We start from the raw sequence: 57,671 nt of genomic DNA, 5'->3' as shown, positions 1-57,671 counted from the left end.
CGGTCGCGGGCACCCGGCCGTCGCGCCGGCGGCCGCCCGCGCGGTGGCGGCCGAGCAGCACCTGCACCGGCACGGGGACCTGTGTGGACACCGGCACCAGCGCCCGGCTGCTCGGCGCTTCTGGGTGGGGCGTCGCGTCGGGGCGGGACCAGGGCGCCGGCTCAGGCGCAGTGGTTGCCACGGTACCTCCGGCGCAGCAGGAGACCGGCGCCCGCGCCGGAGGCCAGCACCAGGCTGCCGCCCACGGCGAGCAGCACCCGGTTCGGTCCGCCGGAGGTGGAGCCGCCGCCGCCTGCGGGCGCGCCGGTCGGCGACACGACCAGGCTGCCGGTGCCGGTCTCACCGTCGCCGCAGGTGACCTCCAGCGGGTACGTCCCCGGCAGGGTCGTGGCCGGCACGGTCAGCGAGGCCGCGAACGCCCCCGGCCCGCCCTCGGTGTAGCCGTCCAGGTTGATCTCCGACGGGCCGCCCCAGCTCGTGCCGCTGAGCGCGGCCGAGGTCGCCCCCGCGCCGCAGTAGGCCGCGACGGTGAACACCCCGCCGGGGGCGACCGCCGACGGGTTGACGGTGACGTCGGCGGCGCCGAACGCCGCGGCCGGAAGCGCCAGTGCCGCCGCCGCGGCACCGATGGCGCCGGTCATCGCCGTACGCCGAGCGAGTGTGCCCATGGCCGATCCCCCCGAATGTGCCGATCGTATGGGTACACCAAATCATCTCTTATCGGACTTCGCTCATGTATTGGCCGAGTTCGTCGTGATGAGAATCGACTCGATCCACGCCGGAGGCCGCGGCGGCGCGTCGCCGACCAGCCCCGCCACGATCCGGGTCCGGCTCAGCGCCGCCTCCGGCCACGGCGTGTACCCGTCGGTGAGCACGATGACGATGTGCGGCGGCTGCGGCACCGCCAGCGCCGCGGCCACCCCCACCCGCATGTCCGTGCCCCCGCCGCCCGCGAGCACCACCTCGCCGACGTTGGACACCCGGCGCGTGGCGTGCACGTCGGCGTCGCAGGCCAGCACCGTGACCCGGTTGCCGCGTACGCCCACCGCACGCAGCACCCCCGAGACCTCGCCCATCACCGCGGCCAGGTCGTCGGAGGACATCGAACCCGAGGTGTCCACCACGATCGCCACGCGCGGCAGCGGGGCGCGCAGGCTCGGCAGCACCACCCCGCGCAGCGCCGCCCCGCGCCGCGACGGCCGCTGGTACGTGTAGTCCACCGCCCCGCTCGCCCAGGCCGCCGCCTCGCGCACCGCGCCGGTCAGCGCCTGCCGCCAGTCCACCACCGGCTCCAGCACCTGCTGCGCCCAGCGCTGCCAGCCCGCCGGCAGCCTGCCGCGCGAACGCTGGTGGCCGCGCATCGCGTGCGCGGTCTGCCGCCGGATCGCGTCGGCCTCCACCCCGGGCACCCCGGCCGCCGCCGCCTCGTCCAGCTCCCACGGCATCGGCGTCCCGTGCGCCCCCGACCCGCACTGCACCTGCACGTAACAGGTATGCGGCACCGACGGCAGGTACTGCTCGAACAGCTGCCCGGTGGGCAGCCCCAGCGCCTTCGGGTCGACCCGGTCGGCCGGCAGCGGCAGGCCGTCGTCGAGCAGGTCGTCGTTGATCTCGCAGTCCTGCGCGACGTTGAGCCGGTGGTGGTCGCGCCGGTCGGCGACCGGCAGCCGGTCGGACCGGCCGTGATGGTCGCGCAGCAGGTGCGCGACCTCGTGGATCCATACCGCGGCCAGCTGCTCCACCGGCGTCTCGGCGACGAACCGCGGATTGGCGTAGCAGCGCCAGTGCCGGTCCACGCCCATCGTCGGCACCTGCTCGCTGGCGATGATGGTGAGGCTGTACAGGGCCGTGGCCAGGTACGGCCGGTCCTGCGCGGCGCGCAGCCGGGCGGCCAGCAGCCGGGTGCGGTCCAGCCCGCCGGTCATCGCCCGGACAGCATTCCGGACAGGCTCAGCACCTCGATGAAGGCGTCGATCGAGTCCGGCACCGGCCAGTCGGTGTCGCGCATCGCCGCCAGGTCCAGCGCCGCCCGCGCCGCCACGTCCGGCACGCCCGCCTCCACCGCCTTGGCCAGCACCACCCAGCCCGCCTCCCAGCGCTTGCGGGTCACCTCCGCCTGCACCGCCGCGACCACCGCCGTCAGGAACGCCAGCTGCCGGTCACCGCGCTCCGGCAGCGTGAACGCCTCCGGGTCGGCCAGCACCCGCTCCGGATCGGGCAGATCCAGCTCCTGCAGGTACGTCGTGAACTCCAGCCCCGGCCCGTCGCCCACCGCGCCGATCACGGCGGTGGCCAGCGCGTCGCGGCTGGTGTCGGTGCACAGGTGGAACGCCAGCAGCCGCAGCGCCATCTCCCAGCTGCGCGGCGACGGCCACGCCCCGCCCCGGCTGTCGGCGTCGGTCGGCAGGTGGTGCACCAGGCCCGGCCGGGCGGTCAGGAAACCGGCGATCGTGCCCCGCGCCCGCGCCACCGCCCCCGCCGCCCGCGACGGGATGACCGAGGGCACCGTGATCGCGGGCCACGTCCCGGCCAGGCCGCGCGCGACCGCCTTCGGGTCGTGCGTCCAGTGCAGGTGCACGAACCGGTTGGCCAGCGGCGGGCTCAGGTGCCAGCCGTCGGCGGCGCTGGCGGGCGGGTTGGCCGCCGCCACGATCCGGATCGAGGCGGGCAGCTCCAGGCTGCCGACCCGCCGCTCCAGCACCACCCGCAGCAGCGCCGCCTGCACCGCCGGGGGCGCCGACGACAGCTCGTCGAAGAACAGCAGGCCCCGCCCGGTACGGGCCAGCCGCACCGCCCAGTCCGGCGGCGCCATCGGCACCCCGTCCACGGCCGGGTTCTCCCCGACGATCGGCAGCCCGGCGAAGTCCGACGGCTCGTGCACGCTGGCGATCACCGTCTCCAGCGGCACCCCCAGCCCGGCCGCGAGCTGCTGCAGCGTCGCGGACTTGCCGATGCCCGGCTCGCCCCACAGCAGCACCGGCAGGTTCGCCGACACCGCCAGCGCCAGCGCCTGGGCGCGCGGATCGGTCACCGGCTCGCTGCGCCACGACCGGGTCCGCCCGATCAGCTCATCCGCCGCCAGCAGCGGGTCATCCAAAGCCGTCACCGCTGCCCAGCCTCCTCCAGGTACCGCTTCACCAGGCGCAGGTCCTGCTGCCCGTCGAACCAGTCCTCGTCCTCCTCGTCGAACATGTCGCCGCCCTTGTACTCCAGCAGCAGCGTCGGCGAGATGCCGTCCGCGTCGTCGGCCTTCGGGTTCGCCCCGGCGTCCAGCAGCGCCTTGACCAGCGCCGGCGTGCCGACCCAGCCGACGGCGACGTGCAGCGGCGTGCGCCCCTTGCGGTCGCGGACGTCGACGTCCAGCCCGGCGGCCAGCAGCCGCGGCAGCACCCGCTCGTGGTCGAGGCAGCGCAGGTGGTGCAGCAGCGTGAACCCGCGCCCGTCGCGTACCTGCGGATCCATGCCCCGGTCCAGCAGGGCCAGCAGGCCGTCGGTGTCGCCGTGCAGCACCCGCTGCATCAGGTCGTCGCGCTGCGCGCGCAGTCGGCGCGGCAGCCGCCCGTCCCCGCCGCGCCACGCCTGCTCGGCGGCGAAGCAGCCCGCCGTCTGCCCGCCGAGGCTGCGCATCATCTGCTCGCGCAGCACCTCCTCGGGCGTGTGGTCGAGCACCTGCAGCCGGCCCGCGTCGTTGTGCACCCGGTGCCAGGCCCCCCGGCAGCGCACCTGCACCGGCGCGAACTCGGGCAGCTCCGGCCGGTCACCCGGCTGCGGCCCCTCGGCCCCGGGCACCAGGGCCGAGCGCACCAGCGGGTGCAGGTCGGCGACGGTGATCAGCCCGTGGCGCAGCAGCTCCAGGTCGACCGGCAGCCGGTGCACCGGCTCGGCCAGGTGCGCCGCCGTGGTGTCGCGGTCGTTGGTGAGCCGGGCGCGGACGGCGGGGCCGCCGTGCGGTCCGGGCCCGTCCTGCTCGAGGTCGTCGCCGAGGTCCAGCTCGACGTGGGTGCGCCAGCCGAAGTTGACCTGGACCGCGGACACGCCGTGGCGCGCGGCCAGGGCGCGGGCCTGCGGGAGCAGCCCGATCAGGTTGAGCGCGGGCAGGCTCCCGATCGTCGTCGTGGCGCCCCAGCTGCCCTTGGCGTCGGCGGGGTCCAGTTCGATGCCGGCCTCCCGCCAGGCGCCGACGATGTCGCCCGCGGCCAGCAGCGCCGCCGCCCGCTCGGCGCGGGCCGGCGCGTCCGCACCGGTACCGAGTTCGGCGGCGGGCAGCGCGGTGCCGTCGGCGGCCAGGAACGGCATGCGGTCGGTGCCGCCCCAGGCGGCGCGCAGGCCGTGCGCCTGCCGCGCGTCCCACAGGTAGCCGGGCAGCTCATCGTGGGTGCTGGTGCGCACCTCCAGGCGCAGCCGCTGCGAGCCGTCGACGGTCTTGGGCAGCAGCACCACCAGCCGGGGCGTCAGCTGCGCCGGGACGCGGTCGAGCTGCGGCGCGAGCGTGAACTGCTCGGCGGTGGCGAGGCTGGTGCGGCCGCCCAGTGCCCGGGGCAGGTGCCAGCGCAGCAGGTCCGGGGCGAACCCGGCCAGTTCGTCGAGCAGCCGGGCGACGGCCTCGGCGCCGTAGGCGTCGGTGAGCTTCGCCTCGTCGAAGTCCACGTCGACGTTCGCCGCGGCGCAGGCGCCGCGCCAGTCCCCGGCCAGCCGCCGGGCCGTGGCCCGCGCGATCATCTGCCGCGGTACGGCGTACCGGCGCACCCGGCGCCAGGTGGCCAGCTCGTTCTGCTCGGTCTTGTCGTCGGTCACCGGTACACGCTCGCGATCGCGCTGATGTCGGGGTGCGGGGCCTCGGCCGGGCCGAGCACGGCGGTCGACAGCCGCCGCAGCCGCCGGGGCACGCCGCCGTTGAGGCCCAGGTAACGCAGGGGCATGTCGTCGTGCAGCACCGCGACCAGCGCCTTGGCGCCCCGCCCGCCGATGCCGGTGAAGCGCAGGTCCAGCCGCCGCAGCGCGCTGCCGGGCAGCACCGCGGCCAGCGCGTGGGCGCCCTCGTCGGCGACGGTGTTGGCGCTGGCGCCCAGGGCCCGCTCCGACGGCGGCCGGGCCAGGTCCAGGGCGTGCCAGGCGCCCAGGCGGGCGGCGAGCGCGGCCGTGCCGGCCGGGGTGATGCCGTTGCCGCCCAGGCCCAGCGTCATCGGCAGCCCCTCGACCGCGTCGGCCAGCGCGGCGGCGCCGGGGTCGCCGAGGGCGTTGGCGGCCAGGTACAGCTCGCGCACCCGGCCGTCGTGGACGATCGAGGCCAGCGCCGGGACCGCGTCGGGGCCGAGGCCGTTGCCGCCGAGGAACAGCCGCTCCAGCGGGGTCGCGCGGGTGGCCAGGGTGCGGGCCAGCGCCTCCAGCCCGGCGGTGCTCAGCCCGGTGTTGACCAGGTCCAGGGTGCGCAGGGACGTGTTCTCGGCCAGCGCGGCGCACAGCCGCAGCACGCCCGCGTCGCCCAGCGGGTTGCGCTTCAGCCACAGGGCGCGCACCGTCCGGTCGGTGGACAGCCGGTCGGCCAGGGCCCCGGCGCCGTCGGCGTCGATGCGGTTGCAGCCGAGGTAGACCGTCTGCACCCGGTGGCCGGGGGTGAGCGCGTCGGCGACCGCGCGGGCGCCCTCGCTGCCCAGGCCGTTCGTGCCTAGCAGCAGGTGGGTGGCGTGGCCGAACCGGACGGCGGCGCGCACCACCGGGGCCGCGTACGGCCCGAGGCCCTGCTTGCACAGGTCGAGGCGCCCGTCGGGCTGCAGCGTGCCGCGCGGGAAGTCCTCGGGCACGGCGGCGGCGCCGGGCTCGGCCAGGCGGGCCAGCAGCGCGTCGAAGTCGCCGGGCTCGGCCAGGCCGAACTCCGGGTGGCTGATGGCGGGGCAGCGCACCGGCGTGGGGCCGGTGGCCGGGGTCGGCTCGGTCACCACTGCACCGGCCGGTAGTCCTTGAGGAAGGCGCCGTGCACCGGGTCGCCGTGGCGTTCGCGCACGATCGGGTCGTACACCCGGGCGGCGCCGTCGACGACGTCCAGCGGCGGGCGGAACCCGGCCTCGCGCTGCGCCTGCTTGGCCGGGTGCGGCCGCTCGTCGGTGACCCAGCCGGTGTCCACGCTGTTCATCAGGATGCCCTCGCGCCGGTAGTCGTCGGACAGGGTGCGGGTGAGCATGTTCATGGACGCCTTGGCCATGTTGGTGTGCGGGTGGCGCTCGGTCTTGTACTCCCGGGAGAAGCTGCCCTCCATCGCCGACACCTGGACCACGTGCCGCAGCGGGTGCGGCGAGGCGCCCAGCAGCGGCCGCAGCCGCGAGGTGAGCAGGAACGGTGCGAACGCGTTCACCACGTGCACCTCCAGCCACTCCTGCGGCGTCACGTCCCGGTCGCGCAGCACCCAGCTGTTTATCTCGCGCAGGTCCAGCGGCTCACCGGTCTCGTCCACCGCCCCGGCCGGGAACAGCGTCTGCACCAGCGCGGGCAGGTGCGCGGCGGTGCTTGCGGGGTCGTGCCCGCGGGCGGGCACCGCCGAGATCGCGGCGGCGGCGCCGGACAGCGGGGACAGCTCGGCCGCCCGCACCTCGCGGTGGTAGGCCGCCGGGCGGTGCAGCGTCTGGGCGGCGTTGTTGACCAGGATGTCGAGGTGGTCCCAGCGCCGGTGCACGGCGTCGACCAGGTCGAGCACGCCGGTCAGGTCCAGGAAGTCAACCCCGTGCACGTGCAGCCGGTCGCGCCAGTCGGCGGCGTCGGGCACGGCCGCGAAGCGGCGGGCGGCATCGTACGGAAAACGGGTCGTGACCAGGACGTCGGCGCCGTCGCGCAGCAGCTTCAGCGCGAGGTGGAACCCGATCTTCACGCGCCCGCCGGTCACCACCGCCCGCCGCCCGGTCAGGTCGCACCGGGCGTCGCGGCGCTGCCGGTTCTGCTGGGCGCAGTCCGGGCACATCAGGTGGTAGTCGGCGTCGACCAGCCGGTAGTGCGTCTTGCACACGTAGCAGCGGCGCGGCTTGTGCAGCCGGGGCTGCGCCTCGGCCGGGTCGGCTCCGGCCGGTCCGGCCGCGGTCAGCGCGGGGATCTCCTCGCGGAACCGGCGCGCGGCGGCCAGCAGGTCCAGGTCCTGCTGGCGGCGCTGCGCCGTGCGGACCGCGCGGCGCTCCTTGCGCCCGTCGCGGTACGCTGCCCCGACGGCGCGCCCGACCGCGTCCGCGTCCGCGTCACCGAGCGTCCCGCCGCGCAGCGCGTCCAGCACGCGCAGGCAGGCATCCACATCGGAGGGGCTGACAGTCGGTGCGGCGGCGCGCGCGGACGGCACCCGCGTGCTGCTCGGCGGCATCGATCCCTCCCGGCGCGGCTGGCGCGGCACCGGACCGGCGCGATGGCCGCCGGTCCGGTGCCGCGGTTGCTGTGGGGGCGAGGCCGGTCGGATTCGAACCGACGTCCTCCAGCTTGCAGTCAAGGCGCGACGACCTCTGCGCTACGACCTCGCCGCGCGGGACACTACCCGACCCCGCCGACATCGCGCCGCCCCGGTCGGCGGACCGTCCAGCGTGCTCACAGGATCCTCCCGGGATTCCCTGTGACTGCCAGAAAACTCACAGGTGGCATGGGGTGCGGGCGTAGCGTGGACAGGCGGGGGAGCTTCCGCCAGACCCCGGGAGCACCGGTCAGGACGTCCGCGCCGCGGGCGTGCGGGCCGATACCGCCTCCACTGCCGCTGAGAACGGGGCGGGCCGATGATGCGCTGGATTATCCGATCGAGCCTGAAGTTCCGGCTCCTGGTCATACCGGTGGCCGCGCTGCTGATGTTCTTCGGCGCCACCAGTCTGACCCGGTCGGCCTCCGATGTGCTGCCGGAGTTCTCGCCGACGACGGTCGAGATCCAGACCGAGGCGCTGGGGCTGTCGGCCCCGGAGGTGGAGCAGTTCATCACCGTCCCGCTGGAGCAGGACCTGCTCAACGGCGTGCCCTGGCTGGAGTCGATCCGCTCGCAGTCGCTGGGCGGCCTGTCGCAGGTGGATCTGGTGTTCGAACCCGGCACCGACGTGCTGCGGGCGCGCCAGGCGGTGCAGGAGCGCCTGACCCAGGCCGTCGCGCTGCCGCACGTGTCCAAGGCCCCGAACATGATCCAGCCGGTCTCCTCCACCAGCCGGGTCATGGTCGTCGGCCTGTCCTCCCCGGACGTGTCGCTGATCGACATGTCCCTGCTGGCGCACTGGCAGGTGAAGCCGCGGCTGATGGGCGTGCCCGGAGTCGCGAACGTGTCCATCTGGGGCGAGCGGGAGCGGCAGCTCCAGGTCCAGGTCGACCCCGAGCAGCTGGCCGAGGCGGGCGTGACGCTCACCCAGGTCGTCGAGACGACCGGCAACGCGCTGTGGGTGTCCCCGCTGACCTTCGTCGAGGCGTCCACGCCTGGCACGAGCGGCTTCGTCGAGACGCCCAACCAGCGGCTGAGCATCCAGCACATCCTGCCCATCCACACCGCCGCCGACCTGGCCAAGGTGCCGCTGGAGCAGGCCCGTGCCGCCACCGGTGAGGACCAGGCCGGGCAGGGGCCGGTCCAGACCGGCGGCAAGACCATGCGGCTGGGCGACGTCGCCACGGTCACCGAGGACCACCAGCTCCCGCTGATCGGCGACGCCCTGGTGGGCGACAAGCCGGGCCTGATGCTGGTGGTGGAGAAGTTCCCGGGCGCCAACACGCTCGACGTCACCAAGGGCGTCGAGGAGGCGCTGCACGCGCTGGAGCCCGGGATGACCGGCGTACAGGTGGACACCTCCGTCTACCGCCCCGCCACCTTCATCGAGTCGGCGCTGGGCAACCTGCGCACCGCCGTACTGCTGAGCATCCTGCTCGCCGTGATTCTGATCGGGGCGCTGCTGCTGGACTGGCGCGCCGCGCTGATCGCGCTGGTCGTGATCCCGCTGTCGCTGCTGCTGGCGGTGCTGGTGCTGCACCTGCGCGGCGGCGGCGTGAACATGCTGGTGCTGGCGGGGCTGATGTTCGCCCTGACAGTGGTGGTGCACGACGTGGTCACCGAGACCGACAACACCAGACGCGGCCTGGTACGCCGCGAGGGCGAGCCGGCCACCGAGCAGTCGTTCACCGACGTGGTGCTGCGCACCCGCGTGCCGCTGCTGTACGCCACCCTGATCGTGCTCGCCGGGCTGGCCCCGCTGCTGTTCATCGGCGGCCTCACCGGCGCCTTCACCGCGCCCGTGGCGTGGTCCTGCGCGTTGGCGGTGCTGGCCTCGCTGCTGCTGTCGCTGACGCTGACGCCGGTGCTCACCTGGCTGCTGTACCGCCGGGCGGACCTGCCCGCCCAGTCGCCCGCGCTGGCCTGGCTGAGCGCCCGCTACCAGGGCCTGTCGATCCGCGCCGCGCGCCACCCGAAGCTCGCCCTGGCGAGCGCCCTGGTGCTGGCGCTGGCCGGGCCGCTGCTGGCGCCGCTGCTGGGCGGTCAGGCGCTGCTGCCGGTGCCGCAGGACCGCAACCTGCTCGTCCGCTGGACCGGCGTGCCCAGCATGTCCCAGCAGGAGATGGTGCGCGTGGCCGGCACCGTCGGGGCGCAGCTGCGCGCCACCGAGGGCGTGTCGAACGTCGGCGTGCACGTCGGCCGGGCGATCAACTCCGACCAGGCGGTCGGCATGAACTCCGGCGAATTCTGGCTGACCCTGGATCCGAAGGCGGACTACACCGCCACCACCGACCGCATCCAGGCCGTCGTCGACCAGTACCCCGGCTTCGACCACCGGGTGGTGACCTACCCGGCGCAGCAGGTCAACGAGGCGGCGACGGGCACCAAGGGCGACCTGGTGGTGCGGATCTACGGCAAGGACCTGGACACGCTGCGAGCCAAGGCGCAGGAGGTGCGCGGGGTGCTGGGCCAGGTCGACGGCGTCACCGCGCAGCCGGTCGACCTAGGGCCGGACCAGGCCACCATCGAGGTCGAGGTCGACCTGGCCAAGGCCGAGCAGTACGGCATCAAGCCCGGCGACGTCCGGCGCAGCGCCGCCGTGCTGATCTCCGGGCTGACCGCGGGCAGCCTGTTCGAGGAGCAGAAGGTCTTCGACGTGGTGGTGCTGGGCACCCCGTCGGTGCGCGACAGCGTCGCCGCCGTCGGCAACCTGCTCATCGACACCCCGTCCGGCGGGCACGTGAAGCTGTCCGACGTGGCGGACGTCCGCATGGTGTCCTCGCCGGTCGACATCCGCCACGACGCCGTGTCGCGCCGCGTGGACATCCCTGTCGACGTGACCGGCCGCCCGCTCGACCTGGTCGCCCGCGACATCCAGGGCGAGCTGAAGAACGTGTCGTTCCCGGTCGAGTACCACGCCGAGGTGCTGGGCGACTACACCACCGCGGGCGTCGCGCAGGGCCGGCTGCTGGCGCTGCTCGCCGTGTCGCTGATCGCGGCGTACCTGCTGCTGCAGGCGGCGTTCGGCAGCTGGCGGCTGGCCGCGCTGCTGATGCTGCTGCTGCCCGCGTCGCTGTTCGGCGGGGTGCTGCTGGCGCTGCTGACCGGCGTCGGCGTCTCGATCGGCTCGCTGCTGGGCCTCGGGGTGCCGCTGGCGCTGGCCGTGCGCGAGGGCGTGCTGCTGATCCGCGGCTGGCAGCAGGCCCAGGCGAGCGGGGTGCGGGCGCCGTACACCGCCGGCGACCGGTTCGGTCCCGTCGTCACCACCGCGCTGGCCGTGGCGGCGGCGCTGGTGCCGATGCTGGCGCTGGGCAACGTCGCGGGCCTGGAGATCCTGCGCCCGCTGGCGGTCACCGCGCTCGGCGGCCTGGTCACCGCGGTGCTGCTGATCCTGTACCTGCTGCCTGTGCTGTTCGGGTACTTCTACCCGGCGCGCGAGCGGCCCGCGGCGGCGGCCGGCCCGGCCGCGACGCCGTCCACCGCAGAGGGAGCGTGACGTGATGTCGGGCAAGAGGTGGCTCAAGGCGGGGCTGGCGGCCCTGGTCGCCGTCGCCGTGGGCATCGGGCTGGCCTCGATGCTGGGCAGCACCGTCCCGCCGCTGTCGGAGTCAGTCGACGCGCAGAACGACACGTCCGGGGTGGCCGAGCCGGTCGAGGGCACCGACCTGAGCCGGGTGACGCTGCAACCGGAGGCGGTGGAGCACCTGGGCATCGTCACCGCCCCGGTGGCGCTGGCCAAGTACGGCAGCAAGCAGAAGCTGACCATCCCGTACAAGGCGCTGTTCTACGACCCGACCGGCGACACCTGGGCCTACACGGTCGTCGGCGACCGGGTGTACCTGCGCCACCACGTGGCGGTGGAGACCGTCGCGGGCGACACGGTCGTGCTCAAGGAGGGCCCGAAGGCCGGGACCGAGGTGGTGGTCCAGGGCGTCGACGAGCTCTACGGCACCGAGGTCGGGGTCGAGGAAGAGTAGCGGCGGGGGAGTGACCGGTCATGATGCGCTGGATCGTCGCGACGAGCCTGAAGTTCCGGATCCTGGTGGTGGCGCTGGCCGCCGGGATGATGGGGCTGGGCTTCGTGCAGCTGCGCAAGATGCCGGTCGACGTGTTCCCCGAGTTCGCCCCGCCGCGCGTGGAGATCCAGACCGCCTGCCTGGGGCTGTCCGCCGGTGAGGTCGAGTCGCTGGTCACCGTGCCGATGGAGAACGCGCTCAACGGCGTCGAGGGCCTGGAGACGATGCGGTCCAAGTCGCTGGCCCAGCTGTCCTCGATCGAGCTGCTGTTCAAGCCGGGCACCGACCTGTTCACCGCCCGGCAGCTGGTGTCGGAGCGGATGGTGGCGGTGACGCCGACCCTGCCGACCTGGGCGGCGCCGCCGGTCATGCTCCAGCCGGTGTCGTCGATGGGCCGGGTCATGAAGATCGGGCTGACCTCGGACTCCCGGTCGATCATCGAGATGTCGATGATCTCGTACTGGACCATCCGGGCGAAGCTGCTGGAGGTGCCCGGCGTCGCGAACGTGGCGATCTGGGGGGAGCAGCTGCAGATGCTGCAGGTGCAGGTCGACCCGAAGCGGATGCAGGCGCACAGCGTCTCGCTGGACCAGGTGATGACCGAGACCGCCGACGCGCTGGAGGTGGGGCTGCTGCAGTTCTCCAACGGCGCCGTGATCGGCACCGACGGCCAGGTCACCACCCCGAACCAGACCATCGGCGTACGCCACGTGCTGCCCATCCGCACCGCGGCCGACCTGGCCAAGGTGACCGTGTCGACGGCCGGGCAGACGCCGCTGCACCTCGGCGACGTCGCCGACGTGGTCGAGGGGCACCAGCCGCTGATCGGCGACGCGGTCATCGGCGGGCAGCCCGGCGTGATGCTGATCGTGGAGAAGCTGCCCTGGGCGAACACCATCGACGTGACCAACGGCGTGGAGCAGGCGCTCAAGACCCTCGAACCGGGCCTGACCGGCATCAACGTCGACCCCGCGATCTTCCGGCCCGCCTCGTTCATCGAGACCGCCGTCGACAACCTGTCCCGGGCGCTGCTGCTGGGCTGCCTGTTCGTGGTCCTGGTGCTGGCGCTGTTCCTGTTCGAGTGGCGTACCGCGCTGATCAGCCTGGTCGCGATCCCGCTGTCCATCGTGGCCGCGGGCCTGGTGCTCTACTATCGCGGCGCCACGATCAACACCATGGTCCTAGCCGGGTTGGTGATCGCCGTCGGCGTGGTCGTCGACGACGCGATCATCGACATCGAGAACATCATGAGACGGCTGCGCCAGGCGCGGGCCGAGGGTTCGGACCGCTCCACCGCGTCGATCATCCTGGACGCGTCGCTGGAGGTCCGCAGCCCGATCGTGTACGCCACGATGATCATCGTCGCGGCGGCGGTGCCGATCTTCTTCCTGGGCGGCCTGACCGGCGCGTTCTTCCGGCCGCTGGCGCTGTCGTACACCCTCGCGGTGCTGGCCTCGCTGCTGGTGGCGCTCACCGTCACCCCGGCGCTGGCGCTGCTGCTGCTCGCGCGCGCCCCGCTGGACCGCCGCGAGTCGCCGATCGTGCGGTGGCTCAAGCCCGCCTACGGCCGGGTGCTCGACCGCGTCATCCGCAAACCGCTGGTCGCGTTCGCCGCCACCGGCGCGGTGCTGCTGTTCGGGCTGGCCGCGCTGCCGGCGCTGGGCCAGTCGCTGCTGCCCGCGTTCAAGGAGCGCAACGTCTTCATGCACTTCATCACCGCGCCCGGCTCCTCCAACGACGAGGAGATCCGGATGATCCAGAACGTCTCCAAGGAGCTGCGCCAGGTGCCGGGCGTGCAGACGTTCGGCGCGCACATCGGCATGGCGTACCTCGGCGACGAGACCGCGGGCGTGAACTTCGGCGAGCTGTGGATCAGCATCGACCCGAAGGTCGACTACGACGAGACCATCGCCAAGATCGAGGAGGTCGGCAAGAACTACCCGGGCCTGCTGCACAACGTGTACACGTACCTGCGCGAGCGGACCGACGAGGTGCTCACCGGCTCCGGCGACGCCATCGTGGTCCGCATCTACGGCGAGGACCTCGACCAGCTGCGCGCCAAGGCCGCCGAGGTCGAGCAGCTGATGGCCGACACGCCGGGCACCGCCGACCGGCACACCGACCTGGAGGTCGACGTGCCGCAGGTCGAGGTCACCGTCGACCTGGCCAAGGCCGAGAAGTTCGGGGTCAAGCCCGGTGACGTGCGGCGCGCCTCGGCCACGCTGATGGCCGGCGAGGAGGTCGGCGACATCTTCCGCGACGGCAAGGCCTACGACATCGTCGTATGGAGCACGCCCGCCAGCCGCGACTCCGTGGCCGACATCGAGAACATGCCGATCGACACGCCCGACGGCGGGCACGTGCGCCTGGGCGACGTGGCCACGGTCGAGGTCAAGACCACTCCCAACGTGATCCTGCACGACGGTACGCAGCGCTACATCGACGTCGGGTCCGACGTGCGCGGCCGCGACCTGGGCGCGGTCGTCAAGGACCTCGACACGAAACTGGGCGACGTCGAGTTCGACCGCGGCTACCATGCCGAACTGCTCGGCGAGTACGCCGAACGCCAGGCCGCCGCCCAGCGCATCCTCTGGTTCGGCCTCGGCGCCGCACTGCTGATCCTGGTCCTGCTGCGGCTGTCCTTCGACAGCTGGCGCCTGGCCGTCCTGTCCTTCCTCACCCTGCCCTCGGCCCTGGTCGGCGGCGTGCTCGCGGCGTACTTCTTCAGCGAGCGCACCATCTCCCTCGGCTCGCTGGTCGGCCTGCTGACCGTGCTCGGCATCGCCGCGCGCAACGGCATCCTGCTGATCAGCCACTACCAGCACCTGGAACGGTTCGAGGGGCACGGCTTCGGCAAGGAGCTGGTGCTGCGCGGCTCGCTGGACCGGCTGTCGCCGATCCTGATGACCACGCTGGCGACCGGACTGGCGCTGGTGCCGCTGGTGGCCCTCGGGGACGTGCCCGGGCACGAGATCGAGCACCCGATGGCCGTGGTCATCATCGGCGGGCTGCTCACCTCGACGCTGCTCAACCTGGTCATCGTCCCGGTGCTGTACCTGCGCTTCGGCCGCCCGCGCGACCACTCTCCGGCGCCGGCGGCCCCGGAGCCGAACCCGCCCGCCCCGCAACCGGCCCCGGCGGGGTGACCCCGGGCGCGGCGGCGCCATCCGGTGCCGCCGCGGTGCCGTGGGGTGGCGTGCGGTGCCGCCGCGGTGCCGTGGGGTGGCGTGCGGCGCCGTCGCCCTCGGCTGGTGATCGCGGTCTGCGGTCACAATGTGGATTCTGGCGGCGCGTTAGGACCGCAAACGGTGATCTAGCGGTACGCGGCGACGAAGATCGCTGTTCGCGGCCACTTCCCTGCGCCGTCTCCACCGGTGAGCCTAGATCCGGACCGCACGTGGCGATCTGCGGGCAGGGGCGGGCCGAGGTTCGGACCGCACATGGCGATCTCCGGGCAGGGGCGGGCCCAGATTTGGACCGCACGTAGCGATCTCGGGGTAGCCCAGCCCTGCCTCGCCCGGAGACGGACCGCAAACGGTGATCTTTGTGCGGTTCCGGGTCCGGCGGGCGCACTTTCCGCCCGCAGGAAGCGATGTTGAGCTCTCGGCCGTTCCTTGGTCGGTGTCCGCGGTCAGAATGTCGGCTCCACGAGGCGGTTTTGACCCAGGACGGCGATCTTGGTGAGTGGCGGGCCGGCTCGGGCAGGTCGCGCGCAGCGCAGGACCGGGCGGCGGTGGCGGCCGACGGCACTGGCCCGGGGTGGCAGTGCACGGGCTGTGCGGGCTGTGCGGGCTGTGCGGGCTGTGCGGGCTGTGCGGGCTGTGCGGGCAAATAAGAACGCTCGTCTTGGCAACCACGGGGGAAGTCGCCAAGCCGAGCGTTAGTGATGAGCATAGCCGCGTCAACAGGTTTTGGCTACGTCGTGTTCGGACGGTATTCACCTGCCCAAACGCGGTGATCTTCAGCTATCGCCGCAGCTCCCGGCGTTGTGAAGCAGGTTCGTCGGATTTCACGCGATCTTCGGATCCCGTGGTCATCCCCAGATCGTGGCCACCTCTTCGGCGATCGCGGCCGCCTGGGCCCGCCCGGCCCGCGCCGACACCGCCCGCCGGGCCGGATCGAGCATGTTGCGGCCGATCGCCGTCCGGGCCGCCCGGTCCGGGCTCACGAGGCTGACCTGGGCTCCGGCGGCGCGCAGCTCGACGGCGTGCCGGGCGGCGCTGGAGACCAGGCCGCCGCCCACGGTCACCGGTGCCACGATGACGACGCGCTCGTACCCGGCGGCCAGGTCGGCGTTGGTGGCCGAGCGCATGCCGCCGTCGATGTAGCTGCGGCCGTTGATCTGCGCGGGCGGCCACACGCCGGGCACCGCGCAGCTGGCCGTGACGGCGTCCAGCAGCGGCACCCCGCTGTCGCGGTCGAACACCACGAACTCGCCGGTGTGCGCGTCGCTGGCGGTGATCTTCAGCGGCCGGTCGGGCCAGTCCAGATCGGGCAGCCGGGAGGCGATGACGGCGCGCCGCTCGTCCGGGGTCATCCGGGCGTTGGCGAGGGCCAGCGCCCCGAGGCGGGCCCGGTACTGCTCCGGCTGGCGGCTCCACAGCATCGCCCAGCCGTACCCCAGCAGCATCCGGGTGCTCAGGCGGTCGGCGACCTCGTCGACCGGGTCCTCCAGCTGGGTGGCGTAGCGCTCCTCGAGCGGGACCCGGTCGGCCACGAGCGAGGCGACCACGGAGCCGGCCGAGGTGCCGATCAGCACGTCGGCCTCGCCCAGGTGCAGCCCGGCCTCGGCCAGTCCGGCGAGGATGCCCAGCTCCCAGGCGATCCCGGTGATTCCGCCGCCGCCCAGCACCAGTGCCCGGCTCTTCATCTGGGACCCCTTCTTCCGCCTCGGGCTCCGACGGTACTCCGTCGAGGACCGGGCGGCGGGCCGCCGGGAAGCTCGGGTGCCGGTTTCGGGCTCGGGGGCCCGCGCGCTGGTGGCGGTGCGGGAGGCCGCCGCCTCGTCCGGCTGCTTCAGCATGGTCGCCCTCTTCCCCGGCGAGCTCGGCGACGGGCGGCAGCCCGTACGCTTTGCGGTGCTCATGCGCTTGTACGCCTGATCGAATCCTAACGTCCGAATAGCCGCCGCCTGCCGTTAACAGCAGCGAAATACCCGGCTGCGGCTCATCTCATTCCTCCCGCGCGCACCGGTGCTGGTCGGCCAGCTGCGGCGACCGCGGTGCGCGGAACTGTCGCCGCGGTGGTTTAGCCTCCGGTGTCCTCGACAGGAAGGGGGCCGTCCACATGGGATGGTTGGCCGCTTCGGGTGGCTATGAGGTCACCCTGCGGGAGTCGACACTGGTCGCCCGCAACGCCAAGGGGCGCGAGCTTCGCTCGGTGCCCGCCACGCTGCGTGACGACCCGGTCGTGGTCGGGCTGCGGCAGCTCACCGAGTGGCTGGGCCGCCACGACGCGCAGTGCCGCACCGACATCGAGCGCTGGATGGTGCGCTCGCTGCCGGTGCCGGTGGAGGTGCTCGCCGAGGTCTGGCCGGACGAGAGCTGGCGCACGGCGCTGACCGACCTGGTGGTCGCGGTGCTCGACGAGGACGGCAGCTGGGACCCGGACGAGGTCGGCTTCCTGCGGGCAGCCGAGGCGGGACGCATCGGCGTGGTGAACCTCGACGGCGACACGGTGCGCCGCGACGCCGCCCGGGTGCTCATCCCGCACCCGGTGACGCTGGGCGACCTGGACGACCTGCGCGAGTTCGCCGCCGATCTCGGGGTGAAGCAGTCGGTGGACCAGCTGTTCCGGCAGATCCACGTCCGCCCGGCGACGCTGGAGGCGGGCGCGACCCGGGTGGAGGAGTACTCCGGGGGCCGCTACGAGCAGCTGCGCCACCTGACCTCGCGCGCCACCAAGCTGGGCTACCCGGTGCGGGGCGGCAACGCCGTCTGCCGGGTGTTCGAGGACGGCCGGGTCGTGGAGGCCCGCTCCTGGGTCGGCTCCGACGACCCGTACTACGAGACCGAGACCGGTGACCTGGTCTTCACCGACCGCGACGGCGCCGGGCTGGCCCTGGCCGACGTCGGGCCGGTGGCGTGGTCTGAAGGCATCCGGATGGCCGCCGCCCTGTACGCCGGGCGCGTGGTGAAGCAGGAGGAGGGTGAGGACGAGTGAGCGGGCAGAAGTCGCGGGCGGCGAGCCTGCTGGAGGCCGGTGCGGTGCTGCCGGCCGGCACCGCCGTGGCCAAGGACGACACCGTCGACGCGCTGAGCGCGCGCCGCTACCGGCACCCGGTGCTGGGCGACCGGGCCATCGTCCGGCTGGTCCCGGCGACCCTCGGCGGGGCCGAGGACCTGAGCATGGAGTTCCTGGGCTTCGAGAAGCCCGAGTCGGCCGCGCCGGTCGGCGTGGTGCGCCAGCAGGCGCTGGGCTTCCCGGCCTGGGCGCTGGTGCACGACCCGGCCAACGGCCACCACGCGCTCGCCCTGGTCAAGGAGATCGAGAAGCTGGCCCGCACCGCCAAGTCGCGCACCGGCGCGGCCAAGGAGGGCTTCGACGCCCTCGGCGAGCGCCTGGCCCGCTCGGTGCCGCACTTCCTGCCCACGTTCTACGAGGAGGCGGGCCGGGCGTTCCTGGCCGGGGACAGCACGTCGTACGCGGCGAGCATGTTCGGCAAGGCCCGCGACGCCGAGCGGGCGTACGGGCTGATGATCGACGAGGAGCGGCAGCACGCCGTGTTCCTGGAGTTCGCGCTGGCCGGGGCGCTGACCGTGAAGGCGCTGACCGGGCACGCCCGGGACCTGGCCGCCCGGTGCACCCCGGCCGACGCCTACGAGCGGTTCCGGCGGCTGTGCGTGGAACGGGTCCTGGGCGGGCTCCCGCCCTACGCGGCGATGCACACCGACCTGCGCCGCCTCGCCAAGGCCGCCAAGGTCGACCAGGCCGCCGGGGACGAGCAGGTGCTGCGCGACCTGTTCGGCGCCCCCGCCGTGGTCGGCGCGCCCGAGCAGTTCTGGGCCGCCTACCGCGCCCCGCTGGCCCGGATGGCCGCCGCCGACCCCGCGATCCGCGGGCGGCTGCTGTCCCTGTTCCCGAAGAACTGCGCCGACGACACCTGGCTGTCGCTGCTGACCGAGGCGGGCGCGCTGGCCTCGCTGACCGAGCCCGCCGACCGGGTCGCGGCCGGTGCCGCCTCGCCCGACGGCCCGGCCGGCTGGCTGCAGCGCTTCGACCTGCACCGGCACAACCGCTCCTGGCGCAACCACAGGCGCAGCCCGCAGCTGCTGGCGCTGCTGGAGCAGATGACGCCCCGGCTCAAGGGGGACGGCGTGCCGGTGGCGCTGTGCCGCCGCTACGGCCAGGTCGACCTGGACCTCGTCGACGCCTGCCTGGCCCTGGGCGTGCCGCTGGCCGAGCCGCACGCCGACGCCCGCTACGACGTGGGGCAGTGGCTCGACGACACCACCGACGGCCGCCGCGACCTGGTCGCCCTGGCCGGTGACGGGCGCTTCCTGGGCAACCTGGTCAGCGGGGTCGAGGACTACCTGCAGCGCCGGGGCACGCCCGAGCGGATCGCCAACGTGCTGTCGGTCGCGGGCCTGCGCACCGCCGTCCGGATCTGGCTGGAGAACCTGGCCCGCGAGGTCGGCGGCCACGGCCTGCCCACTCTCGGCAACCACCTGACCCGGCTGGAGCGGCTGGACACCCCCGACGGCCTGGCCGTGCACGCCGACGCGGCCCGTACCGTGATCGAGCACGACGTCACCGCCGTGCTCGGCCGCAGCCTGCGCGCGGGCTTGCTCGACGAGCTGGGCTGGCCCGCGTTCGAGGAGGCGGTGCGCCGCTTCGAGGGCACCAAGGTCGACGAGCTGACCGTCATCGAGCAGTGGCCGCACCTGATCCTGCGCGTCGGCGACCTGGTCCAGGTCGTCGGCCCGGAGAAGGTGGAGTACGAGCACCTGCTGCGCATCCCCACCGCCGAGCGCCGCTACCAGTGGCGCCAGGTGCTGCGCTGGGTCGACGGGCAGCTGCTCGTCTGCTGGGACGCCGGGGTCGAGCGGCGCGGCTACTGGAGCGGCACCCCCGACGACGTGTTCACCGTCCCCGACGAGGCGTTCGACCTGAACCGGGGCGTGTCGCTGGCCCTGCCCGGCGGCGGCCGCACCATGGGCGCCCGCCCGCTGCACGTCGGCGACCGCGCCGAGCGCCGGGGCGGCCCGGTCCTCAGCGACGGGTCGGCGTACTGGGTGTGGCGCTCCCGGCAGGAGGGCTACGAACTGCGCGAGTTCGACCCGGCCACCGGTGAGCTGGGCCGGGCCAGCCTGCCCGCGTTCCTGGAGGACGGCGCCGTCGACGGCGAGTCCCTGGACCTGTACGCGTGCCGCCTGCACCCGGGGCCGGACGACAGCCCGCTGGGCGGGCGCGGCGGCCTGGTCGGCTGGCGGGTCCGGCAGCGCCCGGACGGCGGCTACGTCGGCGAGTCGATCGACGGGACCTCGTACACGCTGCGCAAGGGCGCGGGCGAGGGCCGCCTGATCGGGGCGCTGCGCCTGCCGGGCGGGCAGGTGTGCGGCCTGACCGAGGTCGACAACTACCGCCACAGCACGCTGCGCCTGTACGCCGCCGACGGCGCGGCGCTGGGCGAGTACAACCGGAACTGGGGCCGGTCGCACTACGCCTGGGGCACCACGCTGGTGCCGCCCGCCGGGTTCTGGCACTACCTGCGCCCGCGTGACGAGGCCGGGTCGGCCGCGCTGCGCACCCTGACCGACGAGCGGGCCGCCGCGCTGGTGGCCGCCGCGCGGACCACCGACGAGCACGGCGCCGTCACCACCGTCGCGACGGACAAGCTGACCGACCTGATCGCGCCGCTGCTGCCCGAGATCACCGACCCGGCACTGCGGGCGGGCGTGGCCGGGGTCGTCATGCGCGCGGCCGCGCTGGCCGTCCGGCAGCACCGGCTGGGCGAGACCCTGGCCGGGCGGGTCAAGAAGACCGCCCCCGTCATCCAGGTGCAGGCCGGGGTGGGCGACAACGAGCTGGCCGAGGTGCTGTCCGGGCTGATCCGCTACTGCTACCGGCGCGGCGACAGCGCCGTACGGCTGCTGGAGCTCGCCGGGGCCGCGCTGACCGCACCCGAGGTGCCCGCCGAGCCGGTCACCTTCCCCGGCGACATCGACTGGATCGACAGCTTCGGCCTGCTGCGGCCGGCGATGGCCCGCGCCGCCAGCCCGTTCGTCCCGGACGGGCAGCGCGAGGCCCTGGCCGACCTGCTCGCGGCCGCCGGACGCAGCGGGCTGACCGCGCCGGGCAGTGCGCTGCGCCGCATCGACGTCACCTCCGACACCCCGCTCACCGCCAAGGTCGGCCAGGTGCTGACCCTGGGCGGGCGGCGGCAGCTGGTGCTGTCGGTCGACACCGACGACCGCGAGCTGACCCTGCTCGACCACGCCCCGGACGGCGTCTTCGGGGCGCTGCCGGGCCACACCCTCGACGAGGAGCTGCGCTTCGACGTCACCGGGGCCGACCCGGCGTCGGTCGAGGCGTTCCTGGCCGCGCTGGACCAGCACGGCCCGGCGCCGTGGCGGCCCGAGGCGCCCGCCGAACTGTCGCGGGCGGCGGGCATGTCGCACGCCGAGGCGACGCTGCTGCTGGCCGCGCTGCCGCGGCGGCAGTGGGACCGGGCCGAGAACGAGGAGCTGCGCCGCCAGCTGGGCGACTTCGACGCGGCCACGCTGGCCGTGGCCGCCGGCCGCTGGGGTGCCCGCGACGAGACGGTGCGGATGCTTTCGCTGCTGCTGCCCGACGACCCGGCCGCGCTGTGGACCACCGGCCCGGCCGTCGACCGGGTGATCGCCGAGTGGGTCCAGCGGCACGGCGTACGGCAGCCGGTGCGCGACGAGCTGATCGTGGCGCTCAGCAACTCCCGGGCCTCGGGCAGCGTCCCGGCCACGGAGCTGCTGCACGGCGTCGCCAACCCCGACACCTGCCGCTGGCTGCACGAGAAGGTCGCCGGGATCGACAGCGACGACCTGGTCGTGGCGCTGGCCAAGGCGGTGCCCTGGCTGGTGTACCACCTGCCCGCCGCCGACCCGATCCGCGCCGACCTGCCTCGGGTGCTGGAGCTGCTGCGGGCCCGGCTGCGCGACCCGAAGCTGGTGATCCACGCCGGACACGTCCCGGCCAAGGAGATCGACGGCCTGGCCCGCGCCCTCGGCGCCACCGCGAACGAGGGCCCCGACGGGATCGAGGCCGGGGCGCTGGTGTTCCCGCCCGGCGGCGACTGGCGGCACGCGCACCTGCGGACCGGTGCGCTGGACGGTGCCGACGACCCGGCGCTGGCCGTCCTGCTCGCGCAGGTCGGCGGCGTCAGCGCGCTCGTCACCGGTCTGCGCGCGGTGCTCGGCGACCAGCTCGAGAAGCTGGTCGGCTACCCGGTGCCCGAGGGTGAGGGCTTCGCCCAGGACCCGTCCCGGTCCGCCCCGGCGCTGGTCGCGCAGGTGTCCCAGGCCACCGGCCTGAGCGCCGACGCCGCCACGCTGTACCTGCAGCTGCTGGCCCTGCCCGACCCCACCGACCGCAACGTCGCGGCGTGGACCGGCTGGAAGCCCGCCCGGCTCAAGGCCGCCCGCGCCGAGCTGGCCGCCACCGAACTCGTGGTCGAGGCCAAGCGGCCCCGGGCCGGTCGGTCGCTGTTCCTGCCCGGCGGGTGGCTGGCGCTCAAGGCCCCGCACCTGCCGCTGGAGACGTGGAAGTTCGGCCTGCTGATCGGCGGGGCGCAGGGCCCCGGCGTGCTCGGCCTGGTGCTGCCCGCGGCACCCGCGCCGCACCTGTTCGACCTCGCCTGGACCCGGGTGCGCCAGGGCGACGCACCGCGATTCGATGAACTCGTCACCGAGAGGCGCCGATGACCACCGCAGCAACCCCCGACACCGCGAGGCAGGTCGACCCCGCCGAGCACCGGTACGCCGAGGAACTGGCGTTCCTGGCCGCGTACGACGGCGGGCCGCGCCCGCCCGGCTGGCGGCTCACCCCGCGGGCCGTGGTCACCTTCATCACCGGCAGCGACGGCCGGGAGCTGGAGCTGGCCAAGGAGGACCGCCGCGACGGCCTGCCGCACAAGCTGGCCGTCCCGGCGAAGTTCGTCGGCGAGCGCGCCCTGGTCGAGCGGTGCGTGGTCACCCTGGCCGGGGAGCGCGGCCTGCTGCTGGTCGGCGAGCCCGGCACGGCCAAGTCGATGCTGTCCGAACTGCTGGCCGCGGCGGTCTGCGGTAGCAGCGAGCTGACCGTGCAGGGCACTGCGGGCACCACCGAGGACCAGCTGCGGTACGGCTGGAACTACGCCCTGCTGCTGGCGCACGGCCCCAGCAAGGAGGCGCTGGTGCCCTCGCCGATCCTGACCGCGATGCGGACCGGGGCGGTGGCCCGGGTCGAGGAGATCACCCGCTGCCTGCCCGAGGTGCAGGACGCGCTGGTGTCACTGCTGTCCGACCGGCGCATCGCCGTACCGGAGCTGGCGGGCACCGACGGGGCGACGGTGCCGGCCGCGCCCGGCTTCACCCTGATCGCCAGCGCCAACCTGCGCGACCGGGGCGTGTCGGAGATGTCGGCGGCGCTCAAGCGCCGCTTCAACTTCGAGACCGTCGGCCCGATCGCCGACCTGGCCCAGGAGACCGCCCTGGTCGCCCGGCAGGCCCGCGCCGCGCTGACGCGGGTCAAGGCACCGTTCGAGGTCGACGAGGCGGTGCTGGAGGCCCTGGTCACCGCGTTCCGGGACCTGCGCGAGGGCCGCTCGACGGAGGGCTGGGACGTGCCCAAGCCCTCGACCGTGATGAGCACCGCCGAGGCGGTGGCCGTGGCGACCTCGCTGGGGCTGGCCGCGGCCTACTTCCCGGGCGACCGGGACGTGCTGTCGCTGCTGCCCGGGCACCTGCTCGGCGTGGTCCGCAAGGACGACCCCGCCGACGGCGCCAAGCTGCTCGGCTACTGGGACGGTGCGGTGCGCCGCCGCGCCGAGGACGGTGCCCGGCTGTGGCGGCGCCTGTGGGAACTGCGCGATGAGCTCGACAACTGAGCCGGTGGTGCCGGGCGCGAACGCGCCCGGCACCACCCCCGACGACCCGGCCGTGGCAGTCGCCGAGCTGGCCGGATGCCGCGAGCCGTACCTGATCGGGGTACGGCACCACTCGCCCGCCCTGTCGGTGGTCCTGCCGGAGCTGCTCGACCGGGCCGCGCCGCAGGCGCTGCTGCTGGAGCTGCCCGCCGAACTCGGCCGGTGGCTGCCGTGGCTGGCCGAGCAGGCCACCACCGCGCCGGTGGCGCTGGCGGGCATCGTCGGCGACCACGGCCCGGCGTTCTACCCGTTCGCCGACTTCTCACCCGAGCTGGTCGCGATCCGCTGGGCCGCCCGCAACGGCGTCCCGGTCATCCCGTGCGACCTGCCCCTGGCCGACCGCAGCTGGCACGAGCCGACGCCCGCCGGGCACAGCGGCCCGTCCGAGGGCGGGCTCCCGGACGGCGGCGGGATCTCCTCCGGCGACGGGCCGGTCCCGGTGACGGGTGCCGTGCCCGCCGACGCGCTGTCGGCGGGCGGGCTGTCAGCGGACGGCGCGCACGGGAGCACCGGCGATCCGGTGCGGACGGTCGCGGCGGCGCCCCGGCGGGCGCTGGCCGACGTGCTCAAGCAGACCGCCACCGGGCGGGCCGACGAGGACATGTGGGACCGGGTGGTCGAGGCGCGCGCGCCGGGCGCCGACGCCGAGTCGGTACGCCGGGCCGCGCTGCTCGTCGGCTGGGCCATGCGCCGCGACGCCGCCCACGGCACCGGCGTGTCCCAGCTCGACCTGCGCCGAGAGGCGCACATGCGCTCCTGCCTGGCCGCCCACGCCGGCCAGCGGGTCGTGATGCTGGTCGGCGCGTTCCACGCCCCGGCGCTGATGACGACCCATGACGCCGTCGCGGGCGGCGGGCAGGGAAGGGAGCAGCGCGGTGAGGTGGTGACGTCGCTGGTGCCGTACACCTTCGGGCTGCTCGACGCCCGCTCCGGCTACCCGGCGGGCATCCGCGACCCGCAGTGGCAGCAGGACGTGCTGGCCGCCGCCGGCAACCCGGCCAGGGTCGAGGCCGCCGCCGTCGCGGCCCTGGTCGCGATCAGCGCCCGGGTCCGCGCCGCCGGGCACCCGGCCGGTCCCGCCGAGTCCCGCGAGGCCGCCCGCCTCGCCCTCGACCTGGCCCGGCTGCGCGGCCTGCCCGCCCCCGGCCGGGGCGAGCTGGTCGAGGCGCTGACCAGCGTGCTCGCCCACGGCGAGGTGCTCGGGCGGGGCCGGGTCGTGGCCGCCGCGATGGAGCAGGTGCTGGTCGGCGAGCGGCGCGGCCGCCTGGCCCCCGGCACACCCCGGTCGGGCCTCGGCCCGGCCGTACACGAGCTGCTCGCCGCGCTGCGGCTGCCCGGTCCCGGCGACGCCGCCAAGGACCTGCGGCTGGACCCGCTGCGCTCCGACCTGGACGCCCGCCGCGAGATCACGCTGCAGCGCCTGGCCGCCTGCGGCATCGCCTACGCGGAGACGGCGGGCGGCGAGGGCGCGGGCGGCACCGACACCGTCACCACCCGCTGGCGGATCCAGTGGACCGCCGCCAGCGACGCGACCGTCGAGGTCGCCGGGCTGCGCGGAGTCACCCTCGCCCAGGCCGCCGAAGGTGCCCTGGCCGACCGCCGCCGCCGCGAACGCGACGCGGGCGGCCCGACCGCCGCCCAGGTCATCGCCGGACTGCACGACGCCGCCGTCTGCGGCCTCACTGAACTCGCCACCGCGCGGCTGGTCGAACTGGCCGCCGTCGTGCCCGGCGAGGGCTCGCTGACCGAGGCGCTGGACGCGCTGGCGCTGCTCGACCGGCTGCGGCTCGGCCACGTACCCGGGCTGCCGCAGCCCGACCCGGTGCCCCTCGCCGCCGCCGCCGAGGCGATCGAGGCCGCCGCCGTGGCGCAGGTCGACGGCCTGGCCGGGTCCACCGATCCGGCCGACGCGCGCGCCCTGGCCGCCCTGGCCCAGCGCGCCGACCGGGCCGGGTCGCTGCTGCGCCTGTCCGACGCGCTGGCCCGGCTCGCCGCCGACGGCACCCCGCTGCTGGCCGCCGCGGCCGGTGCGGTGCAGGTGCTGCTCGGCCACCGGCCCGCCGCCGAGTACGGCGTACGCGTCGCGTCCTGGGTCGACGCCGCGAGCACCGACGAGACCCGCCGCGACCTGACCGGGCAGCTCACCGGTCTGCTCGTGGTGGCCGAACCGCTGCTGCAGGCCGCCGAACCGGTGCTCGACGGACTGCTCGACCGCATCGAGCGGCTGTCCGACGACGCGTTCCTCAGCCGCCTGCCCGCGCTGCGGGGCGGCTTCCACGCCGCCAGCCCCGCCGCCCGCGACCGGCTGCTCGCCGTCGTCGACGAACGCCTCGGCGACCAGGTACGCGTCGACGAGGTGTCCGACCCGGACGCGCTGCTGCTCCGCCTGCTCGCCGACCGGGCCGGCCGCGAGGCGCTCACCGCGCTCGGCCTGCTCCCCGCCGAAACCCCAGACACCCTGGCCCCATCGGGCCCGCTCACCCCAGCGGACCCTGCCGAGCCCGCCGCCTCGCCCGAGCGTGGCGGCAGTTTCGGGGAAAGTGCAGGAAAGGGGGCCGCGATTCCAGCAGCTTCCCCGAAACTGCACGCTGATCCGGTGGGCGCGGGTGTGGGGCCAGCTGCCGAGGCCGGCGGGACCGGTGGGGCCGGGGTGGATGTGGCGCCGGAGGTGCGGCGTCTGGTCCCGGCCGATCGGTGGCGGCTGATTCTCGGGCGGGACGGTGGCTCGTGCTCGCCTGCCGCCCGCCGGTACGCGACCGCCCTGGACGAGCTCTACGGCGCCGGGCGGGGCGAGGGCGCCCGCGCCGACGCCGCCGGCCGGGCCGGGCGCGAAGCCCCCTTCCCCGGCGTACGCGAATGGTCGGAGGAGCTCGCCGCCCTGTTCGGGCCGGGTGTACGCGAGGAGGTGCTGGCGCGGGCGGTCGAGTCCGGACGGCTGGAGGCGGCCCTGGCACTGGACCCGGACGCCGTGCGCCCCTCGATCGGGCTGCTGCGCGACGTGCTGTCGCTGGCCGGCGGCCTGCCCGAGGGCCTGCTGGCCAAGCTGCGGCCGCTGGTGGCCAAGCTGGTCGAGGAGCTGACCCGGCAACTGGCCACCACGCTGCGGCCCGCCCTCAACGGGCTGACCACGCCCCGGCCGACCCGCCGTCCGGGCGGACGGCTGGACCTGCCGCGTACGCTGCGCGCCAACCTCGCGTCCAGCCGCCGCGACGAGGCGGGCCACGTGGTCGTGGTGCCGGAGCGGCCGGTGTTCCGCAGCCGGGCCCGGCGCGGCGTCGACTGGCGGCTGGTGCTGGTCGTCGACGTGTCCGGCTCGATGGAGGAGTCGGTGATCTGGTCGGCGCTGACCGCGTCGGTGCTGGCCGGGGTGCCCGCGCTCAGCACCCACTTCGTCGCGTTCTCCACCGAGGTGGTGGACCTGACCGAGCGGGTCGGCGACCCGCTGAGCCTGCTGCTGGAGGTACGCGTCGGCGGCGGTACGCACATCGCCGCCGGGCTGCGCCACGCCCGGTCGCTGGTGACCGTGCCGTCGCGCACCCTGGTGGTGCTGATCAGCGACTTCGAGGAGGGGTTCGGCATGTCCGGGGTGCTGGCGGAGGTCCGTGCGCTGGTGGAGTCGGGTGCGACCGTGCTCGGCTGCGCCAGCCTCGACGACGCGGGGCGGCCGCGCTACTCGGTGTCGGCGGCCGGGCAGCTCGTCGCGGCCGGGATGCCGGTGGCGGCGCTGAGCCCGCTGGAGCTGGCCCGTTGGGTGGGGGAGCAGGTGAGCAGATGACCGCGACCCTGCCTGCGGTCGACGCGGCGGTGCTGGCCGCCGCGCTGGACGCCCTGCCTGCCCGCCTGCGCAAACGCGTGGACGACGCGGTGGCCAAGGCCGCCGGGTGGCCGGTCGCCCCGACCGCCGACGGCTGCACCGTCACCCCCGACGAGGACACCGTCGTCACCCTCACCGCACCCGACGGCGTGATCCGCACTCCCGAGCAGGCCGTATGCAGCTGCCTGCTCGCACCCCAGTGCCTGCACCGCACCGCCGTCCTGGCCCTGGCCCCCATCCACGACGGCACCCCCACCGCCGACCCGACCGCCGCCGGGTCCGCCCCGCCGACCGCGGCCGCCGCGGCCGAGTCTGGCGACAGTTTCGGGGAAAGTGCAGGAACAGGGACCAAGATTCCCGCAGTTTCCCCGAAACTGCAGCCCGGCCCCGGGGACGGCCCCGGGCCCGGCTTCGGGGACGGGGGTGGCGCGGCCGGGCTGACCGCGCGGCAGCGGGCGGCGGCGGACGGGCTGTGGCGGGCGGCGGTGGCCGTGCTCGACGCCGGGCTGGCCGGCAGCGGCGTGGTGCTGCGGTCCGGGCTGCTGCGGGCCGTGCACGAGTGCCGTGCCCAGGGGCTGCACCGCGCCGCCGCGGCGGGGCTGCGTACCGCGAACGGCATGCAGGCCGCCGCCCAGGCGCAGCCGCAGTTCCGGCTCGCGGAGCTGACCGACGACCTGCGCGAGCTGCTCACCGTCACCGCCCGCCTGCGCGAGGAGGACCTGCCCGCCGACCAGTCCGCCCCGCTGCTGGGCACGGCTCGCCGCGGCTACGACCCCCAGCAGGGCCTGCGCCTGTACGGCCTGTGCACCGTCCCCGTCGTCGCCGACACCGGCTACGCGGGCACGGTGACGTACCTGGCCGACCGCGACGGACGGCTGTGGCTGACCGCCGACCTGTTCCCGGGCGGCGCCACCCGGGCGGCCGCGGCCGCCGACGCCACCGTGGCGCTGGGCGAGGCGGGGGTGTCGCACCGCGAGCTGACCCGCGCGGGCCTGATCGTGTCCGGCGGCACCGCCACCGAGACGGGGCAGCTCGGTGCGGGCCGCTCGGTGAAGGCGGTGCGCGCGGGCGGGGCGCTGTGGACGGCGGAGCCGCTGCGCGGGCTGTGGGCGCAGCCGCTGGCCGAGCAGCTGCGCCGCGCGTTCGCCGCGCTGACCGTGCCGGTGGTGCAGCGCCAGGTCGGCGCGGACCTGCTGTTCGTCACGGTACGGCTGCTGGGCCGCGACGGCGGCAACGTCCTGGCGGCCACCGCCGACGGCACGGTGCTGCGGCTGACGGCCGCCGACGACGAGGCGGTGCTGCCGTTCCGGGAGAACCTGACCGTGCTCGGCGGCGCGCCGGGCGTGGAGCTGCTGCTGGTGGGCCGCCCCGACCCGGCACACCAGGGCCACGTCGCGGCGCTGGCGATCGCCGATCCCGGCGGCGAGGGCAGCGGCCTGCGGCTGCCCCCGGCCTGGGGCGGGCACGCCGACCTCGGCTACGACCGGCTGCACCGCAGCCACTTCACCGGTGCGGCACCGGACGCGCTGCCGCCGGTCGGCCGCGCGGCGGCGACCGGCGACCCGGCGCTGCGGCTGCTGCGCCGCCACCTGGAGCGGGTGGTGACCGGCGGCCGGGCCGTGCAGGCGCTGGCCGAGTCGCAGGAGCGGGCGCTGCGCCGGGCCCGCCTGGACCTGGGCGCGCACCTGCTGGGCGAGCTGACCGGGGTGGCCCGGCAGCGGCCGCGCGACTCGTTCGGCCGGATCACGGGCGACGACGGGCACGGGTTCGCCCGTGCCTGGCTGGCGGCCGCGGTCTACGAGCAGGCGGCCTCGGCCGCCCTCACCGAGGCGTCCTGGCTGCGCTGACCCGCGTACCGTGCCCGGCCGTGCCCCGGCCGGGCACGGTCAGCCCAGCCGCAGCAGGTCCTCCAGGGTGAGCGGGTCCACGCCGGTCAGCCGCCGTACCGCGTCGGTCGGCGTGGCCAGCTCCCCCGATCCGATCGCCAGGTACGTGCTGACCCACGCCTCGACCTGCCAGTCGGGTGCCTGGTAGCGCGCGCGGGAGGCGTACGCCTCGGCCTCGGTCTCGGGGTGGTAGCGCAGCTGCCGCCCGGTCACCAGCGTGACGATCTCGGCGACCTGGGTCAGCGTCAGCGCCTGCGGCCCGGTGAGGTCGTAGGTCTGCCCGTCGTGCCGGCCGGGTTCGCGCAGCACCGCGGTGGCCACGTCGGCGATGTCGTCGATCGCCACCGCCGCGACCCGCCCCTGCCCGGCCGGGCCCCGGAGCACGCCCTCGTCGTCGGCGAACAGCGGCAGCACGTCCAGGTACAGGTTGTCGCGCAGGACGGTCCAGGCCAGGCCGCTGGCCTTGAGGTGCTCCTCGGTGTGCCAGTGGTCGCGGGCCAGCGTGAACGTCGCGTCGGGGGCGGCGCCGTAGAACGAGGTGTAGACGAGCCGCCGTACCCCGGCGGCGACCGCGGCGTCGATGAAGGTCCGGTGCTCCTCGACCCGCCGGGCCGACTCGGCCCCCGACACCATGAACACGGTGTCGACCCCGGCCAGCGCCTCGGCCACCGCCGCGCCGTCGTGGTACGCGGCGCGGGCGATGTCGCACCCGGGCAGCACCGGCGCGCGGTCGGGCTGGCGGACCACGAGGCGCTGCCGCGCCCCGGCCTCGGCCAGCCGCCGGGCGACCCGCCCGCCGAGCCTGCCGGTGGCGCCGGTGACGGCGATGAGCGGCTGCGGCACCTCGGTCATCGACACCTCCCGGCCTAGTATGGAGGAGAGGCCCGTGATGACACGCCAGAAGCCGGACGGCTCCCACGATCATCCGTACAGCGCGCTGAACCTGCGCCTGGCGCTGGCGGGCTTCGGCCTGGTCTTCGCCGCGGTGCTCGCGGTGATCTCGTTCGCCTTCGGCGTGGCCCCGCTGGGGTGGCTCGCGGTGGGGCTCTGCCTGCTCACGATCGTGGACCTGATCGTCATCACACGCCGCCGCCGCGAACGCGCCCGCGCCGACCACCACGCCCCGCACTCCCTGTTCGAATGAGTCGCGACCCCGCGATCGCCCCTGGTCAGACAGCAGTCCGTCTTAGAATCAAGAGATGATCAAGGGAATGCACGCCCTGATATACAGCACGAACGCCGACGCCGACCGGGCGTTCTTCCGCGACGTGCTGGGCCTGCCGCATGTGGACACGGGGGAGGGCTGGCTCATCTTCAAGGCGCCGCCCGCCGAGATCGCCTTCCATCCGGCCGCCGAGCACACCCGCTGCGAGCTGTACCTGACCGTCGACGACGTGGAGTCGACCGTCGCCTCCTGGAGCGAACGCGGCCTGGAGATCATCGTGGCGCCCGCCAGGCGCGACTGGGGCACTGAGGCGGTCGTGCGCCTGCCCGGCGGCGCGACCCTCGGCGTCTACAAACCCACCCACACCACCGCGTACGACGCGTCCTGACGGTCGTGCAGTTTCGGGGAAAGTGCAGGAATCCAGGCCTGCTTTCCTGCACTTTCCCCGAAACTGCACCCAAAACCCATGCGAACCCGCGCGACCCGCGCGACGAGCGCGGTCAGGCGGGCGGGGTCCAGGCGGGGTCGCGGCCGAAGGCGGCGATGAGGCGGTCCTGCGGACCGGCGTCGGCGGGTACGGCCACCGCCGGGCCGATCACCCCCGCGCGCCGGTACTGCTGCTCGCGGTCGCCGAACCAGGCCGCGACGAAGGCGACGGCGTCGGGGTCCAGCCGCCGGTCCAGTCCCGCGGCGGCGGCCAGGTCCCAGGTGTGCACCAGGTGGTCGGCGGTGAGCTGGTGCAGGTACTCGGCGGCCGGGGTCTCGCCGAAGGACAGGAACACGGTGCGGTCCAGCGCCCCGGGCGCCTCGACCGCCTGCCGGGCCTCCCACGCCGCGTCCACGGCGGCGGTGTGCGGATCGTCGCCGAGCAGGTCCCCTTCGAACCGGTCGCCGACGTCGGCGATGGTGGCGCCGCCGAACATCGGCGGGGTCCAGCGGTCCTCGCCGACGAGGTGGTTGACCAGCTCGTTGACGTTCCAGTCGGGACAGGGCGTCGGTGCGGCCCACGATTCGGGGCCGACCTCGCCCACGCGCCGGGTGAAGCCGTCCAGGCTGGTGCGGTACGCGCTCAGCAGGTCCATTCCGTCCACCTCCGCAGCAAGTATCGCTCCCGCCTAAGATGAACCGGTGATTTTCCGGCAGGGACAGCGCATCGTCTTCATCGGCGACAGCATCACCGACTGCGGCCGCCGCGACCACGCCGCGCCCTACGGCGACGGCTACATGAGCCTGGTGCGCGCGTTCGTCACGGCCGCCCACCCGGAGCTGGGCCTGACCTGGGTCAACCGCGGCATCAGCGGCGACACCGTGCGCGACCTGGCCCGGCGCTGGGAGTCCGACGTAGTCGCCGAGCGGCCCGACTGGCTCAGCGTGAAGATCGGCATCAACGACGTGTGGCGGCTGTTCAGCGACCGCCCCGACGAGGCCGTCCCGATCGAGGAGTACACGACGACCCTGCGCGCCCTGCTGGCCAGGGCCGTCGAGGCGACCGGCTGCCGGCTGATCCTGGCCGACCCGTACGTCATCGAGCCGGACCGGGCCGAGCCGCAGCGGGCGCTGACCGCCCGCTACGCCGAGGTGGTGGCCCGGCTGGCGGCGGACTTCGACGCGCTGCACGTGCGCACCCAGGACGCCTTCGACGAGGCGCTCAAGACCACCACGTCCCAGGACTGGGCACCGGACCGCATCCACCCCAACCTGCCCGGCCACGCGATCATCGCCCGGCGGTACCTGTCCGTGCTCGGCTGAGCCGCCGGCCCGGCCGCGGCCGAGGTAGCGTTCGGGCATAGCTCGGTGGGCGTACGCGGTGACGTCGGCGCTGGTGCAGACCGGTGCCGCGGCACTGGTCGGCGCCCGGCTCGGCCTGCCCGGCGCGGTCACCGCGGCGCTGGCCGCGGCGGCGGTCGCGCTGCCTTACGCCTGGGCGGTGCGGCGGCTGGACGCGTACCCGGGCACCGGCCGGGGGCTGGCGCTGTTCGCGGTCGACCACACCTGGAGCCTGCTCAACACCGTCGCGGGGGCGCTGTTCCTCGCGCTGAACCTGGTCGCCGGGCACCGGCTCGACCCGGCGTGCTCGCGCCACCGCGGCCGGATCGTGCTCCGGGAGCAGGCGCTGCCCGGGTACGCCACCACGGTCGGCAACGTCATCGCGGGCCTGACCCCCGCCAACGCGGCCCACGAGGACCTGCACGTGCGCCAGGGCCGCCTGCTCGGACCGCTCTACCTACCCCTGATCGCCCTCGGCTACGTGCTGTGCACCGTGTGCCCGCTGTGGCTGCGCCGCCACGACCACACCGCCTGGCCGATCACCGGCCCGATCCGCTACTTCACCCACGGGGTCTACCCGCACGTCTGGCACGAGGCCTGGGCGTACCGGCGCGACCGGGCCCGCTAGCGTGCGGCTAAGCGGCGGCCTTCGGGGGCCGCAGCTCCCAGACCCGGGTGTGCTTGACCGTCGTGCTCTCCAGGGCGAAAGGCACCGGCACCTGGTACGACGCGACCTCGTCGAACATGCGGCGGGGCAGGAACGCCCGGTCCGGGTCGCCGACCAGCACCCGGGCACCGGTCTTCACCGCCCGGCGCAGGAAGCCGGTCATCCGGTCGGCCATCGCCTGGCTGTAGAACACGTCCCCGGCCAGCACCACCTCGGCGTCCCCGGCGTCGCCGTCGAGGATGTCGGCCCGCTCGGCGACCACGGTCAGGCCGTTGGCCTGCGCGTTCACCTCGGTGGCCGCGGTCGACAGCGGGTCGATGTCGACCGCGCGCACCGACGCCGCCCCGGCCCGCGCCGCGCAGACCGCGACCAGGCCCGAGCCCGACGCGAGGTCCAGCACCCGGCGCCCGGCCACCGTCTCGGGGTGGTCGAGCAGGTAGCGGCTCAGCGCCTGGCCGCCGGCCCAGGCGAAGGCCCAGAACGGCGGCGGCTGCTCGCTGCGGTACTCGCCCTCGGTCAGCTCCCACAGCCCGATCGCGTCGGCGGCCTGGTGCAGGCGCACCTCGGGGATGAACGGCACGGGCGCCAGTACGGCGTACTCACGGACGAAGTCAGCGGCGGTCACCCAGGAAGTGTGCCGGGTGCACCCGCCCGGCGCCCGCGCAGCCCCCGGTGAGACTGCCCACGCTCACCAGCTGGCCGGCCCCTCCTGCACCACGGTGATCGGGATCTGCGCGCCGTAGCGCTCGACCAGCCTCTGCTGCACCTTCGGGTCGACCTTGGTCACGCCTACCCGCACGCCGGACGAGTCGGGCAGCGGGCCGGTCACGTTGATCTCGATGCCCTGGCCGCGCCAGTACTTGTTGTCGTCGCTGATCCGGTTGGTCAGCTTGAGCAGCGCCGCCTGGCTGAACGCGGCGTCGCGCAGGTGGATGCACTCCTGCCCGGCCACCGAGCGCACGTACGCGTCGAAGTCGGCCGAGGGGACGCGGTAGATGATCGCCTCGCCCTTCTCCGGCACCACCTCGATGCCGCCGTACACGTCGGCGAACCGGCCGCCCTCGGCCTCGCGCTGCACCACCCCGAGCACGCTGTCGAGCTCGGCGTCGGAGCCGTACATGATGGTGCCGGCCGTCTCGATCGGCGACGGCAGCGGCCGGTCGGTGTCGCAGCCCGCCGTCCGCGCCGCCGGGAACTGCGGCGGCGCGGCCGCCTCCGCTGCGTCCTTCTCCTGCCCGGCGCAGCCTGCCAGCAGTGCGATCAGGGCCAGTCCGGCAGCCGCGGCGGGCAGGCCGGGGCGGATCCGGCGGGCACGGATGTGAATGCGTGTCATGGCAGACAAGACGCGCTCGGCGGCGCGCCGGTTGCCGGGGACAGGATCGGATCTTCGGCTGGCGCGTTAGCAGGGTATGACCCGAAAGCGGATCATCGCCGCGGCCCTGCTGGCCTCCGCCGCGACGGCAATGATGCACCTCCGGCCCACCCTGCCCGCCACCGTCGCCGCAGCGGTGGTCGGCCCGTCCGGCACGGGCGACGGCCCGGTGCCCCCGCCGCCGCGGCCCGAGGTCGCCGCGCATCCGTTCGCGCCCGCCCTGCTCGGGCAGAGCGTGGCCATCGGCGACGTCGCCCTGCCCGCCAGCGAGGCGTCGGGCCTGGCCGCCAGCCGCCGCTACCCGGGCGTCTTCTACTGGCTGCGCGACGGCGGCGGCGCGACCGTGCAGCGCCCCCGGGCCGCGCTGTGGGCGATCAAGGTCGGCGACGACGGCCACTCCAGGCCGGTACGCCGGGGCGAGAACTTCCCGTTCGCCGGGGTCTTCAGCGCCGCGAACGGCGACTGGGAGGACATCGTCGTCGACGACGACGACAACCTGTGGATTGGCGACATCGGCGCGAACGACTGCAAGGCCAAGCAGCACCTGTTCAAGACGCTGGAGCCGGACCCGGACACCGACGACCCGTTCGTGGTGACCGCCAAGTACCCGGTGGCGTTCCCCGACCCGGCGCAGGGGTGCCGCACCCGCAACGCCGAGGCCATGCTCTGGCTCGACGGCGACCTCTACATCTTCGCCAAGGGCCCCCGCTCCCCGCTGTACCGCGTCGAGCTGCCGGACCACAGCGGCGACGACGCCGAACTGGAGCCCGTCGGGCAGTTCGCGTCGACGGTCAACCGCATCTCGGTGAGCACCCTGTCCGACGACCGCACCCGCCTGGTACTGGCCAGCCACGCGATCTACTGGGTCTACGAGACCGACCCGGACCTGGAGGGCGACGACCTGCTGCGCGACGCCATGAAGCGCACCCCGCGCTACGTCGGCACGTTCCCGGAGCAGAACGGCAAGGCCGCGGCGGTCGAGGGCGGCAGCTACCTGCCCGACTCCCACCAGGTCCTCTTCGTCGCCGAGAACAAGCAGGTCTTCCTCCTCCCCGACGAGCCCGCCGCCCCGCCCGCCAGCGCCCGGTAGATTCCTGCAGTTTCGGGGAAAATGCACGGATCCGACCCACGATTCCAGCACAATCTCCGAAACTGCACGCTTGCGATCGGTGCGCCCGCCCAACTGCTGGGGTGTGATGCCGCGCGGTCGGTCGGCGGCGGCGGTGATGGTCCTGTCGGATGGTCGGATGTCGGTCGATTGGCTGGATGTGGGAGTCGCGCCGAGGATGATCAGCAGGTCTCGTTGCACATGCCTGTGTCATCCGCGAGGCTGACTGTCGGGACGACCGTCCAGATAGGGGAGAGCCGGCGATGATCGAAGACGAGGAACCAGTGCGGCGAGCGGTGGTGCCTGTCCTGCTCGACGAGAGCGGGACGGTCGCGTTCGTGGAGGCCAGGGTGCTGGACGACGAAGTCCGGATAGCATCCGTGCCGAAGGCCATCTCGTCGGCGCTCACCGGCATCCGCGAGGTCGGCAAGCAGCTGTTCGAGACCCTGGCGGAGATCCAGCCGAAGCGGGCGACCCTGGAGATCGGCATCGAGTTCGCCATGGAGTCGGGTGAGCTCACCGCTCTCATCGTCAACGGGTCGGCGGCATCCAGCGTCAAACTCACCCTGGAGTGGGAGCGTGACGCCTGAAAGCCGGGCAGCCGGGTCGCCGGCTGACAGGGATGCGATAGCGGCCCAACTCATCGCCTCGACCGTGCGGCTGCACGCCGCGGACGCGGTGGCGACGGGGTTCTTCGTCACCGACCGCCTGCTGCTGAGCTGCGCACACCTGCTGCCGAAGGCGGCCCGGGTGGGGCAGTCGGTCACCATTGTCGGCGGTGGCTACGAGAGTGTCGGCGTGGTCCGGGACCTCATAGACGATCCCGCCTCGCGATTTCCGGACCTGCTCTGCATCGAGGCGGCCACGCCGCCACCGCCGGGGCGCTGGGCCTGCCTCGGCGTCGGTGCGACGTTCGGCGACGAGGTGTACTCGTACGGCTATCCGAGCCGATACCAGCAGGGGGACTCGTTCTTCGGCAGCATCGAGGGCATGTCTGGGGTGGGCAGCGACACCGAACTGCTCAAGTTCAAGGAGACGAGGGTCAGCGAAGGCGTCAGCGGCAGCCCGCTGATGAACCTTCGTACGGGCGCGGTCTGCGGCATGATCCAGATAGCCCGGCGCGACGACGGCGGCCGGGCGCTGCCGACCGAAGCCATCCTCGACCGCCTGCCGGAGATCGCCCGATGGCAGGCCGCCAACGCGTCCTCGAACGCACGTTGGCTGCGATCCCTGAGCGACACGCAACTGATCGCCGGCGGCTGGCGACCTGAGATGATCCGGGTCGCCCGGCCGACGCAGGACCCCTTCGACCACTACTGCCGCTCGCTCATCATGTTCGCCGACAGCTACCTGCTGCGCGGCCTGCTACCCGGCGTGGAGCCGATCGCCATCAGCAGCACGGCTAGCCCTCAGGCGCTGCCGCAGCCGCTCGAGGTCTTCTCCGAGTGGAAGCCCCCGATCTTCTCCATCAACGTGAACTCCGTGGCCTTCGGCGCGCCGGAGCTGAAGAGGTTCAGCACTTTCGCGGACGCGCTCGAGTCTTACCGGTGGCGCATGTTGCTGCTGGGCGAACCCGGCTCGGGTAAGACGGTGAGTCTGCTGCTGACCGCGCGGGAGGCGGCGAAGAAGCGGCTCGGCGACCCCTCGGCGCCGGTTCCACTGTACGTCCCGGCCCGGTTGTGGCGGCATGGGACGGACACCACCCTGGCGGCCTGGATCGCCCGGGTCTGCCGGGTCGACGTCACCGAGATCGACAACGTCCTCGGCAACGGCAACGGCATCCTGTTCATCGATGGTCTGGACGAGCTGGAGCAGCCGTCGTCGGCCGCCGCAGTCGGAACGGAGGAGGCCAGAAGCGGCTGCACCAGCCTGCTGCGGGAGCTGTCGAAGGCTGACGACTGCCGAATCATCGCTAGCTGCCGCAGGGCCGAGTACCGGATCATCGCGGAGACCGTCGGCTTCCCGCTTCCCTTCCTCGGCGCGGCAACACTCGATGGACTACGGCCGGAGCAGGTCAAGGAGTACGTACGCGACCTGCCTGCGCTGGTGGCGGCGTTCGATGCCGATGAGGCATTCCGTTCCCTGGCCGCGACGCCCCTGCTGCTGGCGCTGCTCGCCAGCGCGTTCATGCTGGATCCGTCCAGCGTCGGCGCGCTGGACGTGTCGTCCCTCGGCAGCACGACCGGCCCATCCGAAGTGGCGCACGAGGTCTTCCGCATGTACGTCGCGACCCGTTTCCAATGGGAGGTGGAGCGACCGTCCTGGACCGGCACCTGCACGATCGAGGAGTTCTACGCCTACCTCGGTCTCGCGCTCATCCGTTCGGTGCAGGTGGACGACCCGAGCGGCGACTGGGTGCTGGACAAGGGCGCGCTGTGGGGCGCCGCCGGTGAGAAGACCGCTGAGGTGATCGGTCTTGCGACGGCGATGCAGTTGATCACGTCGTCGAACTATCCGGTGATGTCACGGGTCCGGTTCACCTTCCGCCACGCTCTGCTGCGTGATCACTTTGCGCATCCGGCCGCGCTGAAGGTCCTCGAACGCGGCGGACACGATGATCTGCTCGAGGCCGTACTCGTGCTGGGACGGATCGGCGGCGCAAGCGTCCGCGACGACCTGCTGCTGCTGGCGAATGCGGACAACCAGAATGAACAGGTTCGGGCTGCGGCGATCCAGACGCTGGGCAAACTGCGGGATCCTGCCACCTACGCGGTGCTCCGCGAAGAACTGAACGGCGAGAACCAGGCCCTCATCGTTGCCGCAGCGGCGGCTTGGAAAGAACATGACGGGCTGGTGGCGGTAGAGGAACTGACCACTGTCAGCGAGCGGGACGACAGGAACTCCTCCAACTCGGCCATCGCGACTCTGGCACTCGGGGTGCTGACGAGGGGAAACGCCGAGGCCAGGCGTAGCTACCTACGGCTCTTGGCCGCGCGGAACAGGGCGGCACTCGCGTTCGCGGTAGCCGCCGAGATGTCGGAGCCGGACGAGATCGCCGAAGCCGGGCGGCTCTATCGCGAGCTGCTCGCCGAGAAACTGGAGGGCATACAGAAGGCGTCGCTCGTCTTGGGTCTGGCGAGGATGGAGGGCGCAGGCGCCCTGGACGTAATCGTCAGCCGCATCTTCGACCCCGAACAGATCGTCCGAGAGACGGCCAGGGATGCTCTGGGGCGGATCGGCTCAAGAGCAATCCCTGAGCTGCTCAAACGCGTCCCCGATGTGTCGGAAGCGGAACTGGAGGCAATCCTGGAGGCGCTCGGTGCCATCGGCACCGCCGACACCGTTCCTGCCATCCGAGAAGTGCTGCGGATCCTTCCGACGAGCAATGCGGGCGCTGCTTACTGGAACTGCTGGAACCGCGCGATGAAAGCTTTCGAGCGGTGCGGTGAAGCCGGCCGAATCGCACTTCTGGAGATGCTCGACGAGAGTCCGTCTGAGATGCAAAGGGTCCTGGCGGCGATGAATCTGGCCTTCTCGGCCGAGGGCTTCGCCGAGCTTCTCCAGCGGGTAGGTTCCGACGACGCGGACTTAGCCGCCCTGTCCCGGATCGGCCTGTACACACGGTTTGGCAGGTTTGACCAGGACCGTCTTGAAGTGCTACTCGCCGCCATCGACTCGTCTTCAGTCGATCCGGCGCGCAAGCTGGTCTCGCTGACCGGCCTCATCGGTGACATCCGGGCATGGCCGGCTCTGAGACGGCATGCTGACATCGACGGCCCATTACGAGACGAAGCGAGCGCCGCGATGTCGGCGCTGGTGGGGGCTTACCGAACCAGGATGGGCGCGCAGCGGATCGCGGGCACCGTCGCACTCTACGACATCGAGAGAGCAGCGGAGGCTGTCAACCGGTTCTCATCGCTCCCGCTCTCGGAGATCGCGGCGTACGCGCTGGAAGCATTGCGGGAAAAAGATACCGACTTCGTGGTGGCGACGTTCGCCGCCATCTACCAGTCGGGAGAGAAGGACCTGGCCGCCATGGTGGACCATCTGGCAGAACGCGGCCTCGCCGGAGCTGAGGACACCATCGTCAAGGGGGCGATCGCAATCCTCATGGGCGGCGGTCGATCGGCGCGTCGACTGGTCGACCTGCTGGACGCGAAGCCCGTCCGACTGCAGCTGGAGCTGGCTGAGCAGTTGGAGACGATGGTGCAGACCATGGCCAGACGGACCCCTTCCGACCGGGCCACCTTGTCTCTTGCCGCTCCCCGTCCGGGCCGGAAGCTCAGCCGGGAGCGCGATCGGATAGCATCCTCCGTCTTCCCAGGTTCGGACGGACTCCGCCGCTCGTTCGACGTGGACCTCGGCCGGGGTGATCTGACGAAGATGGTCGAGGCGGTGATCGTCCAGCTGGCTGACAAGCCGACTTCCCCGGCGTCACGAGAGTTCGCATTACGGTGGCTCGCACAGCGTGATACTTACGCCGCCAAGGCCGCGTTCAACCGCGCTCTCGCGGTCCGCGGCGATCAGTCGCATCTGGCGGCGATCGGTCTTGGTCTTGTCGGCAAGCCCGCCGACGTGGGCGCGTTGGCGCGCTATGCCCGCAAGGCCGACGCGCTCGGGCGTACCTGTGCGCTGTGGGCCATGAGCGCCTTGCGAGGCCCGTCCCGCCTGCGGTTCAACGCCATGGACATACCGGAGTCTCTGATGCGTGAGCTCGAGGAGTCGGCGGTCGCCTGGAGGTAGCCAGGTCGACCGCGAGGTTTCGGGAGGCCGGCGAGTCTGGATTTCGTCGGCCTCGAGGTCATGGCGGCTTACCGGCGGTTCTCAGGGTTCGTCAGGGCAGGCGGCTGAGGTGGTCGGCGTAGAAGACGGCCAGGCCGGCGGCGACGCCGCCGCCCGCGATGATCCAGAACCGGGTGACGATGGTGACCTCGGTCCAGCCCACCATCTCGAAGTGGTGGTGCAGCGGCGACATCCGGAACACCCGCTTGCCGGTCGTCTCGAAGGACGTGTACTGGATGATCCGCGACATCGTGACGACCACGAACAGCGCGGCCAGCACCGGCAGCAGCAGCACGGTCCGGGTGGCCACCGCCTCCCCGGCGAGCAGCCCGCCCAGCGCCATGGACCCGGTGTCGCCCATGATGATCCGCGCCGGTGACGTGTTCCACCACAGGAAGCCCAGCAGGGCCCCGGCGGCGGCCCCGGCGACCAGCGCCGTCTCCAGCGGATCGCGCGCCTCGTAGCAGAGCGCCGCCTGCGCCGCCGGGTCGGCGCACCAGTGCCGGTACTGCCAGAACGAGATCAGCCCGTACGCGGTCAGCACGATGATCGAGGTGCCGGTGGCGAGCCCGTCGAGCCCGTCGGTCAGGTTGACGGCGTTCGTGGACGCCATGACGACCGCGATGAAGACGACCACGGCCCCGACCTGGCCGACGTTCAGCCAGCTGATCTCGCGGACGAACGACAGCCGCGTGCCGGACACCGACCACCCGGCCGTACTCGGGAAGCCCAGCGCCACCACGCCGAAGCCGGTGCCGATCAGCAGCTGCAGCGCCAGCTTCCAGCGCCCGCTCAGCCCGGCCGTGTTCTTCTTGGTGACCTTCAGGAAGTCGTCGACGAACCCGATGCCGCCGCAGAACACCATCAGCCCGAGCAGGACGAACCCGGTCATCGTCGGGCCCGGCGGCACGATCTGCGCCGTCGGCAGCGCGCTCATCACCACGTGGCCGACCATGTAGGCCAGCACGGTCCCGGCGACGAAGACCAGCCCGCCCATCGTCGGGGTGCCCCGTTTGACCTGGTGCGCGGCCGGGTTCTCGTCGCGGATCGGCTGGCCTGCCCGCAACCGGACCAGGCCGCGGATCGCCAGCGGCGTGCAGAGGAGAGCGAACACGAACGCGACGGCGGCCGCGACGACGGAGGAGATCATCGGCGGGGTACCTTCCGACGGCGACAGGACAAGATCGCTGAGCCGCCCATACTACGGACGCCGACCCGCCCTGTCCGCCCCGTCCGCCCCGTGCGATCGGACGTGCACTTTCGGGGAAACTGCCGGAATCCGAGTGCGGATTCGTGCAGTTTCCCCGAAAGTGCAGCCTCCCGGGCCGCGGTGCGGCGCGGCCCGTATGGAGTGCGGGCGCGGAGGTCAGCAGCCGCCGCAGTTGTAGTACGTGATGTCCCAGTGGTTGCCCTCGTCGGTGTAGAGGTTGCCCGCACCGGACTTCCACTGGTAGCCCCAGCCGGAGATGTACCCGACGTAGGTGAAGTTGTTCTTGATGTAGTTCCCGATGCAGGTGTACTTGCTGATGTCGAGCTTGTAGCCGTTCCAGTGGCTGTAGGTGCCGCCAGCGTGGCCGGTCTCGGTGCCCGCGGTGATGTTGATGGCGCAGCCGCTGGACGACTTCAGCGTCTTGATGCCGCTGATGGTGACCTGCCGCACCTGCTCGAACGAGGTGCAGGTCGAGTTGTTGCGGTTGGAGCAGTTGCCGCTGGACGACCAGGTGATCCCGGCGGCGCTGAGCTGCGAGGCGGCCTGGGCATGGGTGAGGAAGGTGGCCGCGTGCGCCGGGCTGGCGAACGCGAGCACGGCGGCTACGGTGGCGGCGCCGAGGACGGTCATCCCGCGGCGGACGATACGGAGCATGGGGGTCTCCCTGTGAAGTTCGGGGGGTAACTTCTAGGCGCTGCGCAGCGACCGCCGATTTCTATCACTCATTCGCATATGCCACTAGACGCACCACTCCAGATCCGCTACAGCCGAGCTACAGGGCTAGCTGCCTAGGATGGCGTAGCGGTGGTGCCGCAACCCACGGAAGGAGCGCGATGAGCCTGCTCACGCCGCTGTGGCGGGCGGTGGCCGTGTTCCGCGTCGCCGCCCTCGCCTACGCCGCGATCCTGATGGTCAACAGCTACCAGGACTTCCTGCGGCCGTGGCTCGGCTGGGCGGTGCTGGCGCTGATGGCGGTGTGGACGGTGGTCACCGGCGCCGCGTACGCCGATCCCGCGCGGCGGCGCTGGCCCATGCTCGCCGCCGACATGGCCATCACCATCGCCTGCCTGGCCGCCTCCGAGCTGGTGGTGGCCCCGCAGCGGCTGCACACCGGCAGCGCCACCCTGCCCATGGCCTGGGTCGCCGGGGTGGTGCTGGTCTGGGCGATCTCCGGCGGCCGCCGCCGGGGCACCGTCGCGGCGCTCCTGGTCGGCACGGTGGACCTGCTGCTGCGGCAGGGCGTCACCTCGGCCACCGTCAACGGCACCGTGCTGCTCCTGCTCGCCGGTTCGATCATGGGGTACGTGTCCCGGCTGACCGGCGACGCCGAGGAGCGGCTCCAGCGCGCCACCGAGCTGGAGGCGGCCACCAAGGAGCGGGAGCGGCTGGCGCGCGGCATCCACGACTCGGTGCTGCAGGTGCTGGCGCTGGTGCAGCGGCGCGGGGCCGAGATCGGCGGCGAGGCGGCCGAGCTGGGGCGCCTGGCGGGCGAGCAGGAGGCCACGCTGCGGGCGCTGGTGGGCGTACGCGCCGACCCGCCCGCCGAGGGCAGCGCCGACCTGCGCGTCCTGCTCGGCCGGTACGCCGGGGCCAGGGTCACCGTGGCCTCGCCGGCCACGCCGGTGCTGCTGCCCGCCGCGACCGCCGAGGAGATCGCCGCGGCCGTCGGCAGCGCCCTGGACAACGTGGCCGTGCACGCCGGCCCGCGGGCCCAGGCGTGGGTGCTGGTCGAGCACGAGCCCGACCTGGTCACGGTGTCGGTGCGCGACGACGGCCCCGGCATCGCCCCGGGCCGCCTGGCCGAGGCCGCCGACGCCGGGCGGCTCGGGGTGGCCCAGTCGATCCGGGGCCGGGTCCGCGACCTCGGCGGCACCGTCGCCATCACCAGCAGCCCCGGTGAGGGCACCGAGGTGGAGCTGCGGGTGCCCACGGGCTGACGGCCGTGGCCGTAGGCTGCTCGGCGTGGTGGACGTGATGGTGGTCGACGATCATCCGATGTGGCGCGAGGGTGTGGCCCGCGACCTGACCGAGGCCGGGTACGCCGTGGTGGCGGCGGTGGGCGAGGGCGCCCAGGCGGTGCGGGTGTGCGGGTCGGTGCGCCCCGACGTGGTCGTGCTCGACCTCCAGCTGCCCGACCTGTCCGGGGTCGAGGTGATCCGGGGCCTGGTCGGCGCGCTGCCCGAGGTGCGGGTGCTGGTGCTGTCGGCCAGCGGCGAGCAGCAGGACGTGCTCGACGCGGTGAAGGCCGGGGCCACCGGCTACCTGCTCAAGTCGGCGGCGCGGGAGGAGTTCCTGGAGGCGGTGCGCCGCACCGCCGACGGCGACGCGGTGTTCACCGCCGGGCTGGCCGGGCTGGTGCTGGGGGAGTACCGGCGGCTGGCCGCGGCCCCGGCCGCCGACCTGGACGCCCCGCGCCTGACCGACCGCGAGACCGAGGTGCTGCGGCTGGTCGCGAAGGGACTGTCCTACCGCCAGATCGCCGAGCGGCTGACCCTTTCGCACCGTACGGTGCAGAACCACGTGCAGAACACGCTGGGCAAGTTGCAGCTGCACAACCGCATCGAGCTGGTCCGCTACGCGATCGAGCGCGGGTTGGACGACTCAGACGCGCCTGAGTAGCCCGCCGCCGAACCTGAGTACGCGCCCCGATTCGCCGCCGCGCGGGCTCTGGCTGAATCGAGGGCATGGCTGGAAACGTGTACCTGACCGGTTTCGGGGCGTACCTGCCCGGGGAGCCGCTGGACAGTGAGCAGATGGCGCGCCGCCTCGGCGCGGGCGAGCGCGGCGCGGCCCTGCGGGCCCGGGTGCTGGCCGCCAACGGCATCCGCACCCGCCACTACGCGCTGGACGAGCGCGGCGAGGTGACCATGCTCAACGAGGAGCTGGCCGCCGAGGCGGTCCGCGACGCGCTCAAGGACCGGGACCTGCCGGTGGAGTCGGTGGGCATGCTGGCGGCCGGGACGACCCAGGGCGACCTGCTGGTGCCGGGGTTCGCCTCGATGGTGCACGGGCGGCTGGGCGGCCCGGCGATGGAGCTGCTGTCGGCGGGCGGGGTGTGCGCGTCGAGCATGACGGCGCTGGCCGCGGCCGCGCGGGCGGTGCGGCTGGGCGAGCACGACGCGGCCGTGGTGGTCGGGTCGGAGCTGGTCAGCCGCTCGCTGCGGCAGAGCCGGTACGAGGGGGCCCGCAGCACGTTCGACGCGGAGTTCCTGCGCTGGACGCTGTCGGACGGGGCGGGCGCGGTGGTGCTGGAGGGCGCCCCGCGGCCCGGCGGGCTGAGCCTGCGCCTGGACTGGACGCACGTGGTGTCGTACGCCAATGAGCGGCAGGTGTGCATGTCGGCCGGTGGCGAACCGGTCGTCGGCCAGACCTGGCAGGACGGCGCCGACCTGGGCGAGGCGGTGGACCGGGGGCTGATCCGGCTGCGCCAGGACGTGAAGAACCTGCCCGCCCTGTTCCAGCTGGGGCTGCGCGAGTTCATGGCGCTGGTCCGGGCCGGCCGGTTCCGGACCGACGAGATCGAGCACGTGCTGTGCCACTACAGCGCCGAGCACTTCCGGGGCGAGATCTTCGACCTGCTGCGCGGCGCCGACCTGATGATCGACGAGCAGCGCTGGTTCACCAACCTGCACAGCCGCGGCAATACGGGGGCCGCCAGCATCTTCGTGATGCTGGAGGAGGCGTGGCGGACGGGCCGGTTCAAGCCAGGTGACCGCACCCTGCTGATCGTGCCCGAGTCGGGCCGCTACTCCCTCGCCTTCGCCCACCTGACCTGCGTCGACAGCGGCACCGGCGCGGAACCGGCACCGCCGGTCCGCCGGGTGCCCCACGCCGAGCCCGTGCTGCCCGCCCGGACCGGGTTCGAGCCGACGGCGGCGCCGGTGGCGGCCACCCCGTCACCGCTCGGGCAGCCGCTGCCGGAGGACGGCGACGAGGTGCGCTGGACGGTGCTGGAGCTGGCCCGGGTCTGGGGCGACTTCGAGCGGCAGGTCCGGGCGGTCCCGCTGGTGCGGCGCATCGACACCGGCACCGCGACGCTGGCCGACTACCGGCGGCTGCTGCTGCACCTGCGCCAGCAGGTGGTGGAGGGCGGCCGGTGGATCAGCCGGGCCGCGTCGAACTTCTCGGTGGAGCTGTTCGCGCTGCGCAGCGCCGCGATCAAGCACGCGGCCGAGGAGCACCGCGACTACCAGCTGCTGGAGCGCGACTTCGTGGCGGCCGGGGGCGAGCTGGCGGAGATCCAGGGCGGGCGCAAGAACATCGGGTCGGAGGCGCTGTCGGCGTACATGTTCCACCAGGCGAGCCAGCCGGACCCGGTGGACCTGCTGGGGGCGATGTTCATCATCGAGGGGCTGGGCACGGCGCTGGCGCTGGGCTGGGCGGACTCGCTGCGCGAGCAGCTGGCGCTGCGCGAGGACCAGGTGCGGTTCCTGGCCTACCACGGGGAGGCCGACGACGGGCACTTCGCCGAACTGGCACACCTGCTGCGCGAGGGGGTGCTGGACGCGGCGCGGGCGGCGCGGGTGGTGCGTACCGCCGAGGTGGTGGCGCGGCTGTACGCGCTGCAGCTGGCGGAGGTGGACGCGTGAGGACCCTGCGCGACCCGTCGGTGTGGACGGCGATGCTGGCCGACCCGGCGGTGCCGATGGACCCCGCGACGCTGCGGCTGGTCGTGCGCGACCAGCGGCGGTGGACCCGGCGCTGGCTGTACCCCGTGGTCCGGCCCTGCTCCGCGGTGCTGGTGTGGCTGATCCGGGTGCTCAAGCGGCTCGTCCCGGTGCCGCTGTCGGCGCACGGCACGATGGACCGCCTGTGCGTGTGGTTCCTGCACCGCTTCGTCCACCCGGAGGCCGGCACCCTGCTGGTCCGCCACTTCATCACCGAGACGAACCTGCTGGCCTTCCTGGTCCGCAACGCCCCGGTCGCGGGCGTGCCCGAGCCGGTGCTGCGCCCCACGACCCTGGCCCGGCTCGGCGACCGGGCCGTCATCGAACACGACGTCAACGTGTACGAGGTGCTGATCGGCCTGGGCACCGGCGTGCCCAGGCCCCGCCCCGACCGCCTCGACCTGTCGATGCTGGACGTCCCGCCGATCGACCCGGCTCCCGGGCGGCGGCGCTGGCTGCGGCTGGACATCCAGACCGCGCTGTGCCTGATGAACATCCCGTTCGCGCTGTGCCTGACCGTGCCGGAGTACCAGCGCGCGGTGCACTCGATGCGCCTGGACGCCTCCCTCCTGGCCCTACTGGCCGACACCACCGGCGACGAGACCTTCCTGCGCTGGCGCCCCGCCGGCATCACCGTCCGCCTCGACACCGGCCTCGACGTCCCCCGAGCCGTCTACGAACATGCGGTGATCTGCGAATACGCCCACGAACACCTGGTCCGCCTCCGCGACCGCCAGGCCGGGGGTGAGTTGCCGGGCATTCGGGGGAACGGGGGCCCAAGATACGCCCGGTTGCCCGGCAACTTGGACGGGGTTTCAGGCCGCGCGGGGGCGCATGGCGCGGTCGAGGGCGCGCATGCGTGAGGTGGCGATGGCGGTCACCACGCGGGTGGCGGGTGACAGCTCGGCGTCGCGGCGGTGCACGATGGCGAACTCCTCGTACATCGCCGGGCGCAGCGGGGCCCAGCCCAGCCCGGCGGGCAGCCGGTCGCCGAGGTTGTGCAGCACGCCGCGCCAGGTGACGGTGTCGGCCAGGCCGCGTGCGGCGATCTCCAAGGCGGTCTCGGTGTCCTCGACCTCCACCCGCGGGCGCAGCGACCGGCCGATGTGCTGGACCGCGTGGTTGAGCTGGCGGCGGGTGGTGTCGTCGTCGCGCCAGCTCGCGTCGGGCAGCACCAGCGGGGCGTCGGCCAGGGCGGCGGGGGTGATCCGGCCGGACAGGCGGGCCGGGTCGGCGCTGACGTACACCAGCTCGTCGCGCAGCACGGGGGTGACGACCATGCCCTCGTCGGCGACGGGCAGCGCGATGACGGCCGCTTCGAGGCGGCCGCGGCGCAGCTGCTCCAGGATCTCGGCGGAGTTCTGCCCGACCAGCTCGACCCGGATGCCGGGGTGCTGTTCGAGCACGTCGGCGACGAGGTCGGCGGCGAGGTAGAAGCGGGCGGTGCGGAACACCCCGAAGCGGACCGTGCCGGTGAGCAGCTGGCGCACCGACGCGACGGCGCGGCGGGCCTCGGCGACCGCGCCGAGCGCCGTGGCGGCGTGCGGGGCCAGGGCGCGGGCCGCCTCGGTGGGCACCAGGCCCCGGCCGATCCGCTGGAACAGGACCGTGTCCAGCTGCTGCTCCAGCAGCCGGACCTGCTCGGAGACCGACGGCTGGGCGTAGCCGAGCGCGGTCGCGGCGGCGGTGAACGAGCCGTGCTCCAGCGTGGTCAGGAAGCAGCGCAACTGGTGCAGTGAGATCAAGGACATTCCTTCGGTATGTGCTGGAATCCAAGGCTACCTCGATGGCTGAGCCCGCCCTACCGTCTTGGTGTGTCCTCGGCTCCCCCCGCCCCGACCTGCACCGCCCCGCACCGCTCGGCCCGGCGCGGTGTCGCGCTGTGCCTGCTCGCCGCCGCCGGTTTCGGCGTCTCGGCCGTGTTCGCCAAGCACGCCTACGCCGCCGGACTGAACGTGCCGACGCTGCTGACGGCCCGGTTCGCCCTGGCCGCCGTGCTGCTGTGGGCGGTGGTGGCGTGGCGCCGCCCGCAGCTGCCCACCGGGCGCAGCCTGCTGGTCGCGATCGGGCTGGGCGCGATCGGGTACGCCTGCCAGTCCGGCCTCTACTTCGGGGCCCTGGCCCGCATCGACGCCTCGCTGACGGCGCTGCTGCTGTACGCGTACCCCGCGCTGGTCACCGTCATCGCCGTGGTGCTGCGCCGCGAGCGCGCCGACCGGCGCCGCCTGGCCGCGCTGGCCTGCTCGGCGGGCGGGCTGCTGCTGATGCTGGGCGCGGGCGGCGTCAAGGGCTCCGCCGCCGGGGCCGGGGTGCTGCTGGCGCTGGGCGCCGCCGTGGCGTACTCGCTGTACCTGACTGTCAGCGAGGGCCTGCCCGCCGACCTGGACCTGTTCGCGGTGACCGCGATCGTCTGCACCGGCGCCGCGGTCAGCCTGGGCCTGACCGGGCTGGTCACCGGGAGCCTGCACGCCCCGGCCGAGGCGTCGGCGTGGGTCTGGGTCGCGCTGCTGGCGGCCTGCTCGACGGTGGTGCCGATCGCGTGTGTGTTCGTCGGCGTACGCGAGGTGGGCGCCTCGACCGCGGCGATCCTGTCCTGCGCCGAACCGGCCGTCACCGTCGCCGCGATGGCGCTGGTCTTCGGCGAGCGCCTCACCCCGGCGCAGGCCGTCGGCGGGCTGGCCGTGCTCGCCTCGGTCGCGGTGCTGCAGTGGCCCCGGCGCACCGCGCGGGCGGCGGCGGACGCGCAGCCGGTCGACGCGGGTATCGTGCGGGGCGATCGACACGCGGAGGAGACCCCGACCCATGCGCCGCTTCCTGCCCCTGGCCCTGCTCGCGGTGATGCTCGGCGCGGGCTGCGCCGACGGGCCGACGCCGGTGTTCCACGCCGCCCCGAGCAGCCCGGACAGCACTCCGGCCCCGACGGGCGCCGCGACGCCGTCGGCGCGGGCCGCGCTGTCGGCGGCCGAGCAGCTGCAGGCGGCACTGGTCACCGATGAGGAGCTGAAGGCCGACGCGGTGTTCGCCGTGGCCGACTTCGAGCGCACCTTCGACCAGGACCACCAGGTGAACTACGCGTACGGGGTGGTCCCGGCGTGCGGGGAGCGGGCGGCGTCGTCGACCGCCGAGGGGCGCGCGGTCGCGGCGTGGTCGCGGGCGTGGTGGACCGGGCACGGCATCGCCGGGCAGGACGCGTACGTGCTGCCGAAGCAGACCGCCGCGACGGTGCTCGCCAAGGTCAAGTCGAACCTGGCGGGGTGCGGCTCGTTCAGCGAGGACGACGTGACCTACCGCAAGGCGGCCAAGCACCAGATCAAGCTGCCCGCCGGGTTCACCGGCGCGGTCGCGGCCTGCTTCGAGGGCTCCGGCGACACCGCCTGCTTCGCGTACCTGGGCCGGGGGCACGTGGTCACGCGGCTGTTCAGCTCCGCCGAGGACCAGACCGGCGCCGAGCGCCAGCTCCAGGCCCTCATGACCCCCGTCGCCACCCGCCTCCAGCGCCTGCCCTGAGGTAAGGAAGGGCCCCTTCTTATCGCTTTCCGTAGTAGAAGGGTCCCTTCCAAACCCTGCGGAGCAGCCGCGGGCACGGGTCAGCGGGGGTCGAGGTCGGCGGTGTCGAGGTCGACCTGGGTGCCCAGGGCGGCGGCGCAGGCGACGGCGAGGACCAGCTCCGCGCCGTCGGGGCGGGACAGGGCGGTGCCGGACAGGGCGACGCCGCGGGTGCCGGGGACGACGGCGGTGAGGGCGGTGCCGTCGGCCGGTGGCGGCAGCGGCATCTCGCGGCGCAGGCCGCCGCCGCGCAGCCCGGTGCCCAGGGCCTTGCCGACGGCCTCCTTCTGGGTCCACAGGGCCAGGAAGTCCTGCGGGCGCTCGCGTACCCAGCCCGCCTCGCGGGCGTGGAACCAGCGCTCGGCCAGCTCCGCGGCGGGCAGTTCGCGGCGCAGCTCGACGTCGATGCCGACCGGGCCGAGCGTGCTCAGCGCGACCGCCGCCACGCCCTCGGTATGGGTCAGCGACAGGTGCAGCTGCGGGTGGGCCGGCAGCAGCGGCCGCCCGGACGGGTCGCGGTGCACGCGGACCGTGGTCGGGCAGGTGTCGAGGGTCTGCGCCACGGCCAGGCGGGCCAGGCAGGTGGCGCAGTGCGATTCGGAGACCCACACACGCAGCACCAGCCGAGCACACCACGCGGGCCTGCCGGGCGGTATCGGTGGGCCGGTCGCGGCCCGGCGCTGATACGGCGGTGGCCGCGACCCGAGTACGGGTCGCGGCCACCGGACGCGCCTGCTGACCGACCGAACGGTCGGTCGGGCAGGTCAGCTCACCAGGAAGTTGGCGAACGCCCACGGCTCGCTGTCGTCGCCGGACGCCGGACGGAAGTTGGCGAACGGCTCGTAGTGCGCGCTGCGCGGGGTCCAGTCGGTGTGCACCGACGGAACCGGGCCCAGGTACGGGTTGGCCACCGACAGGACGGTCTCGTGGTCGAGGTCGTCCGGGACGCACAGGCCCTTGTTCGGGTTCTGCACCATCCAGTAGACGGCGCCCAGCACCGAGGCGGCCACCTGCAGGGTGGTCGCGTTCTGGTGCGCCACCAGCGCGCGCGACTCGTCGATGCTCAGCTGCGAGCCGACCCACCAGCCGTTGAGCTCGTGGCCGAGCAGCAGCACGCCCAGCTCGTCGATGCCGCTGACGATCTCGTCGTTCATGATGCGCTGGTCGGTCTGCAGCTGGTAGCCGTTCATGCGGCACTCGTACAGCGAGGCCATCGCCGCGTCGGTGGGCAGGTAGGCGTAGTGCACGGTCGGGCGGTACACGGCCTGGCCGTCCTCCCACACGGTCAGGTGGTCGCTGATGGTGAAGGCCTCACCGTGGCGGACCACCATGCCGACGATCGGGCCGCCCAGCGGCACCCAGGAGCGCACGTACGTGGTGATGCCGGTCTGGGCCAGGCAGATCTGGTTCTGCGGGCCGGACTCGTGCGTGTACGCGTGCTCGGGCAGCGACGGCTCGTGCGTGCCCCAGCCGAGCTCGGCCGGGGCGATGCCCTCCTCGTAGAAGCCCTCGACCGACCAGGTGTTGACGAACTCGCCGACCTGCTTGGGCTTGTCGCCGATCTGGGTGTCGCGCTCGGAGATGTGGATGACCTTGGTGCCGGTCTCCTTGCCCAGGGCCGCGAAGTCGCGGCCGGCCAGGGCCTCCTCCAGGCGGGCGCGGTGGGCCTCGTCCAGCGGGCGGGCCAGGCGCTCGGGCTCCTTGAGCATCGCGGTGGCGATGTCGGTGAGCGCGACCTTGGTCCAGTGGCTGACCAGGCCCGGGTTGGCGCCGTGCTCGACGACCGCGGTGGGGCCGTCGGCCTTCCACGACTTGGCCTTCTCACGCAGCCGCATGTGCCGGGCGTAGAGGGTGCGCGACTGCGGCGTGGCGTTGAGCTGGTCGGCGTACGGGTCCCACTCCTCGACGGAGGTGTCGACGTAGAGGGTCCCGTGGCGCTGGCACCAGTCGATGATCGTGGGCGTGTCGATGTTCCACGCCAGGTTGATCAGCAGGTCGCCGTCGCCGACGTACTCGGCCAGCTTGGTCTCGATGTTCTCCGGGGTGATCCGCTCCCGCACGTAGGTGCCGCCCGCGGCGGTCACCTCCGCGGCGGTGTGGGCGAGATCCTCGAAGTCCATCACGGTCAGGCGCGTGAAGTCCATGTCCAGGTGGCGCAGCAGCAGCGGTTGCAGGCACTGGGACACAGAGCCGCTGCCGAGCAGGAGGATGCGGCCGGTGAAGGCCAGCTTGGGAATGGAAGTCGTCACGCGCCGTCTCCGATACAGAACGTTGCCAATGGTGCGAATCCGTTGAAGCCAACGGAAGAATACGTGGTGGTATAAGCCCCGGTGCCCAGGATGTCCACATAATCGCCGGGTTTGAGGTCCAGCGGGAGCCGGTAGGGGGCCTTCTCGTACAGGATGTCGACGCTGTCGCAGGTCGGGCCCGCGAGCTTGACCGGTCCGCACGGTTCGCCGTCGCGGGCGGTGACCAGGCGGTACTGGATCGCCTCGCCTTCCGTCTCCGCCAGTCCGCCGAAGCGACCGATGTCCAGGTAGACCCATCGGTGGTCGTCCTCGTAGGACTTCTGCGACACCAGCACCACCTGGGCGCGCAGCACCCCGGTGTCGGCGGCGATGTAGCGGCCCGGCTCGACGGCCAGGTGCGGCGCGGGCAGGTCGGCGAAGTGGCGGTCCACCGCCCCCTCGATCGCCTCCGCGTACTGCTCGATCGGCGCTACCTCCTGCTGGTAGCCGGTGGGGAAGCCCCCGCCGACGTCGAGCAGCCACAGGTTCACGCCGCGGTCGGCCAGCGCCCGGAAGACCCGCGCCGCATGGGCGACGCTGGGTTCCCACCGGGTCGGGTCTAGCTGCTGCGAGCCCACATGGAACGAGATGCCGACCGGGACGAGCCCGATCCGGCGGGCCGAGTCCAGCAGCTCCACCGCCATGTCCGGCGTGCAGCCGAACTTGCGGCTCAGCGGCCACTGGGCGCCGTCGCTGGCGGCCAGCAGGCGGCAGAAGACGGAAGAGCCGGGAGCGTTCTCGGCGATCTTCTGGAGCTCGGCCTCGCTGTCGAAGACGAACAGCCGCACGCCGCGTTCGTAGGCGTAGCGGATGTCGGAGGCCTTCTTGATGGTGTTCCCGTAGGACAGGCGGCCCGGATCCGCACCCTCGGAGAGGCACAGGTCGATCTCTGCGGGGCTTGCCACGTCGAACGAGGAGCCGAGCCGGGCGAGTCGCCTGATCAGCTGCGGCTGAGGGTTGGCCTTGACCGCGTAGAAGACCTGGGTCTGGCGGAAGGCGCCGGTCAGGCGGAGGTACTTGTCCGCCGCGACCTTGGTGTCGATGACCAGGTAGGGGGTTTCCTGCCGGGTCGTGTCTAGGAAGTCCTGGATCTCGCGGTTGCCTGCCGCGATCGTGGTGACCAGGGTGGTGCCGTTGGTCATCGCCATTGTCTCGCTAATCCTCCACTGAAGGGTTTGCTGCGCACCCGGTGCGGTAACGCCGACGGAGGAGTCTAGGGCCAAACGGTGAACAACCGCGGGGCGGGACGCCGTGACAGAGTGTGGCGATGGTCATACGCAGGTGAGGGCGGGCCGCACCGCGGCCCGCCCTCACCCGATCAGGTGACACGCGTCACGATACGGTGATCTTCACGTCGTCGACGCCGGCCTCGACGAGGCTGGCGGTGGAGGCGTCGGCGGCCTCGATCAGGATCCGCACCGACTGCCCCGCGTACGGGCTGAGGCTCCACGTCCCCTGCGCCCACGCGCCGTTGCGGTTGCCGGCCGCCCCGGCCTGGGTGAACAGGATGGTGGTGCCGCCGCTGTGCACGACCGAGACGCGGAAGAAGTCGGCGCTGGAGGAGTTCGACCCGTGCGCCAGGTACCACGACAGCGACAGGTTGATCGCGCCCGAGGACGGCAGCGTCACCGCGGGGGAGCGGACGCTGGTCGTACCCCCGTCGAGGTCGTAGTCGCCCGCGGCCGTGCCCGCCAGACGACCCGTGACCAGGTCGTTGGTTCCGGAGACGGTGGTGCCGAGCTGCTTGGCGCCGCTGGAGTTGGTATCGGCCGGGTCGCCGCGCTCCCAGGCGCCGGTGGTGGCGGTGTCGGTCGCGTTCGGGTTGGTGGTCCACCCGGTCGCGGTCTCGAAGGTGTCCTGCCACACCGTGGTGGCCGGAGTGCCGGTGGCCAGGCCCCACAGCGCGTACGCCGCCGCGTCGCCGGCCCGGTCCAGCACCGTGTCGCTGATGTTGCTGGTGGTGTCGCACGAGGCGTGGTAGCAGGCGTCGAACGCCGACTGGGTGCCGCCCCACTTGGTGACCTGCGCCGCGGTCTTGACCCGCGACGCACCCGCGGCCACCCCCGAGGTCTGCACGCCGATGGTGTTGAACGAGGCGTCGTCGGAGCGCCCGGCGCCCTCGGTGTTCTCCTCGGTCTGCACCCCGATCGAGTCGTAGTACGCCTTGAGCACCGCGCCCGGCGTCGACGTGATCCGGTTGATGAAGTAGCCGCCGTTCTTGGAGCCCACCATGTCGAAGTTGAAGTACGCCTTGATCTTGGCGCGCTCGGTCGACGACAGGTTGTTGGCGTAGAACTCCGAGCCGTTGAGGCCCTGCTCCTCGTCGGTCCACCAGCCGAACCGCACGTGGTTGAGCATGCTCGGCTTGGTCGCGGCCAGGGTCAGCGCGATCTCCAGGATGGTCGACGAGCCCGAGGCGTTGTCGTTGATGCCCGGACCCGCCGCGACGCCGTCGAGGTGGGCGCCGAACATGTAGACGCTGTTGGCGTCGCCGCCCGGCCAGTCCGCGATCACGTTCGGGCCCGCGCCGGAGGTGCAGCCCGAGGTGCAGCTCTGCTTCACCACGGTGAAGCCCGCCGCCACCAGCTTGTCGTAGACGTAGTTCACCGACGCCGTGTAGCCCGACGTGTTCGAGCGGCGGTTGCCGCCGTTGGCGGTCGCGATGCTCTGGAACTGGGTCAGGTGCGCCTTGACGTTGGTCAGGGAGATGTTCGGGGCGGCCAGCGCTGCAGCCGGGAGCGCCGGGGCCGGGGCGGCGGCCTGGGCACCGGGCGCGGCCAGCGCGCCCGCGGTGACCAGGGCCAGGGTCAGCAGACCGCGTAGGACCGGTTGGGGTCTCAAGTGGTACTCCTCACGGTATGGGGATCGCCGGGGGTCACCGGCGCCCGCAGGATATGACCTCCAATGACGAATGTGAATACTGAAAATCATTTCGGTGCCGACTGGGTACGAGCTGGGTGTCCCCACCGGCGCGCGAGCGGATGGCATGATCCCGCCCCATGGACCAGATCCCCGCCGAGTACGTCGCCCGCTACGGCTTCAACCTCAGGCAGGTGCTGATACTCGCCGTCTGCGCCCTGTTCACGGCGGTGGCCGCACTGCCCGGCGTCGACATGGAGCCGCCCGTGCGGGTGCTGACGTTCGCCCTGTTCGGAGTAGGCGGGCTGCTGATGCTGTACAACGCGGCCAGCCGCAAGGTCGCCCTGCGCGTCGACGCCGCCGGGATCCTGCTGGGCGGGCCGCCGGTGCGGTACCGGTCCGGCAGCGTGCTGGTGCCGTGGGCCGAGATCGCGGAGGTCGTGCTGTTCACGCAGGTGGTGCACGGGGGCCACAGCAGGCACCGGTTCCGCTACGTCGGCGTGCGGCGGACCGGCGCGGCCCAGGCGCCCCCGGCCGGGAGCGTGCGCCGGGCGGCCGAGGCCGTCTCGGCGGCGCTGCTGTCGCACGTGCCCGCCGAGGTGGTGCGCAACAGCCGGGCCGCGTCCGGCTGGAAGCTGGACGAGCAGGCGCTGCGGGCGGCGATCGCCTACCACGGCCCTACCGTGCCGGTCGTCGACCTGGGCTGACCGCCGACCCGGCCGCCCGACGTGGCGGGCTCGGCCGATCGAGGTGCGGACCCGGCCGCCCGACGTGCGGGCCGCTCGACATGCGGGCCCGGTCGCTCGACGTGCGCGCCGGTGCCACCCCGCCTACGCTGACGGCCGTGGCTTTCGATCTACGTCGATCGACCCGGACCACCGCGCGCTGGGCCAGCCCGGCCGCGCTGATCCTGGCCGGATTCTGTCTGCTCCTGCCGTTCCTCGCGGTGTCCTGCGACGCGCCGGGCGGCTACGGCCGGGCCGCGCCCGGCGGCACCACCACCTACACCGGCTGGGACCTGGCCGTCGGCGGCGCGCCCGAGGTCACCCCGGACCATCTGCGCCCGGCCGCACAGGCCCAGGACGACACGCTGCCGCCGCAGCCGCTCGCCATCGCGGTGTTGGTGCTGGTCGTGGCCGGTCTCGCGGCGGCGCTCGCGATCGGCGGGGTGCGGGCACGGCGGGCGGCCACGGCGCTGGCCGCCGCGATCGGGGTGGTGTTCCTGGTCGCGAACCAGGCCACCGCGCGGGCGCTGCTGGAGTCGCGGCTGCGCGAGCAGCTGACCGCGCCGATGCCGTCGGGCAAGACCGCCGCCGACTTCATCGCCGACCAGGGCGGCTTCGCCCTGTGCCTGCTCCTGCTCACCCTGGTCGCCATCTTCAACGCCGTCGGCTGGCTCCGCGCCCCCGCCGCACCCGCGCCCGCCCCCGCCGCCGGGCCCTCGCCCCCGCCCTCGCCGCCGAGCGGCGGCGGGGACGCAGCAGTTTCGGGGAAACTGCACGAATAGCGGCCAAGATTCCTGCAGTTTCCCCGAAACTGCACCCGCCCCCCGCCCGCCCTGCCCCGTCCGCCCGCCCCGTCCCGCCCCCGCCCAGTCCGAGTGGTGGGCGGGCGGTTAGCGATCGTTCAGGGGGTGGGGGAGGATGGGCGGCATGGGTGCCACGCATGAGGTGTTCAACCAGGTGCCGCCGCTGGTGGACCATGACGTCGCGGCCGATCCGCCGCTGCTGGCGGCGCTGGAGCGCGAAGGCGCCGGGTGGTACGCCGAGGACCTGCACCGGCTCGGGCGGCTGGCCGGGACGGAGCGGGCGCAGCGGTGGGGCGACGAGGCCAACCGGTATACGCCGGTGCTGCGTACGCACGACCGGTTCGGCAACCGGGTGGACGAGGTCGACTTCCACCCGTCCTGGCACGAGCTGATGCGGGTCGCGGTCGCCGAGGGGCTGGCCGGGGCGGCGTGGGCCGATCCGCGACCCGGCGCGCACGTGGCCCGCGCCGCGGGGCTGCTGGTGTGGAGCGTGGTCGAGCAGGGCCACACCTGTCCGATCTCGATGACATACGCCGCCGTGCCGGCGCTGCGGGCCCAGCCCGATCTGGCCGCCGCCTACGAGCCGCTGCTCACCTCGCGCGACTACGACCCGGGGCTGCGCGCCCCGCTGGGCAAGCGCGGGCTGCTGTCGGGCATGGGCATGACCGAGAAGCAGGGCGGCTCCGACGTACGCACCAACAGCACCGCCGCGGTCGACGCCGGGGACGGCACCTGGCTGCTGCGCGGCCACAAGTGGTTCACCAGCGCGCCCATGAACGACCTGTTCCTGGTGCTGGCGCAGGCCCCGGGCGGGCTGTCGTGCTTCCTGGTGCCCCGGGTGCTGCCCGACGGCACCCGCAACACGTTCCGCATCCAGCGCCTGAAGGACAAGCTCGGCAACCGCAGCAACGCCAGCGCCGAACCGGAGTTCGACGGCACCGTGGCGTGGCTGGTCGGCGAGCAGGGCCGCGGCGTGGCGGTCATCATCGAGATGGTGTCGCTGACCCGTCTCGACTCCAGCCTCGGCTCGGCCGCGGGCATGCGGGCGGCGCTGGTCCAGGCCGTGCACCACGCCCGGCACCGGCACGCGTTCGGCGGCCCGCTGCTGGACAAGCCGCTGATGCGCAACGTGCTCGCCGACCTGGCGGTCGAGTCGGAGGCGGCGACGACCCTGGTCCTGCGGGTGGCGGGCGCGGTCGACCGGGCCGCCCGCGGCGACGGCGGCGAGCAGGCGTTCGCCCGGATCGCCACCGCGCTGGCCAAGTACTGGGTGTGCAAGCGGCAGCCCGCGCTGGTCGCCGAGGCCCTGGAATGCCTGGGCGGCAACGGCTACACCGAGGAGTCGGGCCTGCCCCGGCTCTACCGGGAGGCGCCGCTCAACGGCATCTGGGAGGGGTCGGGCAACGTCAACGCCCTGGACGTGCTGCGCGCGCTGGAGCGCGAACCGGCCAGCCTCGCCGCGTACGAGCGGGAGGTCGGGCTCGGCCTGGGCGCCGACGACCGGCTCGACCAGGCGTGGCGGGAGCTGCGCAAGGAGCT

At 73.5% G+C, this 57,671-nt stretch carries 43 protein-coding genes and 1 tRNA gene (2 of these 44 running past the window's edge); 24 read left to right on the top strand and 20 right to left on the bottom strand.

All coding sequences use genetic code 11. The annotated features are described in order from the left end of the window. From QEZ54_RS16070 to QEZ54_RS16035, 8 genes are all read right to left on the bottom strand, one after another. Positions 1-91, bottom strand: partial view of a class F sortase gene (locus QEZ54_RS16070; RefSeq protein WP_281305397.1) — the start only. The gene continues 626 nt to the left of window position 1, outside the view; the window shows 91 of its 717 coding nt (coding positions 1-91); it begins with the start codon at positions 89-91; its stop codon lies beyond the left edge, outside the window. A gap of 70 nt (positions 92-161) precedes the next feature. Further along, positions 162-668 carry a hypothetical protein gene (locus tag QEZ54_RS16065; RefSeq protein WP_281305396.1) on the bottom strand — a complete coding sequence of 169 codons (507 nt, stop codon included), beginning with the start codon at positions 666-668 and terminating at the stop codon, positions 162-164. Positions 669-731: 63 nt separating this feature from the next. Next, on the bottom strand, positions 732-1,925 hold the full coding sequence (locus QEZ54_RS16060; RefSeq protein ID WP_281305395.1) for a VWA-like domain-containing protein: 1,194 nt from the start codon (positions 1,923-1,925) through the stop codon (positions 732-734). After that, entirely contained in the window at positions 1,922-3,097 is a 1,176-nt protein-coding gene (locus QEZ54_RS16055) for an AAA family ATPase (protein ID WP_281305431.1), read from the bottom strand. Before QEZ54_RS16055 ends, QEZ54_RS16060 begins: the two co-directional genes overlap by 4 nt. 5 nt (positions 3,098-3,102) lie before the next feature. Continuing rightward, positions 3,103-4,794, bottom strand: a complete 1,692-nt coding sequence (locus QEZ54_RS16050) for an ankyrin repeat domain-containing protein (protein ID WP_281305394.1) — start codon at positions 4,792-4,794, stop codon at positions 3,103-3,105. Further along, on the bottom strand, positions 4,791-5,936 hold the full coding sequence (locus QEZ54_RS16045; protein WP_281305393.1) for a gala protein: 1,146 nt from the start codon (positions 5,934-5,936) through the stop codon (positions 4,791-4,793). The genes QEZ54_RS16050 and QEZ54_RS16045 overlap by 4 nt, the downstream gene beginning before the upstream one ends. Beyond that, a complete protein-coding gene (locus tag QEZ54_RS16040; RefSeq protein WP_281305392.1) occupies positions 5,933-7,336 on the bottom strand; it encodes an SDR family NAD(P)-dependent oxidoreductase in 1,404 nt (467 codons plus the stop codon). The genes QEZ54_RS16045 and QEZ54_RS16040 overlap by 4 nt, the downstream gene beginning before the upstream one ends. A gap of 78 nt (positions 7,337-7,414) precedes the next feature. Continuing rightward, a tRNA-Cys gene (locus QEZ54_RS16035) sits at positions 7,415-7,487 on the bottom strand. Positions 7,488-7,736: 249 nt separating this feature from the next. Between QEZ54_RS16035 and QEZ54_RS16030 the strand changes: the two genes are divergently transcribed. From QEZ54_RS16030 to QEZ54_RS16020, 3 genes are read left to right on the top strand one after another with little or no spacing between them, the layout of a single operon-like run. Then, the gene (locus tag QEZ54_RS16030; protein WP_281305391.1) at positions 7,737-10,913 is read left to right on the top strand and encodes an efflux RND transporter permease subunit; all 3,177 of its coding nucleotides are present in this window, start codon (positions 7,737-7,739) and stop codon (positions 10,911-10,913) included. A gap of 4 nt (positions 10,914-10,917) precedes the next feature. Next, complete coding sequence (locus QEZ54_RS16025) at positions 10,918-11,394, top strand: hypothetical protein (protein ID WP_281305390.1); 477 nt, start codon at positions 10,918-10,920, stop codon at positions 11,392-11,394. A gap of 20 nt (positions 11,395-11,414) precedes the next feature. Beyond that, positions 11,415-14,579 (top strand): efflux RND transporter permease subunit, encoded by a 3,165-nt coding sequence (locus tag QEZ54_RS16020; protein ID WP_281305389.1) that lies wholly within the window; start codon positions 11,415-11,417, stop codon positions 14,577-14,579. Between the two features lie 887 nt (positions 14,580-15,466). On the opposite strand, the gene QEZ54_RS16015 is transcribed toward QEZ54_RS16020, so the two are convergent. After that, positions 15,467-16,303, bottom strand: a complete 837-nt coding sequence (locus QEZ54_RS16015; RefSeq protein ID WP_281305388.1) for a patatin-like phospholipase family protein — start codon at positions 16,301-16,303, stop codon at positions 15,467-15,469. Positions 16,304-16,379: 76 nt separating this feature from the next. On the opposite strand from QEZ54_RS16015, the gene QEZ54_RS16010 reads away from it, so the two are divergent. From QEZ54_RS16010 to QEZ54_RS15985, 6 genes are all read left to right on the top strand, one after another. Next, entirely contained in the window at positions 16,380-16,535 is a 156-nt protein-coding gene (locus QEZ54_RS16010) for a hypothetical protein (RefSeq protein ID WP_281305387.1), read from the top strand. A 184-nt stretch (positions 16,536-16,719) separates the two neighbouring features. Then, a complete protein-coding gene (locus QEZ54_RS16005) occupies positions 16,720-17,595 on the top strand; it encodes a DUF4132 domain-containing protein (protein ID WP_281305386.1) in 876 nt (291 codons plus the stop codon). Further along, on the top strand, positions 17,592-22,331 hold the full coding sequence (locus tag QEZ54_RS16000; protein WP_281305385.1) for a hypothetical protein: 4,740 nt from the start codon (positions 17,592-17,594) through the stop codon (positions 22,329-22,331). Before QEZ54_RS16005 ends, QEZ54_RS16000 begins: the two co-directional genes overlap by 4 nt. Beyond that, the gene (locus QEZ54_RS15995; RefSeq protein ID WP_281305384.1) at positions 22,328-23,494 is read left to right on the top strand and encodes an AAA family ATPase; all 1,167 of its coding nucleotides are present in this window, start codon (positions 22,328-22,330) and stop codon (positions 23,492-23,494) included. Before QEZ54_RS16000 ends, QEZ54_RS15995 begins: the two co-directional genes overlap by 4 nt. Continuing rightward, positions 23,478-27,308 (top strand): DUF5682 family protein, encoded by a 3,831-nt coding sequence (locus QEZ54_RS15990; RefSeq protein ID WP_281305383.1) that lies wholly within the window; start codon positions 23,478-23,480, stop codon positions 27,306-27,308. The genes QEZ54_RS15995 and QEZ54_RS15990 overlap by 17 nt, the downstream gene beginning before the upstream one ends. Beyond that, on the top strand, positions 27,305-29,194 hold the full coding sequence (locus QEZ54_RS15985) for a hypothetical protein (RefSeq protein WP_281305382.1): 1,890 nt from the start codon (positions 27,305-27,307) through the stop codon (positions 29,192-29,194). Before QEZ54_RS15990 ends, QEZ54_RS15985 begins: the two co-directional genes overlap by 4 nt. Before the next feature lie 39 nt (positions 29,195-29,233). Here QEZ54_RS15985 and QEZ54_RS15980 read toward each other — a convergent pair whose 3' ends face one another. Beyond that, positions 29,234-30,085 (bottom strand): SDR family oxidoreductase, encoded by an 852-nt coding sequence (locus tag QEZ54_RS15980; protein WP_281305381.1) that lies wholly within the window; start codon positions 30,083-30,085, stop codon positions 29,234-29,236. Positions 30,086-30,122: 37 nt separating this feature from the next. Between QEZ54_RS15980 and QEZ54_RS15975 the strand changes: the two genes are divergently transcribed. After that, positions 30,123-30,377, top strand: coding sequence for a DUF6343 family protein (locus QEZ54_RS15975; protein ID WP_281305380.1), 255 nt, complete (start codon positions 30,123-30,125; stop codon positions 30,375-30,377). A gap of 55 nt (positions 30,378-30,432) precedes the next feature. Continuing rightward, entirely contained in the window at positions 30,433-30,786 is a 354-nt protein-coding gene (locus QEZ54_RS15970) for a VOC family protein (RefSeq protein WP_281305379.1), read from the top strand. Positions 30,787-30,898: 112 nt separating this feature from the next. Here the strand turns inward: QEZ54_RS15970 and QEZ54_RS15965 are convergent, their stop codons facing one another. Next, positions 30,899-31,480, bottom strand: a complete 582-nt coding sequence (locus tag QEZ54_RS15965) for a TIGR03086 family metal-binding protein (RefSeq protein ID WP_281305378.1) — start codon at positions 31,478-31,480, stop codon at positions 30,899-30,901. A gap of 46 nt (positions 31,481-31,526) precedes the next feature. On the opposite strand from QEZ54_RS15965, the gene QEZ54_RS15960 reads away from it, so the two are divergent. After that, positions 31,527-32,147 (top strand): SGNH/GDSL hydrolase family protein, encoded by a 621-nt coding sequence (locus QEZ54_RS15960; RefSeq protein WP_281305377.1) that lies wholly within the window; start codon positions 31,527-31,529, stop codon positions 32,145-32,147. Positions 32,148-32,205: 58 nt separating this feature from the next. Continuing rightward, positions 32,206-32,793 carry a glycine zipper family protein gene (locus QEZ54_RS15955; RefSeq protein ID WP_281305376.1) on the top strand — a complete coding sequence of 196 codons (588 nt, stop codon included), beginning with the start codon at positions 32,206-32,208 and terminating at the stop codon, positions 32,791-32,793. A gap of 7 nt (positions 32,794-32,800) precedes the next feature. Here the strand turns inward: QEZ54_RS15955 and QEZ54_RS15950 are convergent, their stop codons facing one another. Continuing rightward, positions 32,801-33,457: a 50S ribosomal protein L11 methyltransferase gene (locus tag QEZ54_RS15950; RefSeq protein WP_281305375.1), complete on the bottom strand. Its 657-nt coding sequence runs from the start codon at positions 33,455-33,457 to the stop codon at positions 32,801-32,803. Positions 33,458-33,520: 63 nt separating this feature from the next. Next, positions 33,521-34,165: a hypothetical protein gene (locus QEZ54_RS15945; protein ID WP_281305374.1), complete on the bottom strand. Its 645-nt coding sequence runs from the start codon at positions 34,163-34,165 to the stop codon at positions 33,521-33,523. Between the two features lie 76 nt (positions 34,166-34,241). Here QEZ54_RS15945 and QEZ54_RS15940 point away from each other — a divergent pair, with 76 nt between their 5' ends. The 3 genes from QEZ54_RS15940 (at position 34,242) to QEZ54_RS15930 (ending at position 39,995) form a co-directional block, all read left to right on the top strand. Further along, positions 34,242-35,294, top strand: a complete 1,053-nt coding sequence (locus QEZ54_RS15940) for a hypothetical protein (RefSeq protein WP_281305373.1) — start codon at positions 34,242-34,244, stop codon at positions 35,292-35,294. Between the two features lie 281 nt (positions 35,295-35,575). Continuing rightward, positions 35,576-35,902, top strand: coding sequence for a CU044_2847 family protein (locus QEZ54_RS15935; RefSeq protein WP_281305372.1), 327 nt, complete (start codon positions 35,576-35,578; stop codon positions 35,900-35,902). Further along, positions 35,892-39,995: a HEAT repeat domain-containing protein gene (locus QEZ54_RS15930; protein WP_281305371.1), complete on the top strand. Its 4,104-nt coding sequence runs from the start codon at positions 35,892-35,894 to the stop codon at positions 39,993-39,995. Before QEZ54_RS15935 ends, QEZ54_RS15930 begins: the two co-directional genes overlap by 11 nt. Before the next feature lie 91 nt (positions 39,996-40,086). On the opposite strand, the gene mraY is transcribed toward QEZ54_RS15930, so the two are convergent. Together mraY and QEZ54_RS15920 are read right to left on the bottom strand one after the other, a co-directional pair. Beyond that, the gene (mraY, locus tag QEZ54_RS15925; protein WP_281305370.1) at positions 40,087-41,184 is read right to left on the bottom strand and encodes a phospho-N-acetylmuramoyl-pentapeptide-transferase; all 1,098 of its coding nucleotides are present in this window, start codon (positions 41,182-41,184) and stop codon (positions 40,087-40,089) included. Between the two features lie 216 nt (positions 41,185-41,400). Next, on the bottom strand, positions 41,401-41,898 hold the full coding sequence (locus QEZ54_RS15920; RefSeq protein ID WP_281305369.1) for a hypothetical protein: 498 nt from the start codon (positions 41,896-41,898) through the stop codon (positions 41,401-41,403). Between the two features lie 179 nt (positions 41,899-42,077). Between QEZ54_RS15920 and QEZ54_RS15915 the strand changes: the two genes are divergently transcribed. The 4 genes from QEZ54_RS15915 (at position 42,078) to QEZ54_RS15900 (ending at position 46,774) form a co-directional block, all read left to right on the top strand. Next, positions 42,078-43,181 (top strand): DUF5931 domain-containing protein, encoded by a 1,104-nt coding sequence (locus tag QEZ54_RS15915; RefSeq protein WP_281305368.1) that lies wholly within the window; start codon positions 42,078-42,080, stop codon positions 43,179-43,181. A gap of 37 nt (positions 43,182-43,218) precedes the next feature. Beyond that, on the top strand, positions 43,219-43,863 hold the full coding sequence (locus QEZ54_RS15910) for a response regulator transcription factor (RefSeq protein WP_281305430.1): 645 nt from the start codon (positions 43,219-43,221) through the stop codon (positions 43,861-43,863). A gap of 65 nt (positions 43,864-43,928) precedes the next feature. Then, positions 43,929-45,833 carry a 3-oxoacyl-[acyl-carrier-protein] synthase III C-terminal domain-containing protein gene (locus tag QEZ54_RS15905; RefSeq protein ID WP_281305367.1) on the top strand — a complete coding sequence of 635 codons (1,905 nt, stop codon included), beginning with the start codon at positions 43,929-43,931 and terminating at the stop codon, positions 45,831-45,833. Next, entirely contained in the window at positions 45,830-46,774 is a 945-nt protein-coding gene (locus tag QEZ54_RS15900) for a hypothetical protein (RefSeq protein WP_281305366.1), read from the top strand. Before QEZ54_RS15905 ends, QEZ54_RS15900 begins: the two co-directional genes overlap by 4 nt. On the opposite strand, the gene QEZ54_RS15895 is transcribed toward QEZ54_RS15900, so the two are convergent. Then, positions 46,727-47,656, bottom strand: coding sequence for a LysR family transcriptional regulator (locus tag QEZ54_RS15895; protein WP_281305365.1), 930 nt, complete (start codon positions 47,654-47,656; stop codon positions 46,727-46,729). The genes QEZ54_RS15900 and QEZ54_RS15895 overlap by 48 nt on opposite strands. 69 nt (positions 47,657-47,725) lie before the next feature. On the opposite strand from QEZ54_RS15895, the gene QEZ54_RS15890 reads away from it, so the two are divergent. Then, positions 47,726-48,907 carry a DMT family transporter gene (locus tag QEZ54_RS15890; protein ID WP_281305364.1) on the top strand — a complete coding sequence of 394 codons (1,182 nt, stop codon included), beginning with the start codon at positions 47,726-47,728 and terminating at the stop codon, positions 48,905-48,907. 591 nt (positions 48,908-49,498) lie between these two features. Here QEZ54_RS15890 and QEZ54_RS15885 read toward each other — a convergent pair. From QEZ54_RS15885 to QEZ54_RS15870, 4 genes are all read right to left on the bottom strand, one after another. Beyond that, positions 49,499-50,077 carry a 4'-phosphopantetheinyl transferase superfamily protein gene (locus tag QEZ54_RS15885; protein ID WP_281305363.1) on the bottom strand — a complete coding sequence of 193 codons (579 nt, stop codon included), beginning with the start codon at positions 50,075-50,077 and terminating at the stop codon, positions 49,499-49,501. A gap of 144 nt (positions 50,078-50,221) precedes the next feature. Further along, positions 50,222-51,706, bottom strand: a complete 1,485-nt coding sequence (locus QEZ54_RS15880; protein WP_281305362.1) for a saccharopine dehydrogenase NADP-binding domain-containing protein — start codon at positions 51,704-51,706, stop codon at positions 50,222-50,224. Next, the gene (locus QEZ54_RS15875) at positions 51,703-52,893 is read right to left on the bottom strand and encodes a type III PLP-dependent enzyme (RefSeq protein WP_281305361.1); all 1,191 of its coding nucleotides are present in this window, start codon (positions 52,891-52,893) and stop codon (positions 51,703-51,705) included. Before QEZ54_RS15875 ends, QEZ54_RS15880 begins: the two co-directional genes overlap by 4 nt. A 184-nt stretch (positions 52,894-53,077) precedes the next feature. Then, positions 53,078-54,586 (bottom strand): M28 family metallopeptidase, encoded by a 1,509-nt coding sequence (locus QEZ54_RS15870; protein ID WP_281305360.1) that lies wholly within the window; start codon positions 54,584-54,586, stop codon positions 53,078-53,080. A gap of 158 nt (positions 54,587-54,744) precedes the next feature. Here QEZ54_RS15870 and QEZ54_RS15865 point away from each other — a divergent pair, with 158 nt between their 5' ends. The 3 genes from QEZ54_RS15865 to QEZ54_RS15855 all read left to right on the top strand — a co-directional run. Continuing rightward, complete coding sequence (locus tag QEZ54_RS15865) at positions 54,745-55,311, top strand: hypothetical protein (protein WP_281305359.1); 567 nt, start codon at positions 54,745-54,747, stop codon at positions 55,309-55,311. Between the two features lie 137 nt (positions 55,312-55,448). Then, a complete protein-coding gene (locus QEZ54_RS15860; RefSeq protein ID WP_281305358.1) occupies positions 55,449-56,111 on the top strand; it encodes a hypothetical protein in 663 nt (220 codons plus the stop codon). Positions 56,112-56,256: 145 nt separating this feature from the next. After that, a protein-coding gene (locus QEZ54_RS15855) for an acyl-CoA dehydrogenase family protein (RefSeq protein WP_281305357.1) crosses the window boundary here: on the top strand, positions 56,257-57,671 show its 5' portion. The gene runs 217 nt beyond the window's last position; only the first 1,415 of its 1,632 coding nucleotides appear in the window; the start codon lies at positions 56,257-56,259; its stop codon lies off the right edge, out of view.

The sequence above is a fragment of the Catellatospora sp. KI3 genome, from assembly GCF_029948125.1.
Lineage (GTDB): Bacteria > Actinomycetota > Actinomycetes > Mycobacteriales > Micromonosporaceae > Catellatospora.
The sequence above is the reverse complement of the archived record's forward strand: the minus strand, read 5'-3'. Positions and strand labels throughout refer to the sequence as shown.

What these genes read in the sequence shown, in the direction of transcription:
- QEZ54_RS16060 (WP_281305395.1), bottom strand. Translation starts at nt 1,925, where the DNA reads ATGACCGGCGGGCTGGACCGCACCCGGCTGCTGGCCGCCCGGCTGCGC.
- QEZ54_RS16005 (WP_281305386.1), top strand. Translation starts at nt 16,720, where the DNA reads ATGGGATGGTTGGCCGCTTCGGGTGGCTATGAGGTCACCCTGCGGGAG.
- QEZ54_RS15915 (WP_281305368.1), top strand. Translation starts at nt 42,078, where the DNA reads ATGAGCCTGCTCACGCCGCTGTGGCGGGCGGTGGCCGTGTTCCGCGTC.
- QEZ54_RS15940 (WP_281305373.1), top strand. Translation starts at nt 34,242, where the DNA reads ATGACCCGAAAGCGGATCATCGCCGCGGCCCTGCTGGCCTCCGCCGCG.
- QEZ54_RS16020 (WP_281305389.1), top strand. Translation starts at nt 11,415, where the DNA reads ATGATGCGCTGGATCGTCGCGACGAGCCTGAAGTTCCGGATCCTGGTG.
- QEZ54_RS15945 (WP_281305374.1), bottom strand. Translation starts at nt 34,165, where the DNA reads ATGACACGCATTCACATCCGTGCCCGCCGGATCCGCCCCGGCCTGCCC.
- QEZ54_RS15990 (WP_281305383.1), top strand. Translation starts at nt 23,478, where the DNA reads ATGAGCTCGACAACTGAGCCGGTGGTGCCGGGCGCGAACGCGCCCGGC.
- QEZ54_RS16065 (WP_281305396.1), bottom strand. Translation starts at nt 668, where the DNA reads ATGGGCACACTCGCTCGGCGTACGGCGATGACCGGCGCCATCGGTGCC.
- QEZ54_RS15865 (WP_281305359.1), top strand. Translation starts at nt 54,745, where the DNA reads ATGGACCAGATCCCCGCCGAGTACGTCGCCCGCTACGGCTTCAACCTC.
- QEZ54_RS15975 (WP_281305380.1), top strand. Translation starts at nt 30,123, where the DNA reads ATGACACGCCAGAAGCCGGACGGCTCCCACGATCATCCGTACAGCGCG.
- QEZ54_RS15965 (WP_281305378.1), bottom strand. Translation starts at nt 31,480, where the DNA reads ATGGACCTGCTGAGCGCGTACCGCACCAGCCTGGACGGCTTCACCCGG.
- QEZ54_RS16015 (WP_281305388.1), bottom strand. Translation starts at nt 16,303, where the DNA reads ATGAAGAGCCGGGCACTGGTGCTGGGCGGCGGCGGAATCACCGGGATC.
- QEZ54_RS15970 (WP_281305379.1), top strand. Translation starts at nt 30,433, where the DNA reads ATGATCAAGGGAATGCACGCCCTGATATACAGCACGAACGCCGACGCC.
- QEZ54_RS15905 (WP_281305367.1), top strand. Translation starts at nt 43,929, where the DNA reads ATGGCTGGAAACGTGTACCTGACCGGTTTCGGGGCGTACCTGCCCGGG.
- QEZ54_RS15935 (WP_281305372.1), top strand. Translation starts at nt 35,576, where the DNA reads ATGATCGAAGACGAGGAACCAGTGCGGCGAGCGGTGGTGCCTGTCCTG.
- mraY (WP_281305370.1), bottom strand. Translation starts at nt 41,184, where the DNA reads ATGATCTCCTCCGTCGTCGCGGCCGCCGTCGCGTTCGTGTTCGCTCTC.
- QEZ54_RS15875 (WP_281305361.1), bottom strand. Translation starts at nt 52,893, where the DNA reads ATGGCGATGACCAACGGCACCACCCTGGTCACCACGATCGCGGCAGGC.
- QEZ54_RS15910 (WP_281305430.1), top strand. Translation starts at nt 43,219, where the DNA reads ATGGTGGTCGACGATCATCCGATGTGGCGCGAGGGTGTGGCCCGCGAC.
- QEZ54_RS16025 (WP_281305390.1), top strand. Translation starts at nt 10,918, where the DNA reads ATGTCGGGCAAGAGGTGGCTCAAGGCGGGGCTGGCGGCCCTGGTCGCC.
- QEZ54_RS16030 (WP_281305391.1), top strand. Translation starts at nt 7,737, where the DNA reads ATGATGCGCTGGATTATCCGATCGAGCCTGAAGTTCCGGCTCCTGGTC.
- QEZ54_RS16040 (WP_281305392.1), bottom strand. Translation starts at nt 7,336, where the DNA reads ATGCCGCCGAGCAGCACGCGGGTGCCGTCCGCGCGCGCCGCCGCACCG.
- QEZ54_RS15980 (WP_281305381.1), bottom strand. Translation starts at nt 30,085, where the DNA reads ATGACCGAGGTGCCGCAGCCGCTCATCGCCGTCACCGGCGCCACCGGC.
- QEZ54_RS15985 (WP_281305382.1), top strand. Translation starts at nt 27,305, where the DNA reads ATGACCGCGACCCTGCCTGCGGTCGACGCGGCGGTGCTGGCCGCCGCG.
- QEZ54_RS15920 (WP_281305369.1), bottom strand. Translation starts at nt 41,898, where the DNA reads ATGCTCCGTATCGTCCGCCGCGGGATGACCGTCCTCGGCGCCGCCACC.
- QEZ54_RS15995 (WP_281305384.1), top strand. Translation starts at nt 22,328, where the DNA reads ATGACCACCGCAGCAACCCCCGACACCGCGAGGCAGGTCGACCCCGCC.